The 57,257-nt window shown below is 64.8% G+C and carries 52 protein-coding genes and 5 tRNA genes (1 of these 57 running past the window's edge); 27 read left to right on the top strand and 30 right to left on the bottom strand.

The features are described from left to right. The 3 genes from atpH to DV027_RS08405 all read right to left on the bottom strand — a co-directional run. Positions 1-127, bottom strand: the start of a protein-coding gene (gene atpH / locus DV027_RS08415) for an ATP synthase F1 subunit delta (RefSeq protein ID WP_130731415.1). It extends 470 nt beyond the left edge of the window; only the first 127 of its 597 coding nucleotides appear in the window; the start codon lies at positions 125-127; its stop codon lies beyond the left edge, outside the window. 300 nt (positions 128-427) lie between these two features. Then, positions 428-1,858, bottom strand: a complete 1,431-nt coding sequence (locus tag DV027_RS08410) for an MFS transporter (RefSeq protein ID WP_130731414.1) — start codon at positions 1,856-1,858, stop codon at positions 428-430. Between the two features lie 88 nt (positions 1,859-1,946). Continuing rightward, a tRNA-Gly gene (locus tag DV027_RS08405) sits at positions 1,947-2,020 on the bottom strand. Between the two features lie 225 nt (positions 2,021-2,245). Between DV027_RS08405 and DV027_RS08400 the strand changes: the two genes are divergently transcribed. The 3 genes from DV027_RS08400 to nusG all read left to right on the top strand — a co-directional run bounded on the left by DV027_RS08400 (position 2,246) and on the right by nusG (position 3,191). Further along, positions 2,246-2,322, top strand: a tRNA-Trp gene (locus tag DV027_RS08400). Positions 2,323-2,457: 135 nt separating this feature from the next. Further along, complete coding sequence (secE, locus tag DV027_RS08395; protein WP_007397644.1) at positions 2,458-2,652, top strand: preprotein translocase subunit SecE; 195 nt, start codon at positions 2,458-2,460, stop codon at positions 2,650-2,652. 8 nt (positions 2,653-2,660) lie between these two features. After that, positions 2,661-3,191 (top strand): transcription termination/antitermination protein NusG, encoded by a 531-nt coding sequence (gene nusG / locus DV027_RS08390; protein ID WP_061275675.1) that lies wholly within the window; start codon positions 2,661-2,663, stop codon positions 3,189-3,191. 151 nt (positions 3,192-3,342) lie between these two features. Here nusG and DV027_RS08385 read toward each other — a convergent pair whose 3' ends face one another. The 3 genes from DV027_RS08385 to DV027_RS08375 are packed head-to-tail and all read right to left on the bottom strand — an operon-like array spanning position 3,343 to position 7,137. Then, complete coding sequence (locus DV027_RS08385; protein ID WP_130731413.1) at positions 3,343-3,993, bottom strand: PqiC family protein; 651 nt, start codon at positions 3,991-3,993, stop codon at positions 3,343-3,345. 4 nt (positions 3,994-3,997) lie between these two features. Next, on the bottom strand, positions 3,998-5,662 hold the full coding sequence (locus tag DV027_RS08380; RefSeq protein ID WP_130731412.1) for a PqiB family protein: 1,665 nt from the start codon (positions 5,660-5,662) through the stop codon (positions 3,998-4,000). Further along, on the bottom strand, positions 5,659-7,137 hold the full coding sequence (locus DV027_RS08375) for a paraquat-inducible protein A (RefSeq protein ID WP_130731411.1): 1,479 nt from the start codon (positions 7,135-7,137) through the stop codon (positions 5,659-5,661). The genes DV027_RS08380 and DV027_RS08375 overlap by 4 nt, the downstream gene beginning before the upstream one ends. Positions 7,138-7,231: 94 nt before the next feature. Here DV027_RS08375 and DV027_RS08370 point away from each other — a divergent pair. Next, positions 7,232-7,306: transfer RNA gene (locus DV027_RS08370), tRNA-Thr, on the top strand. Positions 7,307-7,494: 188 nt separating this feature from the next. Here DV027_RS08370 and DV027_RS08365 read toward each other — a convergent pair. The 6 genes from DV027_RS08365 to DV027_RS08340 all read right to left on the bottom strand — a co-directional run bounded on the left by DV027_RS08365 (position 7,495) and on the right by DV027_RS08340 (position 15,968). Then, entirely contained in the window at positions 7,495-8,844 is a 1,350-nt protein-coding gene (locus DV027_RS08365; RefSeq protein ID WP_130731410.1) for a GntT/GntP/DsdX family permease, read from the bottom strand. Positions 8,845-8,981: 137 nt separating this feature from the next. Beyond that, positions 8,982-10,418: a TolC family protein gene (locus DV027_RS08360; RefSeq protein WP_130731409.1), complete on the bottom strand. Its 1,437-nt coding sequence runs from the start codon at positions 10,416-10,418 to the stop codon at positions 8,982-8,984. Beyond that, entirely contained in the window at positions 10,418-11,545 is a 1,128-nt protein-coding gene (locus DV027_RS08355) for an ABC transporter permease (protein WP_130731408.1), read from the bottom strand. Before DV027_RS08355 ends, DV027_RS08360 begins: the two co-directional genes overlap by 1 nt. A 4-nt stretch (positions 11,546-11,549) precedes the next feature. Continuing rightward, positions 11,550-14,324, bottom strand: coding sequence for a ribosome-associated ATPase/putative transporter RbbA (rbbA, locus tag DV027_RS08350; protein WP_130731407.1), 2,775 nt, complete (start codon positions 14,322-14,324; stop codon positions 11,550-11,552). After that, positions 14,321-15,307 carry an HlyD family secretion protein gene (locus tag DV027_RS08345; protein WP_130731406.1) on the bottom strand — a complete coding sequence of 329 codons (987 nt, stop codon included), beginning with the start codon at positions 15,305-15,307 and terminating at the stop codon, positions 14,321-14,323. The genes rbbA and DV027_RS08345 overlap by 4 nt, the downstream gene beginning before the upstream one ends. Positions 15,308-15,458: 151 nt before the next feature. Beyond that, a complete protein-coding gene (locus DV027_RS08340; protein WP_242621806.1) occupies positions 15,459-15,968 on the bottom strand; it encodes a MarR family winged helix-turn-helix transcriptional regulator in 510 nt (169 codons plus the stop codon). Between the two features lie 238 nt (positions 15,969-16,206). Between DV027_RS08340 and DV027_RS08335 the strand changes: the two genes are divergently transcribed. Beyond that, positions 16,207-18,363 carry an FUSC family protein gene (locus DV027_RS08335; RefSeq protein WP_130731405.1) on the top strand — a complete coding sequence of 719 codons (2,157 nt, stop codon included), beginning with the start codon at positions 16,207-16,209 and terminating at the stop codon, positions 18,361-18,363. Here the strand turns inward: DV027_RS08335 and DV027_RS08330 are convergent. Continuing rightward, positions 18,344-18,934, bottom strand: a complete 591-nt coding sequence (locus DV027_RS08330) for a preprotein translocase subunit YajC (protein WP_130731404.1) — start codon at positions 18,932-18,934, stop codon at positions 18,344-18,346. The genes DV027_RS08335 and DV027_RS08330 overlap by 20 nt on opposite strands. Before the next feature lie 263 nt (positions 18,935-19,197). Between DV027_RS08330 and DV027_RS17490 the strand changes: the two genes are divergently transcribed. After that, positions 19,198-19,374: a hypothetical protein gene (locus DV027_RS17490; protein WP_165165649.1), complete on the top strand. Its 177-nt coding sequence runs from the start codon at positions 19,198-19,200 to the stop codon at positions 19,372-19,374. Between the two features lie 209 nt (positions 19,375-19,583). Here the strand turns inward: DV027_RS17490 and DV027_RS08325 are convergent, their stop codons facing one another. Then, positions 19,584-20,858 carry a chloride channel protein gene (locus DV027_RS08325; protein WP_130731437.1) on the bottom strand — a complete coding sequence of 425 codons (1,275 nt, stop codon included), beginning with the start codon at positions 20,856-20,858 and terminating at the stop codon, positions 19,584-19,586. 374 nt (positions 20,859-21,232) lie between these two features. On the opposite strand from DV027_RS08325, the gene DV027_RS08320 reads away from it, so the two are divergent. Together DV027_RS08320 and DV027_RS08315 are read left to right on the top strand one after the other, a co-directional pair. Then, on the top strand, positions 21,233-21,571 hold the full coding sequence (locus tag DV027_RS08320) for a P-II family nitrogen regulator (protein ID WP_061273594.1): 339 nt from the start codon (positions 21,233-21,235) through the stop codon (positions 21,569-21,571). Continuing rightward, entirely contained in the window at positions 21,568-22,944 is a 1,377-nt protein-coding gene (locus DV027_RS08315) for an ammonium transporter (RefSeq protein ID WP_130731403.1), read from the top strand. The genes DV027_RS08320 and DV027_RS08315 overlap by 4 nt, the downstream gene beginning before the upstream one ends. A 522-nt stretch (positions 22,945-23,466) precedes the next feature. On the opposite strand, the gene DV027_RS17485 is transcribed toward DV027_RS08315, so the two are convergent. Together DV027_RS17485 and DV027_RS08310 are read right to left on the bottom strand one after the other, a co-directional pair. Continuing rightward, positions 23,467-23,721, bottom strand: coding sequence for a hypothetical protein (locus DV027_RS17485; RefSeq protein WP_165399147.1), 255 nt, complete (start codon positions 23,719-23,721; stop codon positions 23,467-23,469). A gap of 37 nt (positions 23,722-23,758) precedes the next feature. Next, complete coding sequence (locus DV027_RS08310; protein WP_130731402.1) at positions 23,759-25,978, bottom strand: TonB-dependent receptor; 2,220 nt, start codon at positions 25,976-25,978, stop codon at positions 23,759-23,761. Positions 25,979-26,398: 420 nt separating this feature from the next. Between DV027_RS08310 and DV027_RS08305 the strand changes: the two genes are divergently transcribed. Further along, entirely contained in the window at positions 26,399-27,451 is a 1,053-nt protein-coding gene (locus tag DV027_RS08305; RefSeq protein ID WP_130731401.1) for a DUF1963 domain-containing protein, read from the top strand. A gap of 173 nt (positions 27,452-27,624) precedes the next feature. Here the strand turns inward: DV027_RS08305 and DV027_RS08300 are convergent, their stop codons facing one another. Next, positions 27,625-28,314: a TetR/AcrR family transcriptional regulator gene (locus DV027_RS08300; RefSeq protein WP_130731400.1), complete on the bottom strand. Its 690-nt coding sequence runs from the start codon at positions 28,312-28,314 to the stop codon at positions 27,625-27,627. A gap of 221 nt (positions 28,315-28,535) precedes the next feature. On the opposite strand from DV027_RS08300, the gene DV027_RS08295 reads away from it, so the two are divergent. From DV027_RS08295 to DV027_RS08285, 3 genes are all read left to right on the top strand, one after another. Continuing rightward, on the top strand, positions 28,536-30,116 hold the full coding sequence (locus tag DV027_RS08295) for an efflux transporter outer membrane subunit (RefSeq protein WP_242621804.1): 1,581 nt from the start codon (positions 28,536-28,538) through the stop codon (positions 30,114-30,116). Positions 30,117-30,228: 112 nt separating this feature from the next. Then, positions 30,229-30,642 carry an RNA polymerase-binding protein DksA gene (dksA, locus tag DV027_RS08290; RefSeq protein ID WP_025439494.1) on the top strand — a complete coding sequence of 138 codons (414 nt, stop codon included), beginning with the start codon at positions 30,229-30,231 and terminating at the stop codon, positions 30,640-30,642. 96 nt (positions 30,643-30,738) lie between these two features. After that, positions 30,739-30,813: transfer RNA gene (locus DV027_RS08285), tRNA-Thr, on the top strand. Between the two features lie 127 nt (positions 30,814-30,940). Here DV027_RS08285 and DV027_RS08280 read toward each other — a convergent pair. Continuing rightward, positions 30,941-31,225, bottom strand: coding sequence for a hypothetical protein (locus tag DV027_RS08280; protein ID WP_165399145.1), 285 nt, complete (start codon positions 31,223-31,225; stop codon positions 30,941-30,943). Positions 31,226-31,365: 140 nt separating this feature from the next. Between DV027_RS08280 and DV027_RS08275 the strand changes: the two genes are divergently transcribed. Then, positions 31,366-31,968, top strand: a complete 603-nt coding sequence (locus tag DV027_RS08275) for a hypothetical protein (protein WP_242621803.1) — start codon at positions 31,366-31,368, stop codon at positions 31,966-31,968. 59 nt (positions 31,969-32,027) lie between these two features. Here DV027_RS08275 and DV027_RS08270 read toward each other — a convergent pair whose 3' ends face one another. From DV027_RS08270 to DV027_RS08255, 4 genes are all read right to left on the bottom strand, one after another. Beyond that, positions 32,028-32,477, bottom strand: a complete 450-nt coding sequence (locus DV027_RS08270) for a hypothetical protein (RefSeq protein WP_130731398.1) — start codon at positions 32,475-32,477, stop codon at positions 32,028-32,030. Beyond that, positions 32,474-34,198, bottom strand: a complete 1,725-nt coding sequence (locus DV027_RS08265) for a putative bifunctional diguanylate cyclase/phosphodiesterase (RefSeq protein WP_130731397.1) — start codon at positions 34,196-34,198, stop codon at positions 32,474-32,476. The genes DV027_RS08270 and DV027_RS08265 overlap by 4 nt, the downstream gene beginning before the upstream one ends. Positions 34,199-34,308: 110 nt before the next feature. Then, positions 34,309-36,546, bottom strand: coding sequence for an EAL domain-containing protein (locus tag DV027_RS08260; protein WP_130731396.1), 2,238 nt, complete (start codon positions 36,544-36,546; stop codon positions 34,309-34,311). 171 nt (positions 36,547-36,717) lie between these two features. Then, a complete protein-coding gene (locus DV027_RS08255) occupies positions 36,718-37,749 on the bottom strand; it encodes a lysophospholipid acyltransferase family protein (protein WP_408884460.1) in 1,032 nt (343 codons plus the stop codon). A 296-nt stretch (positions 37,750-38,045) separates the two neighbouring features. Here DV027_RS08255 and DV027_RS08250 point away from each other — a divergent pair, with 296 nt between their 5' ends. Next, the gene (locus DV027_RS08250) at positions 38,046-39,248 is read left to right on the top strand and encodes an ABC transporter substrate-binding protein (protein WP_130731394.1); all 1,203 of its coding nucleotides are present in this window, start codon (positions 38,046-38,048) and stop codon (positions 39,246-39,248) included. Here DV027_RS08250 and DV027_RS08245 read toward each other — a convergent pair. The 4 genes from DV027_RS08245 to DV027_RS08230 all read right to left on the bottom strand — a co-directional run bounded on the left by DV027_RS08245 (position 39,239) and on the right by DV027_RS08230 (position 43,117). Beyond that, positions 39,239-39,970, bottom strand: coding sequence for a CbtA family protein (locus tag DV027_RS08245; RefSeq protein WP_130731393.1), 732 nt, complete (start codon positions 39,968-39,970; stop codon positions 39,239-39,241). The genes DV027_RS08250 and DV027_RS08245 overlap by 10 nt on opposite strands. A 367-nt stretch (positions 39,971-40,337) precedes the next feature. Continuing rightward, positions 40,338-40,952, bottom strand: a complete 615-nt coding sequence (locus DV027_RS08240; protein WP_130731392.1) for a peroxiredoxin — start codon at positions 40,950-40,952, stop codon at positions 40,338-40,340. 34 nt (positions 40,953-40,986) lie between these two features. After that, entirely contained in the window at positions 40,987-42,120 is a 1,134-nt protein-coding gene (locus DV027_RS08235) for a lytic transglycosylase domain-containing protein (RefSeq protein ID WP_130731391.1), read from the bottom strand. A 163-nt stretch (positions 42,121-42,283) separates the two neighbouring features. Next, positions 42,284-43,117 carry an aldo/keto reductase gene (locus DV027_RS08230; RefSeq protein WP_130731390.1) on the bottom strand — a complete coding sequence of 278 codons (834 nt, stop codon included), beginning with the start codon at positions 43,115-43,117 and terminating at the stop codon, positions 42,284-42,286. Positions 43,118-43,304: 187 nt separating this feature from the next. On the opposite strand from DV027_RS08230, the gene DV027_RS08225 reads away from it, so the two are divergent. From DV027_RS08225 to DV027_RS08210, 4 genes are all read left to right on the top strand, one after another. After that, complete coding sequence (locus DV027_RS08225; protein WP_130731389.1) at positions 43,305-44,330, top strand: dipeptidase; 1,026 nt, start codon at positions 43,305-43,307, stop codon at positions 44,328-44,330. Positions 44,331-44,409: 79 nt separating this feature from the next. After that, on the top strand, positions 44,410-45,708 hold the full coding sequence (gene ahcY, locus DV027_RS08220; RefSeq protein WP_130731388.1) for an adenosylhomocysteinase: 1,299 nt from the start codon (positions 44,410-44,412) through the stop codon (positions 45,706-45,708). 65 nt (positions 45,709-45,773) lie between these two features. Further along, positions 45,774-46,166 (top strand): DUF3597 domain-containing protein, encoded by a 393-nt coding sequence (locus DV027_RS08215; RefSeq protein WP_130731387.1) that lies wholly within the window; start codon positions 45,774-45,776, stop codon positions 46,164-46,166. A 115-nt stretch (positions 46,167-46,281) separates the two neighbouring features. Next, positions 46,282-47,343 carry a transporter gene (locus DV027_RS08210; protein ID WP_408884459.1) on the top strand — a complete coding sequence of 354 codons (1,062 nt, stop codon included), beginning with the start codon at positions 46,282-46,284 and terminating at the stop codon, positions 47,341-47,343. Between the two features lie 14 nt (positions 47,344-47,357). On the opposite strand, the gene DV027_RS08205 is transcribed toward DV027_RS08210, so the two are convergent. Together DV027_RS08205 and DV027_RS08200 are read right to left on the bottom strand one after the other, a co-directional pair. Continuing rightward, positions 47,358-47,582, bottom strand: coding sequence for a hypothetical protein (locus DV027_RS08205; protein WP_242621801.1), 225 nt, complete (start codon positions 47,580-47,582; stop codon positions 47,358-47,360). A 127-nt stretch (positions 47,583-47,709) separates the two neighbouring features. Then, a tRNA-Gly gene (locus DV027_RS08200) sits at positions 47,710-47,784 on the bottom strand. Positions 47,785-47,998: 214 nt separating this feature from the next. Here DV027_RS08200 and DV027_RS08195 point away from each other — a divergent pair. The 3 genes from DV027_RS08195 to DV027_RS08185 are packed head-to-tail and all read left to right on the top strand — an operon-like array spanning position 47,999 to position 49,965. After that, positions 47,999-48,967 (top strand): tetratricopeptide repeat protein, encoded by a 969-nt coding sequence (locus DV027_RS08195; protein WP_130731434.1) that lies wholly within the window; start codon positions 47,999-48,001, stop codon positions 48,965-48,967. Next, a complete protein-coding gene (locus tag DV027_RS08190) occupies positions 48,964-49,734 on the top strand; it encodes an LON peptidase substrate-binding domain-containing protein (protein WP_130731385.1) in 771 nt (256 codons plus the stop codon). Before DV027_RS08195 ends, DV027_RS08190 begins: the two co-directional genes overlap by 4 nt. 36 nt (positions 49,735-49,770) lie before the next feature. Beyond that, on the top strand, positions 49,771-49,965 hold the full coding sequence (locus DV027_RS08185) for a Trm112 family protein (RefSeq protein ID WP_061273711.1): 195 nt from the start codon (positions 49,771-49,773) through the stop codon (positions 49,963-49,965). A gap of 66 nt (positions 49,966-50,031) precedes the next feature. Here DV027_RS08185 and panC read toward each other — a convergent pair whose 3' ends face one another. Next, entirely contained in the window at positions 50,032-50,889 is an 858-nt protein-coding gene (gene panC / locus DV027_RS08180) for a pantoate--beta-alanine ligase (RefSeq protein WP_130731384.1), read from the bottom strand. Between the two features lie 175 nt (positions 50,890-51,064). On the opposite strand from panC, the gene DV027_RS17480 reads away from it, so the two are divergent. From DV027_RS17480 to DV027_RS08160, 5 genes are all read left to right on the top strand, one after another. After that, positions 51,065-51,214 carry a hypothetical protein gene (locus DV027_RS17480; protein WP_019087433.1) on the top strand — a complete coding sequence of 50 codons (150 nt, stop codon included), beginning with the start codon at positions 51,065-51,067 and terminating at the stop codon, positions 51,212-51,214. Positions 51,215-51,295: 81 nt separating this feature from the next. Further along, positions 51,296-52,693: a siroheme synthase CysG gene (cysG, locus tag DV027_RS08175; protein ID WP_130731383.1), complete on the top strand. Its 1,398-nt coding sequence runs from the start codon at positions 51,296-51,298 to the stop codon at positions 52,691-52,693. Between the two features lie 98 nt (positions 52,694-52,791). Next, positions 52,792-54,861, top strand: coding sequence for an FUSC family protein (locus tag DV027_RS08170; protein WP_130731382.1), 2,070 nt, complete (start codon positions 52,792-52,794; stop codon positions 54,859-54,861). Continuing rightward, a complete protein-coding gene (locus tag DV027_RS08165) occupies positions 54,861-55,055 on the top strand; it encodes a DUF1656 domain-containing protein (RefSeq protein ID WP_061273645.1) in 195 nt (64 codons plus the stop codon). Before DV027_RS08170 ends, DV027_RS08165 begins: the two co-directional genes overlap by 1 nt. A gap of 12 nt (positions 55,056-55,067) precedes the next feature. After that, positions 55,068-56,018, top strand: coding sequence for an efflux RND transporter periplasmic adaptor subunit (locus DV027_RS08160; protein ID WP_130731381.1), 951 nt, complete (start codon positions 55,068-55,070; stop codon positions 56,016-56,018). Between the two features lie 227 nt (positions 56,019-56,245). Here the strand turns inward: DV027_RS08160 and DV027_RS08155 are convergent, their stop codons facing one another. Continuing rightward, positions 56,246-56,473 carry a hypothetical protein gene (locus DV027_RS08155; RefSeq protein ID WP_130731380.1) on the bottom strand — a complete coding sequence of 76 codons (228 nt, stop codon included), beginning with the start codon at positions 56,471-56,473 and terminating at the stop codon, positions 56,246-56,248. Positions 56,474-56,644: 171 nt separating this feature from the next. Here DV027_RS08155 and DV027_RS08150 point away from each other — a divergent pair, with 171 nt between their 5' ends. Further along, positions 56,645-57,184, top strand: a complete 540-nt coding sequence (locus DV027_RS08150) for a hypothetical protein (protein ID WP_242621800.1) — start codon at positions 56,645-56,647, stop codon at positions 57,182-57,184. Positions 57,185-57,257: the final 73 nt, after the last annotated feature.

Raw genomic sequence — 57,257 nt, 5'->3', positions numbered from 1 at the left:
GATCAAGCTGCTGGCGTTCAGCCGCAAGCTCATAGAGCGCCGTCGCGTAACGACCGGGAAGGCCATTGGCAATGGAGGCGATCGGTATTGAGGTCGTTCCACCCGAATCCACTGTCCGCTTTTCCAATCCAGAATCTTGATTCAAACACAAGCCGCCTGCCCGGAAACCGAGGCCCCGTGCGCTGCTGGCGCGGCTCTAGCACGCAGCGTAGACACACGCAACAGACAGGCGGCCCGCTGGCGCCGCGCCGCGCCACACTACCGCCTGTTTTCGCGCATATGGGCACGCTCGTGCCAGAGGATGGCGGGATCATACATGCCGCGCGTCGTTTCGGAAACAGGAAAGCGCCGGTTTTGTCGCTTCCCGGCACGACGGGCTGTCGGGAATGGCCGTCAAGGTATGCATATTATGCATATCAATAATGCATCATGCCGAATCAAGCAGCGCCGCGACCGCCTGGGCGCTCCGCCGCGCGCGGAGTCCGGTCGAAACCAGCCCCAGCGCCGCGATGCAGCCCGCCCCCACCACCATGCTCCACCACACCGCATGGGTGGCCTGGGGGAAGGCGCTCCATTCCACCACCCCGCCCCGCACGCTTGACGCACTCATGGCGCCCCCAAGCGCTATGCCAAGCAGCGCACCCACCTGCCGGCTAGTCGAGGCAATGGCCGCCGCCACACCCGCCTGCGCCCGCGGCATGCCGGAAATGGCCGCATTGGTAATGGGCGCGTTGCACAGGCCAAACCCGCACCCGCACAGACCGTAGGAGGCGAGCAGCAGGCCGAGCGGGCTCGATGCGTCCAGCCCTGTCAGCAACAGCGCGCCCGCACCGAACCCGATGGCGGAAAGCAGCAGCGGCAGCCGCGCGCCATACCGCCCCGTCAGCCGCCCCGAAAGCGGGGCGCACAGCATGGAGCCCGCCGCAAACGGCAGCGTGCACAGTCCGGCATGCAGCGCGTCAAGCCCGCGCACATCCTGCAGGTAAAGCGTGTTGAGGAACAGGAAGGCGCTGAACATGGCAAAGGCCAGCACGGCGATGATGATCGCCCCCGAGAACGGCCATGCGCCAAAAAAGCGCAGGTCGATCAGGGGTGTTGCGGCCCGGCGCTCGACAATGACAAACCCCGCGACCGACAGCGCCCCGAAGCCGAGGAAGCCGGAAATGGCGGGCGACGACCAGCCGTAATTATGCGCCTCGATCAGCCCAGAGGTGATCATGGCCAGCGCCACGATGGCCAGCAGCTGCCCCGGCGCGTCAATGCCGCGCCCGCGCCCGCCGCGGGATTCGGGCACGAAGCGCAGCGTCAGCGCGATGGCGATCAGCCCGATCGGCACATTGACCCAGAACACCGCCTGCCAGCCCACCCAGTGCACCAGCACGCCGCCCACAACCGGCCCCAGCGCCAGCGCGACACCCGATGTAGCGCCCCATGTACCAATGGCCTGCGCGCGCGCCCGTGGCTCGACATACACGCTTGTCAGGATCGACAGCGCCACCGGGTTGAGCATCGAGCCGCCGATCCCCTGCACCGCGCGGGCGAACACCAGCATCTCCACGCTGCGCGCCAGCCCGCACAGGGCCGAGCCCGCGCAGAACAGCGCAATGCCGACAAGGAACATCCGCCGCCGCCCGAACCGGTCGGCCAGCGTGCCCACCAGCAGCATGAGGCTGGCCACCATGAGGGTGTAGGCATCCACCACCCATTGCAGGGTGGAAAAGCCGCCATGCATCTGCGCGCGGATGGAGGGCAGCACGACATTGACCACCGTGACATCCATCATGACCAGCAGCAGGCTCAGGCAGCATGTGGCCAGCACCACGCGCGGATGGAGGGTAGGAGAGCCGGTCGATGCCATTGAGATCACCCCTGCCCCACCATGCCGTCCGGGCGGCGCGCGCCCGAATCCGGTCAGGGCCGAAACGGATTTTATTGTATGGGGACCATGGAGCGGGCGAAGGGAATCGAACCCTCCTCAGAAGCTTGGAAGGCTACTGCATTACCACTATGCTACGCCCGCCCATAAGGTTGGCCCATCCATACCGTTTCCGCCCTTTGTCGCGCAAGCCCATAAACCGGGGCGAAGGGCCAAACGCACCAAACTTGTATTTTTATGGGCGCACCCTCTTGACTTTCGGCTCGGTTCATACTTTTTTCCGCTTCCTGTGCCGGGTTCGCATGGACGACCCGAAACGGCGCGGCAGATGCCACGCCATGCGTTTCGGGCCTTCGCAGGCGGCTTTGCAGGGGTGTAGCTCAATTGGCTAGAGCGCCGGTCTCCAAAACCGGAGGTTGCGGGTTCGAGACCCTCCACCCCTGCCATTCTTTCCGGTCGGGCATTCCCCTTCCGGCCTGGCACCCGATGGGTCGGGCCACAATGGTCCGCACCGGTTCTTTGGCCCCGCACCGGCTGGTTCATCCGGTTGGTGCGCCGTGGCGTTGCAGGAAGGGTATTTCGTGTCGGTCAGTCCCGCGAAATTTGTTGAAGACGTTCGGGCCGAGGCCAGGAAAGTCACGTGGCCCACACGACGCGCCACCCTGATGACAACGGGTGCGGTGCTGGCCATGGCCGGTCTTGCATCGGTTTTCTTTTTCCTCGTCGACGAGGTGATCGGCCTTGCCGTACGGAAACTCTTCGGACTGGGAGGCTGAGTTCAGCCATGGCCAAGCGGTGGTATGTGATCCACGTCTATTCGGGCTTCGAGAAGAAGATTGCCCAGCACATCACGGAACAGGCCGCCCAGAAGGGGCTGGCCGACCATTTCGGTGAGATCCTCGTCCCTTCGGAAGAAGTGACGGAAGTGCGTCGTGGCCAGAAGGTCAATGCCGAGCGCAAGTTCTTCCCCGGTTACGTGCTGGTCAACATGGAACTGACCGATGAGGCATGGCACCTGGTCAAGGACACGCCCAAGGTCACCGGTTTCCTTGGCAGCAAGACCCGCCCCACGCCCATCCCCAAGGCTGAAGCCGAACGGGCCATGAAGCAGGCGCAGGAAGGTGTCGAGCGGGTCCGCCCCTCCGTTACCTTCGAGATTGGCGAGCAGATCCGCGTGGCCGATGGCCCCTTCACCTCGTTCAACGGCACGATCGAGGAAGTGGACGAAGAACGCGGCCGCCTGAAGGTCAGCGTTTCCATCTTCGGCCGCTCCACCCCGGTCGATCTGGAATACAGCCAGGTGGAGAAGGTCTGAGCCTTCTCTCCCCGCTGAACTGAAAAGCGCCTTCGGGCGCTTTTTTTATGCCCGGAATATTTTGCAGGCCTTCAGAAGTTCTTGGTGAAGCTTTTTTCAAAAAGCTTAGAAAGAACGCCGCCTTTTGAAAAAAGGCGGCGCCTAAAAACTTTTATTGTTTATGCAGGGCAGGCTGCGGCGCGGGCGGCAGGGCCTGCAGCCGCGCGCTCGCCATATCCGCCACCTGTCCGGTCAACTGGCTGAGCGAGGCCACCATGGCCCGCATGCCGCTGCCTGCGGGCGTGGCCGTCAGCGCCAGTGGCACCGACAGGGCATGCTCGGGGTCACCCGCCCGGTGCACCGACAGGCTGCCCGCCAGATGCACGATGCCCGTGGCATCACGCGCGAAACGGGTAATCTCGACCTCGACAAACCCCTGCGCGGGCGCGCTCGTGGCATCGTTCTGGGCAAAGACGCTCACGCCGGGCAGGCGCTGCTGCAGATCAGTAGCCAGCACATGGCCGAGCATGGGGGCAAGCGGCTCGCTCCAGGCCGCGCCACTGCTTGGCGTCACACTGTAGTCATCCTGCACGCCCACAATGTTCTGCCGGTCAAGCGAGGGCGTAACACCGGGCGTGCGCACCTCGATCACCGCAGGCACGCCTGCGCTGGCACTGCCCGCCTGCGCCGCAGGCACGGGGGCCAGCGAGTACAGCGTGGGGTCGGCTGACCCGCAGCCGCCAAGTGCCAGCAGCGATACAACCGCCATGCCTGCGGCCACGGGCCGCGTGGACTGTATGAAATGCCAGAAGGGGCGTTGCATGCTCTTATCGTCCCGTAATCAGTGCCGAGGGGTGGTGGGTCAGGAAGTCGGACAGGAAGCGCAGCGAGCGCGCGGCATCGTTAAGCTGCAGCATCATCTGCTGCAGGTTGCGCTGGAAGTCGGTATCGCCGCCATAGCTCGACAGCACCGAGTTGGCGCTCTTGAGCGTCTTGTCCATGCCGGTCAGCAGTTGCGGCATTTCGGTGCGGGCATCATGCGATATGACCTGCAGGTTCTGCAACGAACTGCGCAGCGCGGTCAGCGCCTGCTTGGTGTCGGGGCTGTTGATGCGGGCATCGGCATGGGCCAGCAGGCTGTTCAGGTTCTCGCCCATCTGGGTCAGCGGCATCGCGGCAATCTTGTCGCTCACCACCGAGAGCGAATCCATGATGCCCGACATGCCGCCCGCCTGGCCGGGCAGCACCATGGCATCACCTTCCATCTCGACCTGCGCGGGTGTTGCATTCTTCACGAAGGTCAGCCCGATTTCGGATTCGCCGGTCAGCATGCTGGTGCTCTGCACCGACGCCCGCAGGCCGGATGCCACCTGCGCGCGCAACAGCCCGGCCAGCGCATCGGGTGGTACCTGCCGGTTATCGAGCACGCGCTCGGGCTGGAGTTCCATGGCCACGCGCACATGCGCCCTGCCTGTCGCAGGGTCGACCTGGAGTTTCACGTCGTCAATCATGCCGACCTGGATGCCGAACATGGTCAGGCGCCCGCCCTTGGTCAGCCCCGTGACCGAACTGGTCAGGTACGTGACCAGCGGAATGCGCTCGCGGTAGCCGGCACTATTGGCGTCTTCCGCACTGTCATAAAGCTGGAAGGCGGTTTCCGGCCCGGCCGTGGGGGGCAGGGTGTTCTTCTCGTTGCGTTCATCGGGCGGATCAAACGCCACCCCACCCGAGAGCAGCGCCTGGAGCGACTGGAGCTTGACCTTGAGCCCGCCCGCCCCAAGGCCAACCTGCACGCCCGATACATTCCAGAAGCGCGTGGTGGTGCGCAGGTAGCTGTCATAGGGGGCCTGCACGAAAATCTGCACCTTGATCGGCCCGCGCCCTTCGGGCGGCATGGTGTAGCCGAGCACCTCGCCCACCACCACGTCACGGAAGAAGATGGGCGCGCCCTGCCCGAGCGAGCCGAGCGACTGCGTGATGAGCGTATAGGTATGGCCCGGCTGGTCGGAGCGCACGCCCGGCGGTGATTCGAGGCCGGTAAAATGCGTGGCGTAATGCCCCCCGGCCTCGCCTGCATCCATGGCGATGTAGGCGCCGGACATGACCGTTTCCAGCCCCGTAATGCTCGCGCCGTTGATGCGCGGCCGCACGACCCAGAAGCGGGCGTGGTCGGTCAGCATGCGGCCTGCCGCCGCCGTCATGCGCACCCGCACCTCGACATGGTGCAGGTCATCGCTCAGCCGGATGGAATCGACCGTGCCGAGCGAGACCGCCTTGTTCTTGACCTCGGTCTGGCCGCTGGTCAGGCCATCGGCGGTGTCGAAGCTGATGACAATCAGCGGCCCGCGCCCGGTCAGCCCGCGCCAGCCCAGATAGCCCGCGATGATGATGGCCACGATCGGCACCAGCCACACGACCGAGAAACGGTACCGCCGCGTCTGGGCCTGCGGCACGCCGGTGTTGAAACTGCCGGGAGGAAAATCGTCATTCACGCCAGATCTGGCTCCATGCTGGCCGGGCGTGTTTCCGCCGGCGAAAGGGAAGAGGCCTGACCATCGTGGTCAACCGCCGCCACCACGCCGGGTGGCAGGCCATCGGTGACCGGGCCGTTACGCCCCGCCGCATCCCACATGATGCGCGGGTCGAAGCTCCAGGCGGCCAGCAGTGTCAGGATCACGACGGCGGCAAACGCCACCATGCCGGCATTGGCCGTGACGCTGGCCATGAAATTGAACCGCACCACCGCCACCAGGATCGAGATCATGAACACGTCGATCATCGACCACCGGCCCACCATGTCAACCAGCCGGAACAGCCGCGTACGCGCCACGAGGTGCCCCCGCGCGCCGCGCCATGTCTGGATGATCATCCAGCACAGGCTCGCGATCTTGAGCATGGGCACGGTGATGGAGGCAAAGAACACCAGCAGCGCCAGCGGGATCATGCCATCGGCCCACAGTTCGAGCGCGCCCTCGATGATGGTGTGCCCGCCGCCACCGCCCATGCGCGTAAACGTCATGACCGGGTAGAGATTGGCCGGGATATAGAACACGACCGCCGCAATGAGGAAGGCGGTGGTGCGGGTGAGGGTCTGTGGCAGGCGGCGCCAGACCTTGTGCTCGCAGCGCGGGCACACCCCCACGCAGCGCAGGTTCGAGACGGGGTGCGCCAGTTCCCCCACCAGCCCGCATGAGCTGCACGCCACCAGATGATCGACCGGCGGCATGCCGATGTCATCCACATGCACGTAATCAACTGCCACCCTGCCGCCGCCTTCGGCGCGGGTCAGCGAGTCAATGCGGCGGTGCTGCCAGATCATTTCGGTATCGAGCGTCGAATCGGTGGCCGCCATGGTCAGCATCAGCGCGCCGATCAGGTACACCGCAGGCCCCACATCCACATGCGCCATGTCGGTCAGCTTGGTATAGGCCACGAAGATGCCGAGGATATAGACCTCGACCATCGACCACGGCCGCAGCTTGTCATACCACACCAGAATGCGCGGCCCCCAGTCGGGCAGGAGCGGGCGGGAGGCGGCATACAGGATGGCGAACATGAACCCGATCGCCACCGCCGGGGCCAGCACGGTTACCGCGCCCACCAGAATCCCGGCTTCCCCCCAGCCTTCATGCATGAGTTCCATCGGCCCGGTCAGCAGGTCCACGGTGCGCTGCCTGCCATACACGTCCAGCGTCATGAGCGATGAGGCGAGGGCCGCGAGGTAGAACGCCGCCGAGCTGATGCAAAAGGCCAGCGGCGTTGCCAGGGGCGCCGTGCGCCGCCTGCGCGCGAGCTTCTGCCCGCAGCGCGTGCACAGGGCCTGCTGGCCGGGCGCGAGTTCGGGCAGGCGCTGGTACAGCCCGCAGCCGGGACATTCCGACAGGCCGCCAACAATGCGGATATGGGGCACGGGCCCGAGACCCGCATCATCACAGCGCATCTGCCGGGAGGAAAATGACATGCTCATCTGCCCCCACCATATAGACCAAATTAAAATGGGGAATGCCGCATTTGATATATTGCATCATGCCAGCCCATCGTTTATCAGACGCCACAGGTCTGCCGACATAGCTCAGGGGTAGAGCAACTGATTCGTAATCAGTAGGCCCTCGGTTCAATTCCGAGTGTCGGCACCACCTTCCCCCTTGAAATCATTGATTTTCTTGATGTTACCCCAATCAGCAAAAGGCATATATGCCCTTTGCGGGATAACAACAGGGTAACACTTCGGGCACTTCCTGCCCCTCCCTTCACTGTCTGCGACCCGATGCAGGCGGCCTGACAGGGCGGCTGGCAACAGGCGGCCACCGGACACGCCCGTTTTCTAAAGCCCGCACGCCTGCAGCAGCACGCACATCACAAGCCCCACCACGCCAATCAGCGTTTCCAGCACGGACCATGTGCGCAGGGTCTGCGGCACGGTCAGCCCCAGCGCATCGCGCACCTGCCAGAAGCCGGAATCGTTCATGGGGCCAAACATCACCGCCCCTGCCCCGGTGGCCAGCACCACAAGCTCGGGCGATACCGTGCTGCCATGGGCCATGATGGGCGCCACGATGCCTGCCGTGGTGCTCATGGCCACCGTGGCCGAGCCCACGGCCACCCGCATGCCCGCAGCCAGCCCCCAGGCCAGCACCAGCAGCGGCACGTGCATGTCGACCGCAGCACGGGCAATGGCATCGGATATGCCGCTATCCATCAGTTCCGCGCCAAAGCCGCCACCGGCCCCGATCATGAGCAGCAGCCCCGCCAGCGGGCCAAGGCATTCATTGGAGCACGCCAGCACCTTCTCGCGCGTCATGCCGCGCCGCAGCCCCAGCGTCCAGAACGACAGGAGTGCGGCCAGCGCCAGCCCCACATTCGGGTCGCCCGCAAAACGCAGCACCTGCACCCATGCACCCGCCTGCGGCCCCATGAAGCGCGTGGCAGACCCCGCCAGCATCAGCACCATGGGGGCGAGAATGGTGAACAGGGTAATGCCAAAACCCGGCAGGCTGGCAGGATCGCGCGGCGTATTGCCACCATGCGCGCTTGCGGCGGCGGCACCGGCATCAGCCGGCAGGCGTGGCACGATGAAGCGGGTATAGAGCGGGCCTGCAATGATGGCGGCAGGCAGGCTGACCACGGCACCCATCCAGATCAGGCGGCCGATATCGGCATGGTAGGCGGCCAGCGCGAACATGGTGCCGGGGTGGGGCGGCATGTAGCCCTGCACCACCGAAAGGGCGGCCGTAACCGGCAGGGCCACGTGCAGGATGGGCATTTTTGTCTGCCGGGCGATGGAAAAGGCCAGCGGCACCAGCACCACGAAGCCCACCGTAAAGAACACCGACAGCCCGACCAGCAGCCCGATCACCATCATGGCCCAGTCCAGCCGCCTTGGCCCGGCCAGCGCCACCACGGTCATGGCAATGCGATCCGCCCCGCCCGAGACCTCCAGCATCTTGCCCAGCATGGTGCCCAGCGCAATGACCGAGGCGATCTGGCCCAGCACCTGCCCCGCCCCCTTCTCGAACGTGCTCACCACATGGCCTGCGGGCATGCCGGCGGCAAAGCCGAGCAGCATGGAGGCAAGGAACAGTGCGAGGAACGGATTGAGCTTGCACCGCTCAATGAGGAAAACGACAACACATATGGCCACAACAGCCAGCAGCAGGGCCATTCCGACCGACATCCGATGCCTCTCCTTCCCCGCCCGCTACCTAAAACCAGAGCAATTCCACTGAACCCTGACTCAGTGAATTGCTCTAACTCATTGTTTATCGAGCCTCTTCACCAGTTCGAATGTGTCCATTCAAACTGGATCTGCCCTTAGTGTGAAACCGGCGTCGCCTCCTGCCAGCCCCCGCCCAGCACGCGGGCCAGCTGAATGGTGGCTTGCGTGCGGGCGTCCTGATTGGACAGCACCGCCGCCTGCGCATCAAGTGCCTGCATGCGGGCCTGGAGCACGTCGCCAAGCGTGCGCTGCCCCCCGGCATACAGACCGGCCAGGTCATGCGCAACCTGGCCTGCCTGCGCCTGCGCGCGGGTCAGTTCCACATCGCGGGCATCGAGGCCAAGGCGGTTTTCATACCCGTCCTCCACCTCCGCCAGCGCATGCAGCAGGCTTTTGTCATAACCCGCCACCGCCGCATCGAGCCAGGCGCTGGCGGCATGAATGCGCGCCTGCACGCGGTTGGCGGTGAATATGGGCAGGTAGGTGGTCAGCGCAATCAGGCCGCCAGTGCCCGACAGGCCGGGAATGCCATCAAAATGCAGCCGCCCGTCGCCGCCAAAGAATTCTAGCCCGAAGCGGGGCAGCAGGTCGGTCTTGGCGCTCTTGAGCCGGTTGAGCGCCGCATCCACCTGATCGCGCCGGGCACGCACGTCGGGCCTGCGCTCGAGCACGGTATCAGGCATCTGGCCCACGGGGGCGGGCGGCACGAAATAGGCCGGGGGGGCGGCAGGCGTGGGCAGCCCCTCCGGCACCTGGCCGGACAGCACGGCAAGCCTGCGGTGCAGGAGGTCGAGCCGGGCCAGAAGAACGGGCCTGCGCGCCTTCATTTCAGACAGTTTCTGGTCAATCAGCCGCACATCCGCCGCCGTGGCCTGCCCCGATGCAAAACGCGCCTGCCCATACGCCCGCAACTGCCCCAGGGTAGCAATGCCCCGGTCGGTCAGGGCGATCTGGCGCTGCACGCCCTGTGCACGCAGGTAACTGTCGGCGGCATCAGCGGCGATGACCATCTGCACGCCGTGGAAGTATTCTTCCTCCGCCTTCACGCCATCCTTCGCCGCCTTCGCATCGGCATGGCGGCCGCCAAACAGGTCCGGCTCCCATGAGGCGGTAATGCCTGCAAGGTGACCATCCGTGCTGCGGTTGGAGTCAGGCAGGCCATCGGCATCGCGCCAGTCAACGTCGCCACCCATCATGCTGCCGGTAGCCCCCACGGTGGGGTAAAGTGCCGAGCGCACCACCGTATGCATCGCCCGCGCCTCAAGCACGCGGTCGCGCGCGATGCGCATGTTCGGGCTTGCGGCCAGCGCGGTCTCGACCGCCTGCGTCAGCCCCGGGTCATGCCACGCCTCCCACCAGCGCGTAAGATCGGTGGGGGCCTGCGTGGCCGCCATGCCCTCCTGCGTGAACCGCCCCGGCACCGTTACGTGGGAGGCAGGCGCATGCGTGCGGAAGGGCGAGCACCCCGCCACAAGCCCCACGGCCACCGCAATGCTTCCCATGCGGGCGGCCCGCGCCAATCTGTTCCTCATCATTCCTGCCTTGCCAACATGGATCTGAAGCGCATGAGCGCGAATACAAGAAATACAATGCCCGTCACCGTCACGGTCAGCAGCGGCAGCGCGATCGCCTCCAGCCCCGCATCACGGTACAGAATGGCCTGCGACAGGTTGACGAACTGCGTGGTGGGCAGGAAGCGCACCACCACCTGCATCACCTGCGGCATGCTTTCCACCGGCGTTGCCGCACCCGACAGCAGGTAGGCCACCGCATAGACCGGCACCACCAGCAGCCCGAACTGCGGCATGGTGGGCGCCACCGTGGCCAGCATGATGCCCAGCGCCGTGGCCGAGAACAGGTACAGCAGCGAGCATGCCGCAAACAGCGCCACCGACCCCGCAATCGGCACGCCCAGCCACACATGCACCACCAGCCACAGCGAGAGGATGGCGCCGACAAAGATGACCAGCCCGTTGGTCACGATCTTGGCCACCGCGATCTCGCTCGCACTCACGGGCATGACCAGCAGGTGCTCGAGCGTGCCGTGCTCGCGCTCGCGGATAACCGCCGCCCCCACCAGCACGATGGACAGGATGGTGATGTTGGTCACGATCTGCATGACCGAGGTGAACCACTTCGATTCACTGTTGGGGTTGAAGCGGATACGGCTCTGCACGGCAAAGGGCACCTGATCAATGGGCGATGGCACATGCAGCATGTCATCCACCTCCCCCATCAGGATCTCGTTGAGGTATTCCGTGCCCAGCCCGGCCTGCGTCATGGCGGTGGCATCCACGCGCAGCTGCACGGCAGGCACGCGCCCCGCCAGCACGTCAGCCTGGAAACCGGGGGGAATGTCGACCACGAAGATGTAGTCTCCCCTGTCCATGCCCGCGAGTGCCTCGGCACGGTCCACCATCACGGGTGGCTTGAAGTAGGGTGGCTGGACCGCATCGCGCATGCGGCGCGAGAGGGGGGAATTGTCCTCGTCGATGAAGGCGATGGTGGCGTTCGACACCTCCACCTTCACCCCGTTGGCCACCAGCAGCACACCCGCGGTAAAGGCGAACACGATCAGCCCGAGCAGCACCCGGTCATGCACCAGGCTGCGCAGCTCCTTGCCGCACAGCAGGCCAACATTGAGCAGCCAGCGCATCATCCGCTCAGGCTTCCTGTTTTTTCAGCAGGAGGCGGGCGGCCAGCATGTAGCTTGCGCCAAACCCGCCCAGCGCCAGATACATCGGCCCGAAGCTTGCCAGCCCCAGCCCCTTGGTGAAGCACCCCAGGCTGATGAGCTGGTACCACGTGGCCGGAAAGCCCAAGCCCACGAGGCGGCTTATGCCCGTGAGCGTGGAGGCCGGATACAGCAGCCCGGAGAAATTGACCGCCGGGATGAGGCAGATGATGGACGTGCCAAAAATGGCCGCCACCTGCGAGCTGACAAAGGTGGAAATGAGCAGCCCCAGCCCGGTGGCCGAGAGCACGAACAGCACGCCACCCACGCTCAGCGCCAGCAGCGAGCCCTTGAGCGGCACCCCCATCACCACCACGGCCACGAGCACCAGCATGAAGTAGCTGATGGTGGCCAGCGCCACGTAGGGCGCCTGCTTGCCCATGAGGTACTGCCCCACCGAGGCGGGCGAGGCGTAGAGATTGACGATGGAGCCCACCTCCTTCTCGCGCACCACGCCAAGGGCGGTGAGCATGGTGGGGATGAGGATGAGGGCGAGCATGATCACGCCCGGCGTCATGGCGTAGATGCTGCGGAATTCCTGGTTGTAGGAAAAGCGCGGCTCCACGGTGATGGGAATCATGGCGCCGCCCGGCATGGCGCGGCCCAGCGTTGCGGCATAACCCGCCAGCACGCCGGTCACGTAGGCACGCACGTTGGCGGCGAGGAAGGGCACCGCGCCATCGATGATGACCCCGACCTCCGGCCTGCGCCCGGCCTCGAGGTCACGCGCGAAGCCTGCGGGAATGTCGAGCGCAAGCTGCACCTTGCCATTGCGGATGTCGCGGTCAAGCGCATCGGCATCCGCCACGGGGGCCAGTTCATGGAAATAGGTGGAGCCGCGAAAACTGTCGATCAGGTCGCGGCTGATGGTGGTGCGGTCATGGTCATCAACCGTAAAGCGCACGCCTTCCACATCGAACGAGATGCTCGAGGCCGCCACCACCAGCAGGATCAGCGGGCCGATCAGGGCAAAGGTCAGCCGCAGGCGGTCGCGCAGCAGTTCCACCCCCTCGCGCCGGGCAAAGGCCCAGGCACGCGGCAGCCATGCGCCGCCCAGCGCGCCAAACCGCGCCGCCAGCCTGCCGCCCAGCGCATGCCACCATGTGCGCGCCGCACTCTGGCGCGCAGGTGCTGTGGCATGTTCCTGCGCATCGGTCGCGGCCTCGGCATCCTGCAGGTAGGCGATGAAGGCGGCTTCAAGATTGGGGGCGCTGCGCTTTTTCACCAGCTCGGCGGGCGTGCCCACGGCCAGCACGTGGCCGCGATGCATGAGCGAGATGCGGTCGCACCGCGCCGCCTCGTTCATGAAATGGGTCGAGACGAAAATCGTGACATGATCCTGCCGCGACAGGCGGATGAGATGCCGCCAGAACATGTCACGCGCGGCGGGGTCCACGCCGGAGGTGGGTTCATCAAGGATCAGGATTTCGGGGTTGTTGATGCACGCCGCAGCCAACTGCAGGCGCTGGCGGATGCCCAGCGGCAGGGAGGCGGGGCTGACATCGGCGCAGGCGCCGAGCTCGAACGATTCAATGGCCTGCGCCACGCGCTGCGCCGCCTGCGCGGCCGGAATACGGTAAAGCCGCGCCTGCAGCATGAGGTTCTGCCGCACGGTCAGTTCCTCATACAGCGAGAACGCCTGCGACATGTAGCCGATGCGCATGCGGGTCTGCATGTCGCCCGCCGTGATCTGCTCGCCAAACAGCTTTGCCGTGCCGCTGGTGGCGTCGAGCAGGCCGGTCAGCATCTTCATGGTGGTGGACTTGCCGCAGCCATTGGAGCCAAGGAAGCCGAAGATCTCGCCCCGGCTGATGGTGAAGCTCACATCGCTCACCGCCGTAAAGCTGCCAAAGCGGCGGGTCAGGTGCGCGGCCTCGATGGCGGGCGGCCCGCCGGGATTGGCATAGGGCGGAATGACAAAGCCACTGGCCGCCTGCCGCTTGCCCTCGGGCAGGAGCGAGATATACGCCGCCTCCAGCGATGTGGCGTGCGTGCGCTCGAGCACCTTTTGCGTCTGGTCGCTGATCAGCACCTTGCCGTCATCCATCGCCACCAGCCACGCAAAGCGCTCGGCTTCCTCCATGTAGGCGGTGGAGACGATCACGGTCATGGTGGGGCGCTCGCGGCGCAGCTGGTCCACCAGTGTCCAGAACTGCTGGCGCGAGAGCGGGTCAACGCCGGTGGTGGGTTCATCAAGGATCAGCAGGTCAGGGTCATGCACCAGCGCGCAGCACAGGCTGACCTTCTGCTTCATGCCGCCCGAAAGATGGCCCGCCGCCCGGTCGGGGAAGGGCGCAAGGCCCGTGGCGTCAAGCAGGCGCTGGATGCGGGCATCACGCTCGCGGGCATCCATGCCGAACAGGCGGGCAAAGAAGTCGATGTTCTCCCACACCGACAAGGTGGGATACAGGTTGCGCCCCAGCCCCTGCGGCATGAAGGCGACACGCGGCAGGAACGCCTCGCGCGCGCGGCGCTCGCCTATATCGGCGCCCAGCACATCAAGCCGGCCCGACTGCAGCTTGCGCACGCCTGCAATCAGCCCGAGCAGGGTGGACTTGCCCACGCCATCAGGCCCCACAAGGCCGATGGTGGTACCTGCGGGCAGGTCCAGCGTCACATCCGCCAGCGCCGTGACCGCGCCGTAGCGATGCGTGACCCCGGCTACATGGATGCCCGGCGGGCTATGGGGCGTGGCCTCGCTCATTGCGGGGCATCGGCTACATCGAGGCTTGCGGGCCAGTGGGCGGCAGCATCAGTCCGCACGTAGCCATCGCCCGTCATGCCCGCCTTGAGCACGCTGCCATAACGCGCTGCCGTTTCAGGGCTGACCCGCAGCTTGACGCGATAGACCAGCTTGTCGCGCTCGGTCGTGGTCTCGACATATTTGGGGGTAAACTGCGCCTCGGGCGAGACGAAGGAAATGGTGGCGGGAATGACCTGCTGGTGCAGCGCGTCAAGCGCAATGCGCGCCTGGTCGCCCACATGCAGCCGGCCCGCCTGCTGGGCGGGGTAGAACACGGTCAGGTACATGTCCGCCGGGTTGAGCAGGGAGGCCACGCGGCCGCCGCCGGGCAGCACGGCGCCTTTCTCCACGATGCGGTATTCGATCCGGCCTGCAACGGGGGCGCGGATGGTCATGTCATCCTCGGCAGACCGGGCCTGCGCCACCTGCGCCTGCGCCGCATCAGCCACCGCCTGCGCGCCATCAACCGCACGCGCCGCCGCCTCGGCTGCTGCTGTCGCGGTATCGAGACTGGTCTGGTGCTGGGTCAGTTCCATGTCAGAGACAAGGTGCTGGCGGAACATGGTCTGCGCGTGGTCCATGTCGTGCTGCGCCAGGCGCTGGCTTGCCTGCCGCGCATCGCGCTCGGCCTGCGCGCGGGCCACGTCGGCCTGGGCCGCGCGCAGGTGGGCGCGGGCGGCGTCAAGGCTGGCGCGGGCGCTGATGTCATCCTCGCGCGCCAGCACCTGATCGGCGGCAACGACATCACCCTCATTGAAATCCAGTTCGGTGACGCGACCGGGATATTTGACCGCCACATCGATGCGGGCGAGTTCCAGCCGCCCGTTGGCGCGCGCCAGCCCCGGCGGCAGTTCACCCCGGTGCTGCACCACGTACCACCCCACGCCACACCCCGCCGCCACCACAACAAGGGCCGCGCCAATCGCGGCGTCACGCCACTTCATGCCACAGGCCCCACGTTGCCGGGAAAGCACGGGCCGGTCGCAACGGGGCGGAGCAATACGATCATGGAGGGAACCCTTAAAGCCAATGCGGAAACACCAGAACCCGATCTTCTATACAACCGGGACGCACAATGAACTGATGTACATCATTTCAGGGCGCGTTATCACCACAGGCTGCACCCTCGTCCTCGCGCAATACACCCTCCGCCTGCCGCAGCACCACGGCCAGCACATCCATCATGGCCTGCACCCGCCCTGCCCCCACGCCACCGAGCACGCGGGCCTCCATGCCCGCGCAGATCTGGTGCAGGACTGCGCATTTGCGCGTGCCGCGTGCGGTCAGGTGCAGGGTCTTGGCGCGGCGGTCATCGGGGTCGGGGCGGCGTTCGACCAGCCCTTCCTCTTCCAGCAGGTCGAGCACGCGCACCAGGGCCGAACTGTCGGTGTTCATGGCATGGGCAAGCGCGCGCTGGCTCACGCCATCGGGCAGCATCATCAGGTAGGCGAGCGGGCGCATCATCGCCATGCTCATCCCCTCGACCCGCAGGGCGCGGTCAAGCACCAGCCGCCAGGTATTGGCCAGCCGCATGGTGAGGAAGGTCATTCGCATGTCCTGAAAACCCGTGCCCTCGATATCGGGCAGTGGCGAACGGTCGGTCATGGGCATTCCCTGTGCTGGTTGGTCAGGCGGCCACGGCGCCTGCCGCGCGATAGCACGCGGTGGGCGCGGAATCATGACCGTTTCTGGAGATGGCTGCCCGGCGGCGGAACCGATAGCATCAATATAATTGACATGACATTAATTGTCATACAATAAATTCCGGCTGCGTGCGCCTTTCTCTTCCCACCGCCGGGTTTATCAGGTAGCCCCTACGCCGCCGCCGGGAGTTTTTCGCCCAATGTTGTCCAGCCTCAAGCGCATTTTCTCCGATGATGCCCAATGGGCCGCCACGCGCACCACGGCGGCGTTCAGCGCGCGCGCGCTGCTTTCGGTGGGCATTGCGCTGTTCCTGGCCTTCTCGTTCCAGCTCCAGTCGCCCATGAGTTCGGTCACCACGGTCATGATCGTGGCCAACCCCACGGTGGGGGCGCTGGTTTCAAAAAGCGTGTGGCGCATCATCGGCACCATCATCGGGGCCACGATCAGCGTGGGGCTGATGGCGGTGTTCGTGCAGTCGCCGGTGCTGTATTTCATGGGGCTGTCGGTGGTGGTGGGGCTGGCGTGCATGGCGGCCACCTTCCTGCGGCTGTTCCGCGCCTATGCCGCGGTGCTTACCGGCTACACCATCGTCATCATCTCCGCCCCCGCGTTTGACAACCCCGATGGCATCTTCCTCTCGGCCATGTCGCGCCTTGCCGCGGTGGTGGTGGGCATTGTCACCACGGCGGCGGTGTTCATGGTCACATCGCCGCGCCGGTCGGACACGCTGTTCACCCAGATCCACGGCCTGTTCCGCGATACGGTCAGCTATATCCTGACCTTTCACCAGGGCTACAGCAACGTGCCCGCGCAAAACCCCGATGCCCTGCCCGGCAGCACGTTCCGCACGCTCCCCACCACGTTTCATGACAGCCGGGCTGCCATGCTCACCCGCATCGCCCGCCTGTCGGACGCGGTGGAATACGCGGCGGCCGACAATTACGACATCAGCGTGCGCCAGCGCGAGATCAGGGCGGGGCTTGCGCGGCTTTCGGGCATCGTGGCCTCGTACCACCCCCACACCATCACCCCCGCCGACACGGAGCAGGACCGCGCCGTACATGGCGAGATCGTGGCCATGCTGCACATCCTGCTGGACCTGACGAAAGACCAGGCGCTCGAAGCAATGTGGACGCAGGGCTGCGCGCGCATCCAGCACACGCGGACCATCATGATCGATGAGGCGCGCGCCACCCATTCGCCCCGCTCGCTGCTGTTCCTTGATGACATCCAGGACCTGCTCGGCCAGATCGACACGGCGCTGCAGGATCTCTCGCGCCGGGGCAGTGCGGGGCGCAGGCTGCGGCTGCAACCCTACCTTGAATGGCCCACCGCGCTGCGCAACGCGGCCCGCGGGTCGCTGACCACGCTGCTGACCACGCTGATCTGGTACGTGCTGCACTGGACGGCGGGGCCGACCATGATGCTGTACGTGGTGGCGGCGGCGAGCCTGCTCTCCACCCTGCCCTCTGCCTCACGCGCGGCGGGGATGATGGCGGCGGGCACGGCGCTGGGCATACCGGCGGGGCTGTTGTGCCATATCTTCCTGCTACCACAGATCGATGGCTACCCGCTGCTGTGGCTCTCGCTGTGCATCATGCTGCTGCCCGGCGTGTGGCTGCAGTTCCACCCCAAATTCGGCGTGGGGGGATTTGGTTACGGCGTGTTCGCCACCGTGATGCTGCAGGTCAACAACCCCATCCATTATTATAACGACATCAGCCTGTTCAACGGGTGGATGGCGCTGTTCATGGGCTGCATCATGCTGGTGCTGTCCTTCCGCGTGATCCTGCCGCCCAACCACCGGCTTGATGCCGCGCGCCTGGTCATGTCGCTCACGCGCAGCCTGCGCAGGCTGGCGCTGTCAGGCCGCAGGCAGGGCAAGGAATGGCTGGTATGGGAGAACCTGCAACTGCAGAAGGTGATCCGCCTGGCCATGCGCCTATCGTTCTTCGCGCGGCCCGCCAGCATGCATGAATATATCGATGCGGCACTGGCAACGCTTTCGCTGGGGCGGCTGATCGAGCGCATCCGCACCATCGCGGGCAGCCCCGACATCATGGGCGCGCAGCAGGCGGCGATTTATGATGCTCTGGGCACCTTTAGCGAACTGTCGCACAACCCGCTGCTCACGGCGGCCAGCCTGCGGCGGGCGGCGACCATACTCTGCCCGCCAGATGCCCTGACCCTGCGCCCGGCAGCCCAGGTCGAGGCCATGGCCTGCCTTGAGCAGGCCGCGCGGATCATCGAGGACATACCGGGCTTTCTGGACCAGCGCGGCCCGCTGCAATGGGCGGAGGACTATCCCGCCGCCCACCGGCCGCCACTGGCCGCCGTCAGGACGGAAGCCGGCTGAGCACCGAGAACGACACCGCATCCATCACCGTGGTGTCGACCTCATCGCCGGGCTTGAGGGTCTTGAGGAAATCCTGCATCGCCTTCTGGCGCACCAGCACCACGCGGGTGATGTCATCGGGGTCGACAAACACGACCTGGTTGCGCGTGGTGTCCACGCCGGTCACCTTCACGCGCTCGCGCTTGAAGGACACCATCATGCCATGCGGGTGCGGGCCGGTGCGGGTGCCGGCGGCGTTCTCGGTCGATTCCGGCAGCGGCGCGCCGGGGGGCGCGATGGCGGCATCGATGGTGCGGACAATGCGCAGGCCAATCTTGTCACCGGGGTTGAGCACCGGCAGCTTGGCGCGCAGGTCGGGGTCGACGCGCACGGTGTCGAGGTTGCCCGCCTTGTCGCGCAGCAGGATCATGCCCGCCTCGTGGTCCACGCTCTCGACCGTGGCGGTCGCCGTCTGGTTGCCCACGATGACCGGGGCCTGCGCCATGGCGGGCAGTGCGGCAGCAGACGCGCCCGCAACCACGCTGGCCAGCGCCAGCGCCACGCGGCGGGATGCAAACAGCTTCACGTTCATATGTGTCGTTCTTCCCTAAATCTCTTGACGGATGTCAGTCCGGGCGGGCGTAAACGCGCCCGTGCCAGCGCCCTTATCCCATAACGCGCCGGGGCGGTCACGTATCCTAGGATATATGGCGGGCGATGTATGGCACGCAGGGCACAATCGCGTGCCCACACCTGCGCCCAGCGCATTACCCCCTTCCGCCATGCGGGGCTGCGGGTAGCGTGCGCATGGTGTAAGCCTGCCACATTGCCAGGCACACAAGTCAGGAACCCGACATGACCGACCAGACCCCGCCCGATGCCTTTGCACAGGGCAAGGCAGCCGCCACCAGGGGCGAGCCGCTGATCGAAAACCCGTTTGATGAAACCCTGCCCGCCTATGAGGACTGGAACAAAGGCTGGTGGAGCGTGCGCGAGAACGACGGCGATTTCGACCCGTTTGCCGAGAAATAGGCCCGAAGGCCACGATGGCGTGAGATCAGCCAGACGTGAGGGCGCGCCTGTTGTGGCAGGCCCCCGCGCATGGGATGAAGGATGCTGACGGTTCGTTGAAACAGCGACTGTTCTCAGAAAAAAGAGGCGGCATCGGCAACGGTGCCGCCTTTTTTGTGGCCCGTGCGGCAGTTAAAGGCTTTTGGTGAAACTTATGGTCCTTTGGTGTTTCAGGACCGGGCCGACATGCTGCCCGGCGCAGCAGGCTGGGTCTGGGCGGCGGGCGGCTGGCCAATCCTGGCGCACACCCGAAAGGCCAGCAGCGCCCCTGCCAGCGTGAGGAAAGCCGGGATCCACATGTCATGCCCCACATGGGTGAACTCGAGGCCCAGCGCCAGCGCGGTAAGCGGCATGGACATGAACGTGCCCAGAAAGGCAATGCCGCCCAGCAGCGCCACCGTGCCCACATCCACCACGGGCAGGCAGGCATTCCACCCCCCTGCCAGCACGGTGGCCAGCAGCGCGCCCATGGTCAGGCTGGGCGTGAGCAGCCCGCCCGCGGCCCCGGCCCGCAGCGCGCCCATGATGACGACAATCTTGAGCACCAGCACGGTGGCGGCAAGCTGCGTGCCCAGTTGTGCCGACAGCGCAAGCTGCATCGGCCCGCGCCCGTTGCCCGGCAGTTGCGGGTAGAAGCATGACAGCACGCCCAGCAGCGGAAACACCACGAGGCACCACGCAATACGCGCCCCACCCCGCGCCGCGCGGTTCTGCACCACGGCCATCAGCCGCTTGGCCATCTGCGCGCCCACGCCAATGACCGGCCCCGCGCATAGCGCCCACAGCACCACGGGGGCCGTGACCGCCATCGGCCCGATGTCATACTGGTGCAGGTTGCCCAGCACCGCCCACGGCACGAATGCCCCGATGGCCGAGGTACCCACCGCGCACAGCACCGCGCGCTGCCCCACCGTGCCCAGCAGCACCTCGAGTATGAACAGCGCGCCGCCCAGCGGCACGTTATAGACGGCGGAAAGCCCGGCCCCCGCCCCGCAGGCGATGATGATGCGCCGGTCATCAGGCGCAAGCCCCAGCACGCGACCGGTGCCCGTGGCCAGCACCGCGCCGAGCTCGCGCGGCGCCACCTCGCGGCCAAGCGGCGAGCCAAGGGCCACCGTCACGATCTGGAGCAGCACATGCACCGTGGTGGACAGCGCGGGCATGGGCTTGCCCAGCCCCGTCTTGCCAACAGCCGCCGCAATGCTGACCAGCGGCCTGCCAAAACGCCCCAGCGCCCACCAGCCCACGCCCGCCACCACGCCTGCTGCGCAAAGGGCGGCAACCCTGCGCCATGGCGCGGCGGCACTCACGCCCTGCACGAAGGTATGCGGCCCGCCGGGCTGGCCGTAGCCATAGGCGGCATGCTGGACCGTGTGCAGCAGCACGGACAGCACCGTGCCCCCCACGCCCGACAGGAAACCGGTGGCAATGACCGCCATGGCCATGACCGGCCATGCGGTGGGCGCGCCACGGGGCGCTTGGGCGGAAGCGGGTTGGGTCATGATGGCATGGGATATGCCGGATAAGGCGGAGCACGCCAAGCCGGTTTAGCGCGCGCAGGGCGGGACCATGCGTGCCGCCAGGCCCCTGCGCCACGTCGATTCGGGGGTGGTGGCCCGCATGATGACAGCGCCACGCCACCCGCCGCGCGCCACGGATCATAAATAACGAACACGCCATGCCGGTAATGGCAACACCAGAACCCTGCACAACGGCGCTGAAAGGCGCTAGCAACATCATATTGCTTCGCGATATGGTTGCCTGTACGGAACAGAGGCCAACAGGTAACGTTTCAGGGGCAAGGCAGGAAGGGGACGAGATGAAATTCGTTATTGCCATCATCAAGCCGTTCAAGCTCGATGAGGTACGCGAAGGGTTGCATTCCATCGGGGTGGATGCCCTGACCGCAACCGAGGTGAAGGGATATGGCCGCCAGAAAGGCCAGACCGAAATCTATCGCGGCGCAGAATACAACATCCAGTTCCTGCCCAAGATCAAGCTCGAGATCGCGGTGCCCGACGCGCAGTGCGACAAGGTGGTGGAAGTGATCCAGTCCGCCTCGTGCACGGGCAAGATCGGCGATGGCAAGATTTTCGTTCTCGACCTGCAGCAGGCCATACGGATCAGGACACAGGAAACCGGAGAAAACGCGCTGTGATCACAAAGATTGGCAAGAGCGCCCGCCATGCCGGGCTGGCGGCCGCGGCTTTTGGCGCGTCAATGGCCAGCCTGCCCGCCATGGCGGCCGATGCCCCTCCCGCCATCGACACGGGCGATACCGCCTGGATGCTGGTCAGCACCGCACTCGTGCTGATGATGACCATCCCCGGCCTTGCGCTGTTCTATGCGGGCATGGTGCGCAAGAAAAACGTGCTGGCCACCCTCATGCAGTCCTTCTCCATCTGCTGCATCATGACCGTGGTGTGGATGGTGCTGGGCTACAGCCTGACCTTCACCTCGGGCAACGCCTTCATTGGCGGGCTGTCGCGCGTGATGCTCAACGGGCTGGGCGCAGGCATCAGCAAGGGCAGTGACGTGGCCTTCACCATGGCCGCGGGCACGCCTGCCGCCACCACCATGACCATTCCCGAAAGTGTCTGGATGACCTTCCAGATGACCTTCGCCATCATCACGCCCGCGCTGATTACCGGCGCATTTGCCGAACGCATGAAGTTCAGCGCCCTGTGCGTGTTCACCATCATCTGGTCGCTGATCGTGTACGTGCCCGTGGCCCACTGGGTGTGGGGGCCCGATGGCTGGGTGGCGGCCAGGATCGGCGCCATCGACTTTGCGGGTGGTACGGTGGTGCATATCAACGCGGGCATCGCGGGCCTTGTGGCAGCCCTGGTGATGGGCCGGCGCAAGGGCTATGGGGAGGACGACTTCTCACCCTACAACCTGACCTATGCCATTATTGGCGCATCCCTGCTGTGGGTGGGCTGGTTCGGCTTCAACGCAGGCTCCGCAGGGGGCGCCAACGGGCGCGCGGGCATGGCCATGGCCACTACCCAGATTGCCGCCGCCGCGGCTGGCGTGTCGTGGATGTGCGCCGAATGGATCAAGACCGGCAAGCCCACCGTGCTGGGCATCATCTCGGGTGCGGTGGGTGGCCTTGTGGCCATTACGCCTGCCGCGGGCTTCGTGCTGCCGGGCGGCGCGCTGATGATCGGGCTGATCGCGGGCGTGATCTGCTTCTGGGGGGCGACGGGCCTCAAGCACATGATGGGCTATGACGACAGCCTTGACGCCTTTGGCGTGCATGGCATTGGCGGCATAGTGGGCGCGTTGCTGACCGGCGTGTTCGCCTATGGCCCGCTTTCAGCCACCGATGCCAGCCCCGAGGGCGTGAGCGGGTCGTTCCACCAGTTCGTGGCGCAGGCGGAATCGGTGGGCATTACCGTGGTGTGGTGCGCGGTGCTGACCTTCATCCTGCTCAAGGCCATTGACCTGACCATCGGCCTGCGCGTGACGCGCGATGAGGAAATGGAAGGCCTGGACATGAGCCTGCATGGCGAGCGGATCAATTCCTGACCTTCCTGCCTGCGTGCAACAATGTGGAAAGGGCGGCCTTGCGGGGCCGCCCTTTTTTTCTGCCCCCTGCGCACGCCCGCTGCCGCGAAGCGGGGCCTGTGGCACGTCGTGTATTGCCCGACTGTCAACACGCCCGGATAGGGAGCGGGATGACCAATGAAGGATGACTTGTCGTGTCCCGCCCATGAACCGCATGAAACAGAGCGTGGTTGCAGGAAAACGCATGCCCGACATGGTGTTTGCGGATGAATGGGCTGATTATCTGACAGAGGATGAGACCGCCGGCATCATATGATCCCTTATGGACTTCAACGGCGAGAGTCTGTTTTGTGCCGTCGATATGATGACACTACCTGAAGATGAAACAGATAGCGTTTCATATATAAATATACAGATTACAGATCAGCCTGGTATCAGAAAAAACGGATGGGGCACCGTGGCTGTATAATGTCGATACATATGCCCTATCATCAACATCTGGAAAATGGTTCATATATAGTGAAAGAGATAATGACATATCGATTATTTCCCTGAAAGGCGCAGGAACCATAAAATTTTTTGCAAAGCATAAATATTCAATTCACGCCATCCTTCCAGATGACCTGAATAGAAAAGAAATTCTGACCGATCCATTCGATAGGCTGGATCCAGCATGGTCTGCAAATTTTCGCAGGTTTTACGGGCATGCGGACTGACCAAGCGATTATTCAAAAAACAGATCACTGACAAAAAAGAAAAGCTTCGAAAAGATGCCGCCTTTTTCCAAAAAGGCGGCATCCGGAAACTTTTACTCTTTCAGCAGGGATTTATTTTATCAGAAGTTCTGCGAAATACCGGTCAGGATCGTGCGCCGCAGCCCGTATTGCGGGGCGCCCACGCCAATGCCCGAGCCACTACGCAGCATGTAGGGGTGGTCGAACAGGTTGGTCACGTCCAGCCGCAACTGCGTGGTGCGCAGGAAGCGGGAATGGAACAGATCGCGGAAGGACTGCACCAGCGCCAGGTTGAACGTGGCGTATTGCGGGATCACGCCGCCATTGGGCACGGTGTCCGTATCCTGCCGCAGGCCGCTGCCATAGACCATGGTGGCCGAGAGCAGCGTCGGGTGCCCGGTGCGGTGGAAGAAGGTGTAGGACCCACCGGCTGAAGCGGTCCAGCGCTGGTCGTGGTCGAGATGCACCCAGTGCTGGCTGATATAGGCCAGGTCACCTGGGTCAAAATTGAACTGTGCGCTGGTAATGTCCTTGCCGATGGCGCGCGACCACGCAAAATTGCCATACAGCGAAAGCGGCCCGCGATCATAGGAAGTCGAGACCTCATAGCCGTTCACCTGCCCGCGCCGGTAGTTGAAGCCCGACAGGATGATGGGCGCGCCGAACTGCCCCTCGTCAATCAGGTTATGGGCCAGCTTGTAATAGGCATCGAACGACACGCGCCAGCCGGGCAGGATGACCTGCTCGATTCCGGCATCGAAGTAATGGTCGCGCTCGGCCTTGACCGTATCGCTACCGGTGCCGGCTGCCGCACCCGATGTACCCGCAAACTGCTGCAGGTCGGTGCCGCCCACCACCTCGAAGGGCGGGGGCGTGAAGTAGCGCGAATAGCCCGCATGCAGGGTGGCTCCCTTCCACGCGCGCCACACCACGTTGATGCGCGGACTGAGCTGGTGCTCGTTGGTATATTCGCCCACGCCATCAAAGCGCAGGCCGTAATTGACCGTGACATTGCGCAGCGGCCGCCATTCATCCTGCACGTACAGGCCGTAGACATCCCCCGTGCGGCCATTGCCGGTGTGGATGGACTGGAGCGCCCCCGTGTCGGTGTTCTGCACCAGTGAATCGGCCTTGGTGATGTTGCGCTCGGCAAAGACCTGAAAGCCGAAACGCACGGTATGATCGGGCCGCACGCGCCAGGTCACGTCACTCTGGGTGCCGGTGGACATGACCGAACGCTCGGCATGCTGGCTTATGCCCATATAGGCCAGGTCGCCCAGATTGGGGTCGGGGCTGTAGCCGAGGCTGCTGTAGCGTGAGAACACCGATGTCTGGAGCGAGAAGGCCCCGATCTCCTTTTGCAGCGACAGGATGCCGAAATCGGTGATCTGCTTCTGGCGTTCATTAAGGTTGGAAGCGCTTGGAGAACCCGGCACTGACACACACGGCGAATCATCACCCGCGCAGGGGAAGGTCTGGCCACCAATATTGGGCAACTGGTACTCGGCGTTCGACACGCCCGCAATCAGGCTCAGTCGCGTGTTTTCATCCACCGTGTACCGCACATGGCCAAGGAAATGGTACTGGTTGCTCAGGTCATGCGGCGCATTGAACGAAGGCGTGGTGTTCTCGATGCCCACCCGGTCATGCACGTAATCGGCGGTGAAGAAGTAATCCCACCTGCCATGCTGCCCTCCATACTGCGCGGAGGGGAAGAAGTAGTCACGCGCACCACCATAGATGGACACGTTGCCACCCTTGTTGGTAGCACCATTCTTGGTGGTAATGTCGACCACGGCCGCCTGAAGGAAGCCGTACTGCACCGGCAATGCGCCGGTGGAGAGCGACATGTTATCGGCAAAGCGGGTCATAAGCGTCTGGCCGAACACGTTCATGCCTTCTGGCAGTTGCACGCCATCGAGGCGGAACTGCACCTCGTTATGGTCACCACGCACATGGATCTGGCCGTAGCTGTCCTGCGCAACACCGGGGGCCTGCAGCAGCACGCTGTTCAGCCCGGTATTGTCGCCACCGGGAATGGTCTCGATCGCCTTGCGGCTGAACGCATGCACCGTTGCCCCCGTGGAAGGCTGCAACTGCACGCGCGCGCGGTCGAGGCGCGCGGTGACGGTCATGGCCTCGGGCGCGGATGAGGCGCGGTCGAGCGCCTGCGCCTGCCCGGTGGTGGCGTGCGGGTCATCGGGGGTCGTGGTGGTGGCGGGCACGCCCTGCGCGCAGGCAGTGGCGACAGGGGTCAGCGCGGTTATGGCTGCCAGCATGGCACGGGAAAGGGGACGGGGAAAAAACCATAGGCGCGTCATGGCGGAAAGGCTCGCATCCGGTGAGGTGGTTTCGGGAGGCGCAGCTTTATTTGGTACAATATAACATAACAACATGAAAAAGCGGTGGCCCTCGCCGGGCGTGCCTGATGTTGTATTTATGCAACAGAACGTTTCGGCCAGGATGGACGCACCGTGCAACTGCCGCTGCACACACAGGAAACTGCTCCTGTTGCGCTACCTGCCGGTGGTCTATTACGGTTTGCAGTCCTGCTTTAATACGGTATTATTAAATATAAATATTTCATTTATCCTGAACAATTATAGGAAATACCTGGTAAAATCAGTATTCATAATGCTTCAGAAAACACCGCCTTTTTGAAAAAGGGCGGCATCCAAAAACTTTTATGAATTTTCATCAATACGTTATTTTAAAATACTCTCCTGAGGAAGGAACCTGGCATGGCCGATACCCCGCTCCCCCCTGACCGCGAGACTCTGGCACGTTCGCTGCAGGCAACCGGCCTGCCTGCCGCCGTCGTGGCCCATCTTGCCGCACAGGCGCGGCCTGCCGTGCTCATGCCCACCACGGCGGGGGATGAGGACACCATTCCCGCAGGGGCCTCGAAACTTGGTGGCCGCCCCGACCTGCCGCAGGGCATGGCCTGGCCCCTGCGCCCGCCCTACCCCGATGCCGACAGGCGGGCACAATACTACAACCGCAAGGCGGATGACCTGCTGGCCAATCCGCCCTCATGGGCACGCACCAAGGGTGTCGAATGGTTCAGCAACGAACACCGGGCCAAGGCGCGGGCAGTGGCAACGGATTTCCCGCTGGCCTTCTTCGGCCAGTTCAATCTGGCCGAACTGGCGCAGGCACCAGGTTTTGACCCGATTTTTCCCACGGAGGGCCGCCTGCTGGTATTCTATGATTACTGGATAGAGCCGGAAGAATTCACCCCTGAAGCCGCCGTGGGGTGGCGCGTAATATGGGATCCCTCGCCTGTGGCTGAACTGGTGCGCGCGCCGGTGCCCCAAGCCCTGCTGGCGATCTCGAACGATAAATGGAGCTGCATCTTTCCCCCCGCCCCCGTGATCACGCAGCACTCCGTCATCACGCCCATGCCACTTAATGACAAGGGATGGGATGCCTTCTCCCTTGATGATCGTGCGAAAGCCCTAGCCTATAATGACTGGTTCTACGCTTTTGGCACACCTGATGAGGGGAAGCGTGACAACCATCAGTTTGGCGGCTTTCCGCAGCCCTTACAGAACGGCCTTCAGGCCCGCAGCCAGCTTGCCGCCAATGGCCTGAACTGCAGGGGCGACGTATGGAACACGGCCCAGGCGAAGGCGCTGCTTGAATCCGCGGCACAGTGGCGGCTTGTCGTGCAGATCGGGGCAGACCCGCATGCGCGGTTTGCCGATGTCGGGGCCTATTACGTGATGATGCGCAAGACCGATATCGCAACCCGCCGGTTTGACCGGGCGCGTGTTGTCTATCAGTGCGGTTAGGTGCCGGACTGCAGCACCAGGTCGCGTCTTACGAGAACAACAAAGTCGTTTTTATCCCCGCGTGTGCGGGGAACACTCTTAGTGGAACCTGTTGATTCCAAATTCTTATTTCACTGTCGAAGAAACTACCGACCCAAGCAGCTTTTTTTAAACAGATTTGCCAGAGCGTGTCCTCACTCCTCCATCACCACCGGCGGCAGGCGCGGGCCTTCGCGCAGATAGGCGTTGAGAAAGGTGTGCACTGCCGAACGGGCGATGAAGTCGATATGCGCCTGGTCGGTATTGACCGGCAGTTGCATGCGCGCGCGCCCCGCAATGCGGGTCTGGCACAGGGCATAGAACTGCTCGGCGGCAAAAACCGGGTCGGGGATGTTCAGCACGCCGGAATCATTATGCTGCATCAGCCACGCCGAGAGAATGTTGATGGCCTTCTGGGGCCCGTGCTTCCAGAACGTCTCGGCCAGTTCGGGAAAATTGCCTGCCTCGGAAATGATGATACGATTGAGCATGAGCGATAGCGGCGAGGTCAGCAGCCGGATCATGGCCACGGCCAGGTGCTCGAGCGATTCCGTCAGGTTCGCCCCTTCATCAATGCGGCTGAACAGGAGCGGCATCTTCTCGCACGCGCACTGCTCCACAAACGCGGAGAACAGCGTGGCCTTGCTGTCGAAGTAGTTGTACAGCGTACCTTTCGAGACACCCGCATCGCGCGCGATGCCCGACATGCTGGCTCCCTCGTAGCCGTTCTGGGCAAAGATACGCGCGGCGCCCGCCAGGATCTGCTGGCGCTTGGCGGCGGAGGCACCCGGGGGCAGGCTCTCGGCAGCCTGCATTTTGCCTGTATGGCCTGGCGTGGTGCCCATTGAAATCATCCTGCTCCCGCGGTTGGCGCGTACTTTCGATTGACCCCGTGAGGAAAGCCGATAGGCTAGGGGACTGACCGAACTGATCGGTCATTCATGCCATGGTTTGAAAACCATGCCAAGAATGCAGAATTTACATCAGCTGTTTCAGGTACAACAGGGGGGCCATGTTGGTGGGTAGGGGAATTTCATGGCGCACGGCCGTGGTCGGATTGTCGGTCATGACCGCCGGGTGTGCGGTTGGCCCTAATTTCCATAAGCCCAAGCCGTGGGTTCCCAACCAGTATGGCGGCCCGGACCGCATCGCGGCCGCAACCGACAAAAACGGCAAACCCGCCGAAGTGGCCAGCCAGACCACGCCCGATGATCCCGATACCGCCTGGTGGACCATCTTCAACGATGCCGAGCTGACCAGGCTCGAGCAGCGCGTGGCCACCGACAACCTTGATGTGCGCGCCTACGCCTACCGCATGGCCCAGAGCCGGGCCGAACTGCGCATTGCCGGTGCCGAGCGCTACCCTGCCATGTCGGCCACCGGCTCCTACGCCCGCCAGCAGTACAGCACCAAGATGCTGCAGCGCATCGTGACCGATGTCGAGAGCGAACACCCGGAGCTCGGCCAGGTGGCGGGCACGCCGGGCAAGGCCAAGATCCCGCTGTTCAACCAGTGGCGCGACAGCGTGGATGCCACGTGGGAGCTCGACCTGTGGGGCCGCGTGCGGCGTGAATATGAGGCCGCGGCCGCAAGCTCGCAGGCGGTCAACGAATCCCGCCGCGGCATGCTCATCTCGCGCCAGTCGGAAGTGGCGCGCGACTACATGGAGCTGCGCAACACGCAGCAGCAGCTACGCATCGTGCTGGAAAACCGTGATGTGGCGCAATCCATGCTGGACCTGAACCAGCAGCGCTACACCAAGGGCCTGGCCAGCAACCTTGAGGTGGAGCAGGCCCGCGCGCAGTATGAGAACACGCTGGCCCAGATCCCGCAGCTTGAGCAGCAGCTGGCCATGCAGGTCAATGCGCTGAGCCTGCTCATGGGCGCGCCGCCACGCGCGCTGTCCGATGAGCTGCTCACCGCCTCCGCCATTCCGCCCGTGCCACCGCGCGTGCCAGTCGGCGTGCCCTCTGAGCTGGCCCGCCGCCGCCCCGATATCCGCCGCGCGGAGGCCAACCTGCACGCCGCCACCGCCCAGGTGGGCGAGGCCGTGGCCGAGTTCTACCCGCGCGTGACCATCAATGCCGGTTTTGGTTTCGAATCCCTCTCCTTCCGTGACCTTGGCTTCTGGAACGCCAAGGCGTGGAATGTCGGCCCCTCCATCACGCTGCCCCTGTTCCAGGGCGGGCGCCTGCGCGGCCAGCTTGAACTGCGCAAGGCCGCCCAGAAGGAAGCGGCCATCAACTACCAGAAAACCGTGCTCGGCGCCTGGCATGACGTGGATAACGCGCTCACCGCCTACACCGACGAACAGCGCCGCCATGACAGCCTGGAGCAGCGCATGCAGGCCAGCCACCACGCGCTGGAGCTGGCGCAGAACCAGTACCGTAACGGCATGGTGACCTACCTCAACGTGCTCGATGCCCAGCGCCAGTACCTGGGTGCCGAGTCCGACCTGACCACCAGCACCGCCGCCATATCGGGCAACCTGGTGCGGCTGTACAACGCGCTTGGCGGCGGGTGGGAGACCACCTACCCCGACACGCCGCGCCACAAGCAGGCCACTGCCGCCACGGCCCGCCCGGCTGCAACCGGCGGCACGCCTGCCACCCCCGCTCCTTCCACCCCGCCGGGCCAGCCTGCCTGATGGCCTGCGTTAAAAGCTTGGCGCGCGCGCCCCTTGCTAGTATAAGCCGCCCCGTTCCCGACTGGCAGGCCAGTAACTGCCACACGGAAGCATGGCGCAGGGACCTGTTCGTATGATTACATTGCCCCCCGACTATCGCCCCTCGGATGATGAGGAATTCATGAATCCGCAGCAGGTGGAATATTTCCGCCTCAAGCTGCTGAAATGGCGGGCGGACCTCCTCAAGGAAGCGGATGAAACGCTGGCCAGCCTGTCGGAAGGCGGCATCCATGAAGCCGACATTACCGACCGCGCCAGTGTCGAGACCGACCGCGCGCTCGAGCTGCGCACCCGTGACCGCGCCCGCAAGCTGATCTCCAAGATCAACCAGGCCCTGCTGCGCGTTGAGGCGGGCACCTATGGCTATTGCGAGGAAACCGGCGAGCCGATCGGGCTCAAGCGCCTTGAGGCCCGCCCCATCGCCACCCTGTCGATCGAGGCGCAGGAGCGCCACGAGCGCATGGAACGCATCCACCGCGACGACTGACCCCTCCCCAACCGGCTGGAACGCCCTAATTTGCCAAAAGGCGATAAAAGGGGGTTGCCAGCCGGTGCAGGAAAAGTTAGGAAGCCCGCATACCGTGCTGCTGTAGCTCAGTGGTAGAGCACTCCCTTGGTAAGGGAGAGGTCGACAGTTCAATCCTGTCCAGCAGCACCATGATTTCCCTAGATATTTTTTTGTTACGGTTCTGCGTTGTCTGGTCTCCATGGACCAGGGAAGACCGCCAGGGCATGTGCGGCCACTTTCGGTCCGTCAGGGCCATGGTGCCCGTCAACGCGCCCGATCAATCTCGGCGCTGTTCCCCAAAAACCTGGCGTCCTCCCTCAATGGCATCCTGACCATCGGCAGGCATGACGAAACGCATGAGCGAGCCTGCACATGCAACGATATGCAGGCCCGCGCAGATCGCCTGTGCGCACGGCGAGAACTCCCCCCGCCCTGTCGCGTTATTGTTTCGATGCACGAGATGGTTTTGAAACAACGCACTGATAAAAATAGTAAAAGTTTTTAGATGCTGCCTTTTTTCAAAAAAGGGCCGCTCGTTAAAGCTTTTTGAAAAAATATTCACCACAAGCGTCCCGCAGTTTGCAGGGGGAGTGGGGCGCACATTTTCAGGCGGCTTTCATCACCAACCGGTTTGTTCCGGCATCACGCACCCGCTCACGCCACACAGGGCCTGCACGGGTCCAGATATTTGACAGAGGCCATATGACTGCACCCATAACCGCCCGTTTCACCGCCCTGTGGCCCCGCCTGCGCCTGTGGCAGGCCAGTGGACTTATGGTGGGGCTGCTGGGCCTTGCTGGCCTTTCAGGGTGTGGTTACACGGATTCACGCGCCGCCCATCGCGCGCAGATGACCATGATCGGCATGAACAGCACGGACGTGCAGTCCTGCGTGGGCATTCCGGACAAGACCAAGAAAATCAGCGATGCAGTGCAGATTTTTGAATATTCCCGCACCCTGAACATTCCTTCGACCAATGATTCGACGCTGATCCCGCTCCAGTCGGTCGTGAACCTGACCGAAACGACACTCGGCGGCGCGGGCAAGACCTGCGTTGCCGATATCCGCTTTGAAAACGACCGGGTAACCCAGGTGCATTACAGCGGCGATGATGATGAAATGATGGGCACGGACGGTGTGTGTTCCATCGTCACCCGTGGCTGCGTGCGCCAGCCGGTTGCGTCCATGCGGCATGTGAAGAAAGGGGTTTTCAGCCCTGTCTCCGCCTTTCACTCGCCCAGGCTCGAGGCACAGCCCGCTACACCGCCGACACCAGACACGCCAGCACCCGCAAGCGCAAAATAAAAGTTTTTGGGTGCCGCCTTTTTTTCCAAAAAGGCGGCATTACCTGAAGCTTTTTATAATCAGGAAGTCATCTCGAGCGGCAGCGCCGCCATATCCGCAGGCGGCCCGGCCAGCATGCAGGCAACACCGGTCGTGCGGTCCACGAGCATGCGGATCTCGACCGGCCCTTCCGCCCCGAACAGGTCGGATGTGACTTCATAGGCCGGGCGCAGCGGCGCGTCCTGCGCCGCATCGTGGCGCACCACCTCGGTCATGATACGGCCAAGGGCACGCTCCAGCCCGTCCATGACGCGCGAGGGCGCGAGGCGGGGCCGGTCGCCCTCCCCCGTGCAATGCAGCTCCAGCAACCGCGCCCATGAGGCCGTGGGAATGAACAGCGGCATGCGCGCGCCATCATTATGGCGCTCCGCATGCATGATGCGCCGCGTATTGGCCAGGCCAATCACGTCCACGCGCGGCAGGTCATCGCCAATGCGCGCGGCCACCGTGCGGGGGGTGTCGTCGCTCACAGCGTCACCCCTTCAAAACGGGCAGGCAGCTTGAGAATGTCCTGCGAGGACAGCGCCGAGGAAACAAAGAAGCCCTGGATGCGCTCGGGCCTGAGCGCCTTGACGAGATCAAACTGCTCGCGGTTTTCAACCCCCTCGACCGTGACTTCCATGTTGAAGCCCTGCCCCATGTCGATCAGGCTGGACAGGACCATGCAGGCATCGGGGTTGCCCACGATGTTCGCCACCATGCTCTGGTCGATCTTGACCTGCGAGAACGGCAGCTCGCGCAGGTGGTTCAGCACCGTGATGCCCTTGCCGAAATTGTCGAGCGCGATACGGAAACCCGCCCGCGCCAGTTCACGCAGGTTGCGGATGCCCTGCTCGGCCCGGCGGCCATGCAGCATGGCTTCGGTCACTTCCAGCACGAAGCTGTCAGGTGACATGTTGAAGCGCCGCAGCGATTCCTCAAGCTCGCGCTGGTAGTCATCACGGATCAGGTCCATGCGCGAGAGGTTGATGGCAAGCTGGCGGGGCGGCTGGCCCTTCTCGTTCCACATGCACACATCGCGCCGGAACGCCTCGATCATACGCGGCCCCATCGCCTGGGCCAGCCCGGCATCGGTAAACACGTCGGAGAAGTCTTCCGCCGCGAGCAGCCCGCGCTCGGGGTGCTGCCAGCGCAGCAGCGCCTCGATCTGGTCCACCTCCATCGTGTTGCAGTTCACGATCGGCTGGTAATAGACCTCGAACTGGTTGCGCACGACCCCGCACCGCGCCTCGCTCAGGATCGAGACACGCGCCTGCGCACGCTCGCGCAGGTTCTTGGTGAACATCTGCGACTGCTTGCCGCCCGCGCGCTTGGCGGCATACATGGCCATGTCGGCGTTTTTCTGCACGTCTTCCATCGTGTCGGTGCCATCAAGCAGCACCGCGCCAATGCTGCCCGCAACGCTGACCGTTACCGTCTCGATATCGATGGGGCGCTCAAGGATGGCCTGCAGGCGGTCCATGTACCGCTCGAGCGATACATCCTCGAGCGTGCGGTGCAGGATGACGGCAAACTCGTCGCCGCCAAGCCGGCTGACCGGATCATCGGGGTGGGTGAGTTCGATCAGCCGCGAGGCGATGGCGCGCAGCACGATGTCACCCGCATGGTGGCCGTGCACGTCATTGATCTGCTTGAAACCATCAAGGTCGAACATGGCAAGTGCCGGGTGGGCGGTCATACCCGGCTCGCGGCAGCGCGCGATCTCATCGGCCAGCGCGGTGTTGAAGCCACCACGGTTGAGCAGCCCGGTCAGGGTATCGGTCTCGGCCAGTTCACACAGCCGGTCGCGCGTGTTCATGAGTTCGGTAATCTCGAACCGGCTGGCCACGTACCCCGTGATCGTGCCCTGCCGGTCGATCTTGGGGATGATGGTGGTGGCCACCCAGTACAGCGACCCATCCTTGGCACGGTTGCAGATATTGCCGCGCCACAGCTGCCCCGCCTTGATGGTGCGGTACAGATCGCGGAAGAAATCAGCATCATGATAACCGGAATTGACGATCCGGTGCGTCGAGCCCACCAGCTCCTCGCGCGAGTACTGGCTTATCTCGCAGAAGCGGTCATTGACATAGGTGATGACCCCCTCGCTATCCGTAATCGCGACAATGAGGACATTATCAACCAGATCAGCCCAGAAATCCGCATCCTGATGCGTCAGGGCCCGCAGCCGATCATCGTGTTGCAATGCCATGTTCCCGCCTGGAATCCGTAATAAAAGACAAACTGTTATGCTTCATGAACTCAAACCGCCCCAACGCATGGCACCAGAACGCCAACACCATGCGCGGGGCACCACATGCTCTATGCCGTCGTTGGAATGAGGAAAGAGCCACGCTCCTGCCGCTCGCGGAACCATTTTTCCAGTTCCGCTGGGGGTAATGGCCTGGAGAAAAGATAGCCCTGCATCACATCGCAATGCAATTCCTCCAGAAGGCGCCACTGCTGCTCGGTTTCCACGCCTTCGGTCACCACCGTCATGCCCAGCCGCGAGCCGATGCCGATTACCGCCATGGTCACGGCCTGAGCGTTGGTATCATGCTCGAAATCGTTGATGAAGCTGCGGTCGATCTTGATCTCGGTCAGCGGCAGGCGGGTCAGGCGCGAGAGCGAGGAGTAGCCGGTGCCGAAATCATCCATCGACAGCCCGACATCGAGCCTGCGGATGGCATGCAGCACCTCCTCGGTCTCGCTGCTGCTGTCCATCATCACGCTCTCGGTTATTTCCACCGTCAGGCGGTCCGGCGTCAGGCCATGGTGCTTGAGCAGGTTGGCGATGTGCTCGGGCAGGCCGCGATTGCGGAAATGCACGGCAGAGAGGTTGACCGCCACGGTCGGCACCCGCACGCCGTCGCGGTCCCACTTCACCATCTGGCTGCACGCTTCCTCAAGCGACCAGCGGCCAATGGCCTCGATCTGCCCGGTTTCCTCCGCCACGGCAATAAAGCGGGAGGGATAGATGTTGCCCAGCGTGGGGTGGTGCCAGCGCGAGAGTGCCTCCACCCCGTAAAGCCCGCCGGTCATGGTCTCGACCTGCGGCTGGTAATGCAGGTTGAGCATGCCCTTGGAGAGCGAATCGCGCAGCGCCGAGCCCAGCACCAGCCGGTCCTGCGCCACCTGGTTCTTTTCCTGGCCGGCGAAGCGGAACAGGCCGCGCCCGTCCTCCTTGGCCTGGCGGGTGGCGGCATCGGCATGGCTGAGCAGGGATTCGCTGTCCGGCCCGTTGGCGGGGAAGGTGCTGATGCCAACGCAGCACGAGATGCTGAGCGTGTTCTCGCCCACCTGCAGCGGCTTGGCGATGGCGTTGATCAGGTTCTCGGCAAACTTCTCGGCGCGCTCATGCGAGCATTCGGGCACGACGATGATGAACTCATCGCCACCGGAGCGGCTGACAATGTATTCATCCTTGACCAGATGGCGGATGCGGCGGCCGATCTCGATGAGGAAGCGGTCGGCGTTCACATGGCCAAGCGCGTCGTTGATATCGCGGAAGCGGTCGATATCGACCATGAACAGCGAGAACTGGCTGTCGCCGCCGCGCATGATCAGGCGCTCGATGATATTGTGCAGCGAGGTGCGGTTGAGCAGCCCGGTCAGGCTGTCGAAATTGGAAAGCTGGGCAATATGCTGGCGCGTCTCGCTCTGCTCGATGGCCAGCGCACAGAACGGCATGCTGGTCGAGACCACGCGCTGCGCCCAGGCCAGATCGGCCTCATCGCCGCGCATGTACAGCGCGAACACGCCCATGACCTGCCCCGTGCGCGAGACGATGGTGGACGAACAGCACCGCTCCAGCCCCAGCGAACGGGCAAGCGAGGCGTAGCCATCCCACACCACGGTGTTGCTGGCGGCGGGGTTGGCGCGCAGCGTTTCGAGCTGCCCGGGGGTGAGTTCCATGCTGTCGAGTGCGGCGCGGTAGCGCTTGGGCATGGAGGGCGAGGCACTGACCGAAAGCTTGCCCGAGCGGTCGATCAGCATCAGCGCGCCAACCGCGCCGGGCACGAAACTGTCCGCCCGGCGGCACAGCAGGTCGCCCACTTCCTCCATGCTCATGTCGGATGCGAGGGCCTGGAGCACGTCATTCTGCAGCACCAGGATCTTGCGCTGGCGGCTGGGCTCGGTCACGTCCTTCATGACCGCGATGTAGTAGATCCTGCCGCAATCATTCACCTGCACGCGCGAGATGGACAGCTCGCCACAGACATACTCGCCATTGGCGCGACGGAATTCGACCTCGCGCGAGGTGCCGACAATCCGGCCGATCCCGGTCTCGCGGTTGCGGTTGATGTAGTCGTCATGGCGGTCGCGCTCGGGTTCGGGCACGAGGCAGCTGACATTGCGGCCCATGACCTCTTCGCGCGAGCGGCCCCATATCTTCTCGGCTGCCGTGTTGAAGAAGATGATGAGGTTATGCTCATCAATCACGACCATGGGATCAATGGCCTGCTCCATCGCAGAAAGCAGGACATCGGCGCTAATCTTCGGCTGATCCACCGTAAACTCCAGAACATCGGCACGACCAACCGCGCCATGTGAGATCATTTTCCTGACCTGGGCAGGCATCCGCCCGGCGCGTCATCATGCTGCCAGATTCGATCATGGCCATGCGACAACGGGCACCGGGCCACTCGGCACAGCCATCATACTATGATTTATGCCCATGCGGAAACATGACATGCCTCAATCTTGACACAAAGCCGCCACCGCGGCGCCTCAGCCGTCGTGGCGCTCAAGGTCCTGGGGCAGCATGCCTGCAAGCGGGCGGCAGGCATAGGCGCTGTCCTGCTCGGGCTGGGGCTGGTTCTGGCGCAGCTCTGCCGCACCCGCCGCCACCGCCCGCCAGGCCGCCTGCGCCAGCGCCTTGCGGCTGGGAAAGTCATCGGGGTCGAGCGCGGGGTGCAGCAGCACGGTTGCGCGCATGGAGCGCCATTTGAGGAGCTGCCACACATGCGGGCCAAGCTCCATGTCGCCATACCACGCAAAGACCGGGCGGCGGGCGTGGTTGACCGGCAGGCCCTCAAGCTCGTCATACACGACCGAGACCGGCTGGATCAGCGGCGTCATGCCCGGGCGCGCGGCAATGGCGGCGGCCTCGCTGTCGGGCGCGACCGGCCCCTTGCCTTTGGGCAGGCGCGGCGGCTTGGCAATGGCGAAAAAGGCCGAAAGGAAGGGCAGCACCCTTGAGCCATCCGATGACGTGCCCTCGGGGAACAGGATCAGGTTGTCCCCTTCCACCATCAGGCGGTGCAGCATCTCGTCGCGCTCGCGCCCCGTAGTGCTGCGCTGGCGGCTGACGAATATGGTGCGGCCAATGCGCGAGACCAGCCCCATGATGGGCCACCCCTCGATATCGCCCTTGGCCACGAAGTTGGATGGCAGCACCGTGCCAAGCACCGGCACGTCAAGCCATGTGGAATGGTTGGAGACGTAGATGACAGGCCGCTCGCCATTCTGGCGCGCCTTGCGCCCACCCACGCCACCGGCCCTGCGCCCCACCACGCGGATGCGCAGCGACAGAAGCAGGCACAGCCCGCCCCAGACCATGCGCGTCCAGCGGATCTTGGCGGTCCCGGGCACGAGCAGCAGCACCGCCTCGAACCCGACCGAAAGCGGCACCCACACCGTAATGGCCGCAAGCCGCCCCACGCCACGCGCTGTCCGGGCATATTCACGCAGGTGGCCGGTGGGCATGACCGTGGTGGTGGCGATGGCGCGCGCCGCCTCCGAGCCCGGGCGGGGCGCGATCACCTGCCGCGAGGCGCGCAGGGCGGATCGGGACATGGCGGGTGACGGGGAACGACGCCGGGCAAGGCGGCGGATGAAATCGGCGATCATGCGGCTATCCATAGCCCGCCATCATGGCGCGCGACAATATGGGGCAAACGGGCAGGCAGCCCGGCGTGTCCTGCACGCCACGCCTGTCATGACACGGGCACCCGCCCGTTGTGGGTGCGGAACGACCGCACGAAACCCCACCTGTACACTGGACCTGCCCCGCCGACCCGTTCATGCTGGGGGTTGATCCTGGAGGAGAATTTCCTATGTCCGCACGCAGCCGTCGCAGCGCCCTTGCTGCCGCGACCGCCTTCTCGCTCCTTGCCGCCATGGCCCCCGCGCCGCTACGGGCGGCTGACGAGGTCCTGAACGTGCTGACATGGTGCGACCATGAGGACCCCGAACTGCTCGGCCCGTTCGAACAGGCCAACAGGGTGCGCATCCACTTCAAGGATATCGACAGCACCGGGGCGGTGCGCGGCATCCTGCGCCAGGCACAGGCCGGTGACTGGGATGTGGTCATCATGGAGGAAACCGCCGCCCCGCAACTTGCGGCGGCAGGGTTGCTGGCCCCGCTCGACCCCGCGGATTTCCCGAACACCGACATTCCCCCCGCCATCGCCAGCCCCGCAGGCGGGTCGTATCAGGGGCAGCTTTATTCCGTGCCGGAAAAATACGGCTTCCATGCCGTGGCCTTCAACCAGGCCCGCGTGCCCGCCGCCGAGATGGACGACATCAACGCGCCGTGGCAGCCGCGCCATAACGGGCGCATCGCCATCTATGACAGCTACCTGCCCATCCTGTCCTACGTGGCGCTGGCACTCGGCCTTGACCCCGCCCATCTGACCGAGGCCGACCTGCCCGCCCTGCATGACAAGCTTGCGGCACTGCGCGCCAACGCCACGCTGGTGGGCGATACCGCCACCGTGCAGCAGGCCCTGGCCGACGGGCAGGTGGATATCGTGGTGGGTGGCGGCGGCTGGACCACGGCAGGCGTGGATGAAGGCGGCACCGTGACAACAGCCGATGCCCATGCCCCGCAGCCCAGGCCGGACCTGACCTTTACCGTGCCCCGGCAGGGCGGCATCCGCTGGCAGCATGGCATCTCGATCGTCGAGGCCTCGCAGCGCAAGGCGCTGGCGCTGGCATTTGCCAGATACCTGCGCACGCCCGAAGCCCAGGCAAGGCTGGCCACGTCATCATGCTACTGGGGCATGCCCGCCAACACGCGCGCGCCGCTTGATGACACGACGCGCGCTGCCCTGCACTGGGCGCAGCAGCCTGCCTATATCGCGGCAAGCCACCCCTTCCCCATCGTGGATGATGCGATGGATGCGAAACTGCGCGCGCTGTGGGCGGACGTGATGAAGGATACCCCGGCGGCCAGCCCGCCCACACCCGCCAGCATGGCCACACCGCAACCCGCGGGCGATGCGGCCGGGGCGGATCGCCCGCAGGCTCAGCCGTAATGGCGTAGGCCGTGCGGGCGGCCCAGCACGCGCTCGGCCAGCAGGCCGAAGCCAAAGCCCATGCCACCCCACAGCACCAGCTGCGTGCCCAGCGCCGCCTCACGGAAGTGCCACAGCACCTGGGCGGGGAAGTTGTCCGGTACTTCATTGACGGTGGGCAGCGCCCATTGCAGCAGGCCTGCCAGCACCACAAACGCCACCGTGCCGCACAGGCTGGCGTTCCAGTTGCCCAGCCTTGCGGCAAGCGAGCGCCCGGCCAGCACCGCCATGATCAGGGCGCAGATGGAAAAGACCACCATCTCGAAATAGGCCGCCGTGCGCAGGCCGATCGTCTCGTGATTGCCCACGCCGGGCGGGTTGGCGGGGTATTTGAGGTCAGGCACCAGCACCACGGCCAGAAAACCTCCCGCCGCCAGCAGCATGGCCAGCATGCGCGGTGAAAAACGACCAATGCGGCCATAAGCGGTGGCAAAGACCAGCGCGAACACCCCGCCATAGGCCGCGCCGTACATGACTGCCGCCGTCAGCAGCCCCGCCGTGGCCTGCACCGCGCGGCTGACAAGTTCTACCTCCGGCGGCTCGCCCGCCGCGGCATCCATCGCGGCTTCATAGCCAATGGCAAGGTTGACCTGGGGCTCGCCAAACACGCGGGCGAAGAGAAAGGCAAGGCAGGCGGCCAGGATACCGGCCAGCATGCCACGCAGCAGCAGGCGACCGGCCATCAGGCCACGCCCCGGCGCGAAGGGGAGGATGAGGGAAAAATCATGATGACTGTGCTCCTGTCGGGAAAGCGCGTCCCGTAACGGAAATGAGGCATGTGAACTGGCGGGGAGGTCTGACTTCCGCATGGTCCATGCGGTGCACAGTGGCGCGACCGTGCCGGAATCCCACCGGCTTCCCCCCGCTGCGGGGTGAGCGGGCAGTCAATACCGCGCGGGCGTGCCAAGTCAATGTCGGGGCGCGCACGCACGCCAGCCGCCGCCAGCACCCCGAAGGGCCGGCAGGAGGCGATTTCAGGAACCGTTTTTTGCCAGAAACCCGAAACAACGCCGCCTTTTTGCAAAAAGGCGGCACCCGGAAACTTGTGGCCTACCGGGCCGCGGGCAGCGACACCCTGGTGGCCTGGCCCTGCGCGGACTTCCACTGCCTGAGCGCCTCAAGCGTCCTGCCCACGTGGCCCGAAGGCGAAAGCGCGCTGTAGGCATAGATCACCTTGCCATCGGGCGCGATGACATAGGAGGTGCGACTCGCGCGGTTGAGCAGCGGCAGGCGGCTGTCATACTTGCGCGCGATCTCGCCATGCGGATCGGCCGCCACGGCAAAGCGGCCATGGCCCTCACTGACCGAAAAACGGTCCAGTGTGGGCATGTCATCGGTGGAAACGCCAATGACCGTGGCGCCGAGGGCCTTGTACTGGTCCATGGCATCGGCGAAGTCATGCGCTTCTATGGTGCAGCCACGGGTGAAGGCGGCGGGGTAGAAATACAGCACCACCGGCCCCTGCCTGAGCGCATCAGCCAGGCGGAAGCTGAACTCGCTGCCATTGCGCGTGGCCTGGGCATCGAACAGCGGCGCCTCGCTGCCCACCGGCAGGGCGGCCCACGCGGGCGAGAAGCAGATGAACCCGGCAAAGGCCAGGAGGCCGACAAGCGGCAGGCACAGCCCCGGCAATGCCCCGCGCGGACGCCTGTAAAAATACCTCATGTTTCCTCACACCGCGTTACACAGGCCGATGCCATCATGTGGCAGGCGGCACGACCTGGCAGCCTGAACCGCCAAGCCTCTGGCACAACTGCTGGGCCGCATCGTGCGAAAGGCCGGTCAGCCTTGCACGATAGACATGACCATGCCCCGATGCAACGCTTGCGACCTGCGTGCGCACGCCGCTGAGCGCAACCTTGGCCCGCGCCTGCCCCGCCGCGTGCTCCGCCTGCCCTGCCGAGCCATAGGCACCCACCTGCACGCTCCAGCCATGCCCGCTGGCCATGCTGATCACGCCGGGGTGCTCGCCTGCGGCCGACATCGGGGCCATGCCATCCTGCGCGCGGGCACGCCAGGCCGCCCGCACGGCGGAGGCCTCGGGCGAGGGCGCTTCGGGTGCTGCACCCTTGGCTACGGAGGCCAGCAGCTGCCGCCCCCGACTGCGGCTGCCCCGGCTGTTCTGGGCGGCCTGCGCGCGGGCCAGGGCGCGCGCCTCGATCAGCAGGTCGGCCTGCGAGCGGTTGACGGGCGAACTCCCCGCGATGCGCGGCCCGATGGCGGCCACGTAGTCGCGCGTTTCCTTGGGGAGGGTGTGATAGTGATCGACAAAATCATCCAGCCGCCCCGGCCCGCTATTATAGGCGGCCAGGAAGCCGGGCGAGCCATAGATGTCATACATCCCGCGGATATAGGCGGTGCCCGCCGTGATGTTGTCATGCGGCTCGAAGGCGTCGGGGCCAAGATTGTAGCGCGCGCGCATCTCATCATAGGTGGGCGGCATGAGCTGCATCAGCCCCATCGCGCCGGGCAGCGAGGTCACGAACTGCCCGTTACGGTAAAGCTGGCCACCCGACTCGCGCTGCATCACCTCGCGTATCCACACCGCGGGCACGTCAAAGCGCTGCGAGGCCTCGGTAATGTAGGGGCCCCATGGGTCATCGGGCGGGCCGGGCGGGGTGTAATTGGTATGGGCACGGGCGCGATAGGACTCGGCCTCGTGAATCATCTGCTCTTCGCTCATGTTGCCCGCGCCATTATGGGCGCAGGCGGCAAGCGCGCCCGCAAGCCCCAGCGCCAGCCAGCGCAAAAGGCGGCGGGGCGAAGGGTTGAATGGCCAGCCAACCCGGTTGCCCGCTTCACCGGATGCTGCGTATGCCTGCGCTACTGCCATGTCGTGCCGTGATCCTGCTCATGCCCGCGCACCCATGAGGGACGTGCCGACATGGCCCGCCCGGCAGGGAACGGGCGCCGCACCATAACAGCGTGGTTCCGGCTTGTGCAATCCTGCCCCGCAGCCCCCGCCTCCGGGCAGCGGCAGGGCAGGAACGGCGCGGTTATTCCTCGATATAGGTGGCCGGGTCGCCGCCGGTGCGGTGGGCCGGGGAATCGAGGGTGGCGAGGTCGCGCATGTCCTCATCGGTCAGCTGGAAATCGAACACGCGCAGGTTGGCGCGCATGCGCTCGGGGTGCGCACTTTTGGGAATGGGCACCGAGCCCGTCTGCACCACCCAGCGCAGCATGACCTGCGCGGGCGTACGGCCATGGCGCTCGGCCACGCGGGCCAGGGTGGGGTCCTTGAGGATCGCGCCGCGCCCCAGCGGGCTCCAGGCCTGCGTGAGGATGCCCAGCTTGCCATCGACTTCACGCTGTGCGGCCTGGGCAAAATCGACATGCATCTCGATCTGGTTGACGGCCGGCGTCACCCCGGTTTCGTCCACAAGGCGCTGCAGGTGCTCGGGCAGGAAGTTGGAGACGCCGATGGAGCGCACCCGCCCTTCTTTTTGCAGGCGGATCATCGCCTTCCAGCTCTCCACGTACAGATCCTTGCTCGGCAGCGGCCAGTGGATGAGGTACATATCGACATAGCTCATCTTGAGCCGCTCGAGGCTGGCCTCGAACGCGCGCAGCGTGCTGTCAAAGCCCTGCTCGGCCCCGCGCAGCTTGGTGGTGACAAAAATATCCTCGCGCCCCACATCAAAGCTGAGCAGGCCGGTGCCGACCCCGCTTTCATTGCCGTAGCGCGCTGCCGTGTCGAACAGGCGGTAGCCTGCGGTAAGCGCCTCGCGCACGGCAGCCTCGGCTTGTGGGTTGTCGAGAGGGTAGGTGCCAAACCCGATCGCGGGGATCTTGCGTCCGTCATTGAGGGTCAGCAGGGGGATGGTGGTCATGGTCGTTCCTTCGCCTGGCGCCCCGGCGTGCATGGTGCCCCGGCGCAAGGGCGGCAGGGTGGCGACCAGGCCGGGGCAGGACGTGTCGCCGTCTGTTACCCTAACGACATCACGCGGCTTTTGTTTTATGCCCAGTTTTCAGGACTGGGCTGCATGTGGTTCATTATCAGCACCAGACGAGGACCGAATGACCGATACATCCGCCGACCTGCACCACACGATCCTGACCCTCGATACCCATGTCGACATTCCGTGGCCCGACCGGGGCGACTTCGCCACAGGCGCACCCTCGCGGCGGGTGGATCTGCCGCGCATGCGCGCGGGCGGACTGCGGGCGGCCTGCCTCGTGGCCTATGTGGGCCAGGGCGCATGCGATGCAGCCGGGCATGCAGCGGCCTCGGCACGCGCGCTGGCCATGCTGCGCGTAATCAACGATGCGGGCCGGATCGAGGGCGTGCGCGTGTGCGATACGGCGGCAGGCGTGCGCGCGGCATATGAAGCCGGTGACATCGCCATCGTGCCCGCCGTGGAGAACGGCTACGCGATGGGCGACAACCTCTCGCTGATCGGGCAGTTCCGCGCCCTGGGCGCGCGCTACATGACACTGACCCATAACGGCCATAACGCCCTGGCCGATTCGGCGCGCCCCATGCACCACCTCAACGACCCCGAGAGCCTGCATGGCGGCCTGTCGGCGCTGGGGCGGGCCGCGATTGCGGAAATGAACCGCACCGGCATGCTCATCGATGTGTCACACACCGCGCGCGACACCATGATGCAGGCGGTCGAACTCTCGCGCGCGCCGGTCTTTGCCAGCCATTCGTGCGTGCGGGCCCTGTGCGATCACCCCCGCAACCTCGATGATGGCCAGCTTGATGCGCTGCGCGCGTGTGGCGGCGTGATCCACATCACCGCCATGGACGCCTTCCTGCGCCCGCGCGACGTGCGCGACATCCGCTCCGTCACGGTAGCGGATTTCGTGGACCATATCGATTACGCCGTGCAGCGAATCGGCATCAAGCATGTCGGCATCTCATCGGATTTCGATGGCGGCGGCGGCATTCGCGGCTGGGCCGATGCCTCCGAATCAGGCAATCTCACGGCCGAACTCCTGCGCCGGGGCTATGACCACGCCCAGATCGCAGCCCTGTGGGGCGAAAACTTCCTGCGCCTGCTCGACCAGGCCGATGCGGTCGCCCGCACGATCGCGTGAACGCAAATCCCGCCCGCTCTGGATCAGTCGCGCCCAAACGGGTATATCCTGTGCCGAATTAACGAATACAGGATAAAACATGACCACCAGCACCGACTACAAGGTCAAGGACATCTCGCTCGCCGAGTGGGGCCGCAAGGAAATCTCGATCGCTGAAGGCGAAATGCCGGGCCTGATGGCGCTGCGCGCGGAACATGGTGAAGAGAAGCCGCTCAAGGGCGCGCGGATCGCAGGCTGCCTGCACATGACGATCCAGACCGCCGTGCTGATCGAGACCCTGACCGCGCTTGGCGCCGAGGTGCGCTGGTCGTCGTGCAACATCTTCTCGACCCAGGACCAGGCCGCCGCCGCCATCGCCGCGACCGGCGTGCCCGTGTTCGCCTGGAAGGGCCTGACGGAAGACGAGTTCAACTGGTGCATCGAGCAGACCATCCATGGGCCCGATGGCTGGACGCCCAACATGATCCTCGATGATGGCGGCGACCTGACCGTCATGATGCACGACAAGTATCCCGAACTGCTCGAGAACGTGCGCGGCCTGTCGGAGGAGACCACCACCGGCGTGCACCGCCTGTGGGAGATGGAAAAGAAGGGCACGCTGAAGGTTCCGGCCATCAACGTCAATGACAGCGTGACCAAGTCGAAGTTCGACAACCTGTACGGCTGCCGCGAAAGCCTGGTTGACGCCATCCGCCGTGGCACGGACGTGATGATGGCGGGCAAGGTGGCCGTGGTGGCCGGTTATGGCGACGTGGGCAAGGGTTCCGCCGCATCGCTGCGCAACGCGGGCTGCCGCGTGCTGGTGACCGAGGTCGACCCCATCTGCGCGCTGCAGGCCGCGATGGAAGGCTACGAGGTCGTGACGATGGAAGAGGCGGCGCCGCGCGGCGACATCTTCGTCACCGCCACGGGCAATATCGACATCATCACCATCGAGCACATGCGCGAGATGAAGCACCGCGCCATCGTGTGCAACATCGGGCATTTCGATTCCGAGATCCAGATCAATGCCCTGCGCAACTACACGTGGGACAACATCAAGCCGCAGGTCGATGAGGTCGTCTTCCCCGACGGCAAGCGCCTGATCGTGCTCTCCGAAGGGCGGCTGGTGAACCTTGGCAACGCCACGGGCCACCCCTCGTTCGTGATGTCCGCGTCGTTCACCAACCAGACGCTGGCGCAGCTCGAACTGTGGCAGGCGCCCAAGGGCCATTACAAGAACAGGGTCTACACCCTGCCCAAGCATCTTGATGAAAAGGTGGCCTTCCTGCACCTGGCCAAGGTCGGGGCCCACCTGTCGCGCATGACGGACGAGCAGGCGAAATACATTGACGTGCCGGTCAACGGTCCGTTCAAGAACAAGGACTACCGCTACTGAGGCCAGCCACGCGGCCTGAAAGGCCCGGCGCCCGCCGGGCCCATTTGATGGAGTTGAAAGATACCATGAGCATTTTCGGTACGATCCTGTCCAAGATTTTTGGCAGCCACACCGCTGCCGCCGCAACCCCGGCGGCCACCGCCGCTGCGGCCGCTCCTGCTGCAGCAACCCCCGCAGCAGCCCCCGCGGCCCCGGCCCAGCCGGTTGACGTGGATGCCGTGCTGAGCGCGCTGGCCGCCAAGAACCCCGAGAAGCTGAACTGGCAGACCTCGATCGTTGACCTGATGAAGCTGCTCGGGCTGGACAGCTCGCTTGCCGCGCGCAAGGAACTGGCCACCGAGCTGCATTACAGCGGTGACATGAACGATTCCGCTTCCATGAATGTCTGGCTGATCAAGCAGGTCATGCAGAAGCTGGCAGAAAATGGCGGCAAGGTTTCCCCTGACCTGATGAAATAAGGCGCGGTTGCATGAAGCGGGCGGACGCGTGGCCTGTGGCCGCCGCCCGCCCGTTTTCATGTCAGCCCACCCGGACACGACAGCCGCAGCAGGCGGCATGATGGAGGGACAAGCGATGGAAACCGTTCCCGACTTTCCCGTAGCCGACGCCGCCATGCCGATGGAGGGCAGGCCGCCCGCCACATCCATCTCGAACGGGCTGGTCTGGGCCATTGGCTGCCAGTCCGGCCACCGCCCCGTGCGGCTCAATGATGACCAGATCACGCGGGCGCTTGAAGGCGGCTCGCCCACCACCCCCGATTCATGGGTCTGGCTGCATTACGATATCGTCCACACCGCCAGCCGCGCCCATATCCAGGCCATACCCTGCCTGCCGGAGGAAGTGCGCCTTGCCCTTGGCAGCACCGATCGCGGCACCAATGTCGAGGCGGAAGGCGACATCGTGTACGGCGCCCTGCCCGGCTTTGATGATGCCATGTCGGAGGATGACAAGAACCTCTCCGCCTGGCGCTTTGCCGTGCTGCCCGACCTGCTCATCACCACCCGCCGCCAGCCGGTGCCTGCGCTTGGCGTGGTGTACCGCGCGCTGCAACGCCATGAATCCTTTGATTCCCCCGCCGAGGTCGTGGACCACACGCTGCTGGAATTCGCCGATACCGTGCGGCGCAACATCGCCATGCTCGATGACCAGCTCGACCGCGCCGAGGACCTGCTGCTGACACTGGACCAGCACACCGATTTCGGGCGCATCAGCGGGCTGATCGGGCGCGTGCGCCGCCGCTCGACCGAATTGCGGCGTGTGATCTCGCCGGTGGACCGCATCTTTCACAACGAGGACCTGGAACTGCCCGAATGGGCGGAAGATGACATACGCGACCGTTCGCAGCGCCAGATCCACGCGGCCCTCGATGACCTCCTGGCGCTACAGGACCGCGCGCGCTCGCTGCAAGATGAACTGGCATCAGGCCAGGCGGAAGAAACCAACCGCCGCCTTTACACCGTCTCCATCGTGACCACGCTCATGCTGCCCGCCACCTTCGTGACCGGCTTCTTTGGCATGAACACCGGCGGCATGTTCCTGGCCTCGGGCGGCATGGGCACGGTGGAAGCAGGCGGCATCTGCTTCATCTTCATGATGATTACGTGGTTCCTGCTCAAGGTCATGAAGCTGCTCTAGCCCTGCACCCGGCTTCAGCCTGCCGTATCCTCCTCGCCATCATGCTGCGGCAGGGTGAGCGGATCAGGCAGGTCGGTGGGAACGGGTTCGGGGCGGGGCGGTTTCTTTGCATCCGGGTCTGGCCGGGCCTCGGGCGGCGAACTGACGCCGGGCGCGGGATAGCGCGCGCCTTCGCCATCGCCGGGGCCTGATTTTTCGGGGTCATCATGCATCATGGCCTGATCCTTCCCATCATCCATCACCGCGCCAACGCCTGTCGCTCCAGCGGGTTGCCCCGCGAGGCAGGGCGGCAGGCAGGAAAACGCCCTGAAACGACGAAAGCCACCTTGCGGTGGCTTTCTCGTATCCAACTGATTTTTTACAATCTGGAGCGGGCGATGGGATTCGAACCCACGACCCCAACCTTGGCAAGGTTGCGCTCTACCCCTGAGCTACGCCCGCGCTCCGTGTCGGTGAAGCGGGTTTTACGGTAAACCCGTGGGGGCCGCAAGGGGGAAAAATGCATTTTCTGAAGTTTTTTTTCATCCCCCCACAAGGCGGTTGCGACACTCGCGGGGAATGCCAATCTATTGCACAAGAATGAAAACCGGCAGGACGGGCCATGCGCAAGCGACCCGCCCATGCCTGCCGCCAGACCGACAGGATATGCGACCATATGGACTACATCATCGGCCAGACCCCCCGCCCTGCCAGTGCGGGCCCCGCAGGCGCTGCTGCACCTGGCGGCGGCCCCGACCCGGTCATGGACGGCACGCAGAACACCTTCATGCGCGACGTGGTGGAAGCCAGCCGCGACATGCCGGTGCTGGTCGATTTCTGGGCCACGTGGTGCAACCCGTGCAAGCAGCTCACCCCGGTGCTGGAAAAAGTGGTGCGCGCGGCGCGCGGGCGCGTGCGGCTGGTCAAGATTGATGTCGATGCCAACCGCGCGCTGGTGCAGCAGCTTGGCCAGATCGGCCTGCCGGTGCAGTCGATCCCGCTCGTGGCCGTGTTCTGGCAGGGCCAGATCCTGGACATGATGCAGGGCGCCAAGCCCGAGAGCGAAGTGCGGCGCTTTGTCGAGAACGCCCTCAAGGCCGCGGGCGGCGGCGTCCTGCCCGCAGCCGAGCTGATCGAGGCCGCCCGGATGGACATGGCCGAAGGCCGCGCGGAAGCGGCGGCGGGCCTGTTCTCGCAGGTGCTCGAGATCGAGCCCGAAAACCCCGCCGCCTGGGGTGGGCTGGCCCGCGCGCTGATCGAGATGGGCGATGAGGAAGGGGCCGAGACGGCACTTGCCGACGCGCCCGCCGCCATTGCCAGCCATGCCGAGATAACGGGTGCGCGCGCCGCGCTCGAACTCAAGCGCGAAGGCCGCAAGGCTGCGGAGGAAGCCGAGGAAATCCGTGCCCGTATTGCCGCCAACCCGAAGGATTACGCCGCCCGATTCGAGCTGTCCGCTGCGCTGAATGCCGCGGGCAAGCGCGCGGAAGCCGCCGATGAGCTGCTGACCATCATGAAGGAGGACCGGCAGTGGAATGATGATGCCGCCCGCCTGCAGCTCATCCGCCTGTTCGAGGCATGGGGCCAGACCGACCCCGACACCGTGGCCGCGCGGCGGCGCATGTCCTCGCTGCTGTTTTCGTGACGCGGCATGACGAAAGCGGGGTGGTCGTCATTCATGATGACATCCCGCGCCGCATCCCGCTGGTGAGCGAAATGACGCTGGCGGACTTCCCCGCCGAGCTGGGGCTGTTCCCGCTTGATGAGGCCCTGCTGCTGCCCCACGGGCGGCTGCCGCTCAATGTGTTCGAGCCGCGCTACATCGCGCTGGTGGAGGACGCGCTGGCCGGCAACCGGCTGATCGGCATGATCCAGCCCCGCCTGCTCGATGGCATGGATGACACCCCGCTTGATGAGGGGGCTGATGACCCCGGCATGGATGATGGCTACAGCCACACCCCGCCGCTGTACACCATTGGCTGCGTGGGCCGCATCACCGCCATGACCGAACGCGCGGACGGTACCTACGCCATCACGCTGACCGGCATCGCGCGCTTCCGCCTGCTGCGCGAGACGGGGCTGCGGCGTGGCTACCGGGTGGCGCGGGTCGATACCTCGTCCTTCGTGTCCGACCTGACCGATGTGGAGGACAACATCCCCTTCGACCGCGAGGGGCTGCTCAACGCGCTGCATGACTTCTGCGAGGCACAGGGCGTCAGCACCCAGTGGGACGCGCTGCACCAGATGGATGACGCAGCGCTACTGGTCACCCTGCCCATGATCTGCCCCTTTGGCACGGCGCCGCGCCAGAAAATGCTCGAGGCCCCTACGCCTGCCGACCGCGCGCGCATCCTGCGCGATCTGCTGGAAGGGTCTGGACAGGAACCCGATGAGGGTGCATCCCCCGCATAACCATTACCCACCGCAAACTGCATGGAACCCGCCACCATGACCGAAAAGCCCCTCGCGCCGCCCCTCGACCCCCGGCTGCTGTCCATCCTCGTCTGCCCCGTGACCAAGGGGCCGCTGGTCTATGACCGCGAGGCGGGCGAACTGATCAGCAAGCGCGCCGGGCTGGCTTTTCCCGTGCGCGACGGCATTCCCATCATGCTGCCCGATGAAGCCCGCAGGCTGGATGCCTGAATAGAATGAAAGTTCCTGGTGAAGCTTTTTTGAAAAAAGGCGGCACCCAGAAACTTTTATCCTTATTCAGCCCGCTACCGTGGGCACAGCCATGCCGTCTATCAGCCGCACATCGCCCAGCCATGCCGCCGCCAGCACGCGCGCGGGCGTGCCCGGCGGGCAGGTGACCAGCGGTTGCAGGCTCTCTGCATGGCGCAGTTCCACATAATCCACCGGGCCGAAACCTGCAGCACGCACCTGCTTCGCTACGCGCTCCAGCGCCGTGGCCACGTCCGCGCCGGTGGCAATCGCCTCGGCACAGGCCGCAAGGGCGCGGGGCAGCGCCACCGCCGCCTGCCGCTGCGCTGCGGTCAGCCGCCGGTTGCGTGAGGAGAGCGCCAGCCCGTCCGCCTCGCGCAGGGTGGGGCAGGAGATGATCTCGATGGGCAGGTCGAGATCGGTCACCATGCGGCGCACGACCTGCACCTGCTGGAAATCCTTCTCGCCAAAAAAGGCGCACTCGGCCAGCGTCTGCATGAACAGCTTGCACACGACGGTGGCCACGCCATCAAAATGACCGGGGCGGGCGCCACCGCACAGCCCCTCCGACACGCCCGATACACTGATGCGCGTAGCGAAGCCGGGCGGGTACATCTGCGCCACGGTGGGCGCATACAACAGGTCCACCCCGGCCTCGGCCAGCAGCCGCCCGTCTTCCGCCAGCGTGCGGGGGTAGGTTGCCAGATCATCAGCGTTGTCGAACTGGATGGGATTGACGAAAACCGTGGCAATCACCCGGTCCGCCCGCGCGCGCGCGGCCTGCACCAGCGAAAGGTGGCCCTCATGCAGCGCCCCCATGGTCGGCACCACACCCACGCGCGCGCCTGCCTTTTTCCATGCACGGACATGCTGGCGCAGTTCGGCAACGGTGCTTACGGTTTCCATCAGCGGCAATCCCCCTGTTCGTGCCCCGGCACGCCACGTGGCAGGGCCTGTGCGGCTTACCATCTTTTGGCCGTGGCCGGCGAGAGGCGGGGTGCATGCACATCCCTTCACACGGGGCGTGGTGATGGCGGGGCTTTTCTGCTAGGCTGGGGGCTGCGTCGTGCAGGAGGTTTTTTTGGCCCGTTTTCTTCCCGTTCTTGGCATCTGTGCCATCGTGCTGTCACTGGCCGCCTGTGCCACCAACACGCCGGGATCGGTCAAGGACCGCTCGACATGGGCACGCTGGGGCTATGCCGAAGGGGTGAAGAACGTCGCCTCCCACTAAACCCATCTCACGCCGCCCGGCACGGACCAGACACGCCTCCCCAGTTGACAGGATGCCGGCACGCCCGGTGATTTCAAGCGCATGACCAATATTTCCGAACCCGCATGGTTTCCCATCGCGCTGCGGCTGGACGGTGTCCGGGTGCTGGTGGTGGGGGGCGGCATGATCGCCGCCAACAAGGTGCGCCTCCTGCTTGCCCACCGCGCCCGGGTTGAGGTGATCGCAGGCCGCCTCGATGCCGAGATGCAGCGTTGGGAGGACGAAGGCAGCATCACCCGCATCGCTTCCACGGCGGATGAGGCAACGCTGCGCGCCGCCATGCCCGGCTGCCGGCTGGTCTATGCCGCGACCGATGACCGTGATGTCAACCGTGCGGCCGCCGCGATTGCGCGCGGCATGAACATTCCCGTCTGCGCAGTTGATGACCCGCAGCCTTCCACCTTCATCACGCCTGCCCAGATCCATCGCGGGCTGGTGCGCATTGCCATTTCCACCGGGGGTGCCGCCCCCGTTCTGGCGCGCCGCCTGCGCGAGCAGGTGGAAAGCACCATACCCGAGGGCACGGGCGCGCTGGCCGTGTTCATGCAGCAGCAGCGCGAGCATGTGGGTACCGCCTGCCCCGATATTTCGCGGCGCAGGCAGGTATGGGAAACCTTTCTTGATGGTGCGGGCGCGCAGGCCGCCCGCAATGGCGATGCCACCCGCGCGCGCGCGGTGCTTGATGACATCATCGCCACCACCGCCACGCGCGGCGAGGTCTGGCTGGTGGGGGCAGGCCCCGGTGACCCGGACCTGCTCACGCTGCGCGCCCTGCACCTGATGCAGAATGCCGATTGCGTGCTGTATGACCAGCTTCTCTCCCCCGCCCTGCTCGACCGCGTGCGCCGCGATGCGGAGCTGGTGTTCGTGGGCAAGCGGCGCAACAACCACACCATGCCGCAGGAAGAGATCAACGCCGAACTGATCCGCCGCGCGCAGGCGGGCCAGCGCGTGCTGCGGCTCAAGGGCGGCGACCCGTTCGTGTTTGGCCGTGGCGGGGAGGAAATCGAGGCGCTGCTTGAATCCGCCATTCCCTTCCAGGTGGTGCCGGGCATTACGGCGGCCAATGGCTGTGCTGCCTATGCGGGCATTCCCCTCACCCACCGCGACTGCGCACAGGCCTGCCTGTTCGTGACCGGCCATGCCCGCGCCGACGGCACGCTGCACCTGCCATGGGACAGCATGGCCCGCCCCGGCCAGACGGTGGTGATCTACATGGGTGTCTCCGCCCTGCCTGCCCTGTGCGCGAAACTGGTCGAGCACGGCCTGCCGCCCCAGTGGCCCGCCGCCATTGTCGAGCGCGGCACGCGGGCCGACCAGCGCGTACTGACCGGCACGCTGGGCGACCTGCCCGCGCAAGCCGCCGAAGCAGGCGTGGCCAGCCCCGCGCTGATCATCGTGGGCGAAGTGGTGCGCCACCGGGTGCTCTCGCCTGCATGAAACCTGCCGCAGGGCAGGACGCCGTACATCATTTGTTATGAATTTGCTGCAACTTCCATTGTATGGAATGCCAAGACCACCGAACGGTCAGGGAGGCCATGTCCGACACAGCGGCAGCAAACGCAGGGCAGCGCCTGCGCGACATGGCACGTCTCTATTTTCCCTGGGCTGACAGGCTGCCTGCGGGGTGGCTGGGCTTCAGCCTGCGCACGTGGTGCTCGCTCGTCATCGGGCTGGCCACGGCGTTCTGGGTCCAGATTGACAACCCACTCCTGGTGGGCGTGACCGTGATGATCCTGGCGCAGCCGCTGCGCGGGCAGGCGCTCTCCAAGGCATTTTACCGCATTATCGGCACGGTGGTGGGCATGGGTGTGTCCATCGTGCTGGTGGCGGTGTGGAACCAGCAGCGCGGGCCGTTTCTGGGCGGGGTTGCGCTGTGGCTGGCGGCGTGTGCGTTCGTGGGGTCGCTCGAGCGTGACTTCCGCTCCTATGGCGCGCTGCTGTCGGGCTATACGGTGGCACTCGTGGCGGTCAACTGCATCGACACGCCGCAGAATGTGTTCAATATTGCAGTCTCGCGGGCTTCGGCCATCACCATTGGGGTGTTCGCGGTGGCGGTGGTCAATATCCTCTCCGGCTCGCCCGAGGCCACGCGCGGCCTGGCCAACGGGCTGAAGCAGCTCACCCGCCCCATCAGCGAGACTGCGCGCGCGGCCCTGCAACACCTGTATGACCGCGGCGCACAGGCCGACATCAAGCTGGCCGGGGGCATTCTGGCGCTGACCACGCGCCTGTCCTACGCCCGCACGGAATTCGAGCGTGGCGGCATGCGGGCCAACGGGGCGCGGCTGGCCATGGTGTCCATGCTGACGGTGCTCGACTGCGCGCGCGGCCTTGGCCGCCACACAGGCCACGGCAACATCGACCCCGCTGTTGAGGAGACCATTGCCCGCATCGCGCGCCAGACCGACCTGCGGCTGGACCAGGCGGGGTTTACGCTGCGCATCCTTCAGGCCATCCGCGAAGCGCTTCCCGGCCATGTGCCCAATGCCGATGAAGCCTTCGCCATCGAGCGCGCGGCCCGCATGCTCACCGCGCGCGTGCGGCTGCATGCAGGCCAGCAGATGCTGGTGGACGGCACCGGCAGCGCTGCCGACAGCAAGACCATTGCCATCGCAACGCAGCCCAACATCCTGCTCGCCTTCATCGGGGCGCTGCGGGTGCTGGTAGGCTTCTCGTTCGCGGCGGCAGTATGCGTGATCACCGGCCTGCCGGGGGCGACCGTGGCCCTGGCCCAGACCGCGCTGACCCTGACGCTGGCGGCCACCAATGTCGATACGGCCCGCTTTGGCATGGGGGCGGTGATCGGCATTCCGTGCAGCGTGCTGGCGGCGGCGGCGCTGAACTTCTTCGTGCTGCTGCACGGGGCGGACATGCCCTTCCTCGCACTGGCGCTCCTGCCGCAGACCTTTTTGGCCTGCTTGCTGCTCATGCGGCCGGGCACGGCTGCGATCGGGTTCAATTACGGGGTGTTCTTCTTCGCCATGCTGGGGCTGGACAACCACCAGAGCTACAACCCCACCGAATTCCTCAATCGTAACATCTTCTACCTGCTCGCCGCCCTGCTGGCCTTCATCATCCTCGTGCTGCTGTTTCCGCCCTCGGCCCGCAGGCAGCGCTTCTGGATGGCATCGACCATCGTGCGCGCGCTTGAACGCCAGATGGCGGGCCGGGGCGAGGCCGATGGGCCGACCCGCCTCACCCGCGCCTATGACCGGCTGGCCCAGATGCAGTTCTGGAACGACCGCCTGCCGCCCAGCCCCAGCGGCGCCCGGCAGCTTGAAAGCTTCACCGCCTTTACCGAACTCGATGGCGCGCTGGCGCGGGCGCGGGCCTATGCCCGCCAGGCGCAAGGCCATGCCCTGCTGCGGCCTGCGGCTGAACTGGCCGCACGCGAACTGCGCCTGCACGCGCCCTGGGGCGACCTTGACGCGCGCCTGCAACACGCCTGTGACGCCGTGCCCGCTCCCTCCCCCTACCTGCCACAACCCGAGCAGGTGGCGGCGATCAACCTGCTGGCCGGGCTGGACGGGGTGCTGCACGCATGGCGCGCGGCCCAGCCCCGGCTGCGCCATTACGGCATCATCAAAATGGAAAAGGCAGGCTGATGCGGCAGGTCGTGGATGTGGAAGGCGTGCTGGTCTCGGCCTTTGTCATGAACCTTGGGCTGGCGCTGTGCACGCTGCTCGTGCTGCGGGCCGCACTCTCGTGGTTCAACCTGTGGCGCTTTGTGTGGAACCCGCCGCTGGCCCAGTTCGGCCTGCTGATCTGCCTTGTCGGCCTGTATACCCTGATGTTGTGAAAGACTGCTGACGTGTTCGCATATGCAAACCGCTTCGTACGCCTGGCCATTACCGCGACCATTCTTTGTGTCGCGGCCATCGTGGTCATCGTGCTGTGGGATTATTATACCGCCTCACCCTGGACACGGAACGGGCAGGTCCGCGCGCAGGTGGCCAATATCGCGCCGCGCATTTCGGGCCAGGTCAATGAAGTGCGCGTGCATGACAACCAGTTCGTGCACAAGGGCGACGTGCTGTACGTGATCGACCCGTTCGATTTCCGGGTGAAGGTGGATATTGCCGAGGCGGCGGTCAACGAACGCCGCGCCGACCTTGAGTTCAAGACCTCGCAATACGAACGCCGGCAGAAGATTTCCGGTGTGGCGGTATCTGGCGAGGAAAAGCAGCAGTTCGAGGCCGTGGCCCAGCAGGCGGAAGCACAATACGCCGCGGCCCTGGCCGACCTGCGGCAGGCGCGCATCGACCTTGAGCGCACCGAGGTGCGCAGTTCGCTCAACGGCTATGTGACCAACCTGACCATGCGCGCGGGCGACTATGCCAGTGCCGGGCATGTGAACATCCAGATCATCGATGCGGATTCCTACTGGGTGGACGGGTATTTCGAGGAGACGAAAATCCATTCCATCCGCGAAGGCGAACCCGTGCGGCTGGACCTGATGGGATTTCATGAACCCCTGTTCGGCCATGTGGAAAGCATTACGCGCGGCATTGCCAGCAACAACGCCGCCACCTCCATACAGGGGCTGCCCGCGGTGGACCCGGTCTATACCTGGGTGCGGCTGGCGCAGCGCATTCCCGTGCGGGTGCATATCGATAGCGTGCCGTCCGGCCTCGTGCTGGCAGCCGGCATGACGGCCACCGTCACGGTCGTGTCAGAGGCAGGGAACCGCCGCCACATGTCGGTGCGCGACGCGCTGCGCCATGTGGGCGATGACATGCAGCACCTTGCGGGGCACCGTTAGGAGCCGGTGAAATGATAAAAGTTCTTGGGTGTCGCCTTTTTTCAAAAAAGGCAAAGCTTCACCAAAAACTTTTCTTCTTTTCCATCCGTGCTGCGGGTGCGCATTTATCCCCAGATTCGGGGGAAGGATGTCCGGGCAACCCTGTGGAAAGACCTGTCAGAAACAGGGGAAAACGGGCACGTTTGTCACGAATCCTTCAAATAACAGGCACGATGGCCTGCCCGGCTTCAGCCTTCGGTTGCGCGTGAGGGCGTGGCATAAGGGTCGGCCACCGAGGCAGCAGCAGATGCCGCCCCCAGCCTGTGGGCGCGGTAGAGCAGGCCATGGCCGAGCTTTTCAATCAGCAGGCCACGGCGCTGCAGGCGTTCATGGCTGATGGCATAACCGGTTTCGCGCACGATCTGGCCCCACACCACCTGCAACCAGCCACGCAGGGCAAGCTTCATCCGTGTCATATCGCGCGCACTCCCGTTCACCGCCATGTCAGTCATTATATTCATGGCAGATAGGCTTTATGTGCATGACATTCAAGTCAACATATATGGCCTGAAAGGTTATTTTTATTTAATTCCTGTCATGACATGAGGGCTGGCCGTTACCCGGGGCACCGTCATGGCCGCCCATCCATGACAAGGATGAACCACAGCCAGTCCGCCATGGGGGATATCTTGCGCCATCTGTTCGTGTTTCTTGCCCTGCTGGGATGGGGGTGTGCCACCGCTGCTGCCCAGACACCGGCCTCACAGGTCATCAGCACCCTGTTTTCCGACAAGCTGACCATGATGGACCTTGGCCTGATCCGCGCCGAGCGCGCCATGCAGCACGAAATTGACAGCCTGCCCGACACCTATGACAGCGACATGGTGCCGGTGGCCGATTTCGACCCAAGGCGCAACAGCATCCTGGTGGGCATATGGTACCAGAACCATGACAGCTTCAGCCGCCCGCAATGCGACAAGCTGCTTGATACGATCCGCAAATCGTTTGGCAACCAGCCCACCACTATCATCGCCGCGTGGTTCCGCCACCATGGCTATACCTCGCTGCGCGATGCGGGGCAGTTCTATACCGGGCTGCGCAACATCATCTGGCTGGTGGTAACCGATGGGGACCGGGCCTGCTCGTATTCCATGGCGACAGGGCAGACGACGGTGAACGGGTTCTAGCACTACAGTTGTGTTTTGATGCGAGATATGATTCCGTGTGTTGGTATGGAACGGAACAGGATGACAGGTGGCG

This window comes from Komagataeibacter xylinus (genome assembly GCF_004302915.1).
GTDB lineage: Bacteria > Pseudomonadota > Alphaproteobacteria > Acetobacterales > Acetobacteraceae > Komagataeibacter > Komagataeibacter xylinus_C.
This window is presented reverse-complemented; position numbering and strand designations above follow the sequence as displayed.

Bases quoted from the DNA above. Each gene is read 5' to 3' on its own strand.
- DV027_RS08260 (WP_130731396.1), bottom strand. From the start codon at position 36,546: ATGATCTCACATGGCGCGGTTGGTCGTGCCGATGTTCTGGAGTTTACG.
- DV027_RS08295 (WP_242621804.1), top strand. From the start codon at position 28,536: ATGACCGCCGGGTGTGCGGTTGGCCCTAATTTCCATAAGCCCAAGCCG.
- DV027_RS08225 (WP_130731389.1), top strand. From the start codon at position 43,305: ATGACCGATACATCCGCCGACCTGCACCACACGATCCTGACCCTCGAT.
- DV027_RS08320 (WP_061273594.1), top strand. From the start codon at position 21,233: ATGAAATTCGTTATTGCCATCATCAAGCCGTTCAAGCTCGATGAGGTA.
- DV027_RS08305 (WP_130731401.1), top strand. From the start codon at position 26,399: ATGGCCGATACCCCGCTCCCCCCTGACCGCGAGACTCTGGCACGTTCG.
- DV027_RS08340 (WP_242621806.1), bottom strand. From the start codon at position 15,968: ATGACCGACCGTTCGCCACTGCCCGATATCGAGGGCACGGGTTTTCAG.
- DV027_RS08185 (WP_061273711.1), top strand. From the start codon at position 49,771: ATGACCGAAAAGCCCCTCGCGCCGCCCCTCGACCCCCGGCTGCTGTCC.
- DV027_RS08250 (WP_130731394.1), top strand. From the start codon at position 38,046: ATGTCCGCACGCAGCCGTCGCAGCGCCCTTGCTGCCGCGACCGCCTTC.
- DV027_RS08375 (WP_130731411.1), bottom strand. From the start codon at position 7,137: ATGAGCATGTCATTTTCCTCCCGGCAGATGCGCTGTGATGATGCGGGT.
- DV027_RS08230 (WP_130731390.1), bottom strand. From the start codon at position 43,117: ATGACCACCATCCCCCTGCTGACCCTCAATGACGGACGCAAGATCCCC.
- DV027_RS08215 (WP_130731387.1), top strand. From the start codon at position 45,774: ATGAGCATTTTCGGTACGATCCTGTCCAAGATTTTTGGCAGCCACACC.
- DV027_RS08360 (WP_130731409.1), bottom strand. From the start codon at position 10,418: ATGAGGAACAGATTGGCGCGGGCCGCCCGCATGGGAAGCATTGCGGTG.
- cysG (WP_130731383.1), top strand. From the start codon at position 51,296: ATGACCAATATTTCCGAACCCGCATGGTTTCCCATCGCGCTGCGGCTG.
- DV027_RS17490 (WP_165165649.1), top strand. From the start codon at position 19,198: ATGACCGACCAGACCCCGCCCGATGCCTTTGCACAGGGCAAGGCAGCC.
- DV027_RS08345 (WP_130731406.1), bottom strand. From the start codon at position 15,307: ATGAAGTGGCGTGACGCCGCGATTGGCGCGGCCCTTGTTGTGGTGGCG.
- DV027_RS08335 (WP_130731405.1), top strand. From the start codon at position 16,207: ATGTTGTCCAGCCTCAAGCGCATTTTCTCCGATGATGCCCAATGGGCC.
- panC (WP_130731384.1), bottom strand. From the start codon at position 50,889: ATGGAAACCGTAAGCACCGTTGCCGAACTGCGCCAGCATGTCCGTGCA.
- nusG (WP_061275675.1), top strand. From the start codon at position 2,661: ATGGCCAAGCGGTGGTATGTGATCCACGTCTATTCGGGCTTCGAGAAG.
- DV027_RS08165 (WP_061273645.1), top strand. From the start codon at position 54,861: ATGCGGCAGGTCGTGGATGTGGAAGGCGTGCTGGTCTCGGCCTTTGTC.
- DV027_RS08150 (WP_242621800.1), top strand. From the start codon at position 56,645: ATGACAAGGATGAACCACAGCCAGTCCGCCATGGGGGATATCTTGCGC.
- dksA (WP_025439494.1), top strand. From the start codon at position 30,229: ATGATTACATTGCCCCCCGACTATCGCCCCTCGGATGATGAGGAATTC.
- DV027_RS08410 (WP_130731414.1), bottom strand. From the start codon at position 1,858: ATGGCATCGACCGGCTCTCCTACCCTCCATCCGCGCGTGGTGCTGGCC.
- DV027_RS08275 (WP_242621803.1), top strand. From the start codon at position 31,366: ATGACTGCACCCATAACCGCCCGTTTCACCGCCCTGTGGCCCCGCCTG.
- DV027_RS08235 (WP_130731391.1), bottom strand. From the start codon at position 42,120: ATGGCAGTAGCGCAGGCATACGCAGCATCCGGTGAAGCGGGCAACCGG.
- rbbA (WP_130731407.1), bottom strand. From the start codon at position 14,324: ATGAGCGAGGCCACGCCCCATAGCCCGCCGGGCATCCATGTAGCCGGG.
- DV027_RS08240 (WP_130731392.1), bottom strand. From the start codon at position 40,952: ATGAGGTATTTTTACAGGCGTCCGCGCGGGGCATTGCCGGGGCTGTGC.
- DV027_RS08355 (WP_130731408.1), bottom strand. From the start codon at position 11,545: ATGATGCGCTGGCTGCTCAATGTTGGCCTGCTGTGCGGCAAGGAGCTG.
- ahcY (WP_130731388.1), top strand. From the start codon at position 44,410: ATGACCACCAGCACCGACTACAAGGTCAAGGACATCTCGCTCGCCGAG.
- DV027_RS08325 (WP_130731437.1), bottom strand. From the start codon at position 20,858: ATGGCCATGGCGGTCATTGCCACCGGTTTCCTGTCGGGCGTGGGGGGC.
- DV027_RS08170 (WP_130731382.1), top strand. From the start codon at position 52,792: ATGTCCGACACAGCGGCAGCAAACGCAGGGCAGCGCCTGCGCGACATG.
- DV027_RS08195 (WP_130731434.1), top strand. From the start codon at position 47,999: ATGGACTACATCATCGGCCAGACCCCCCGCCCTGCCAGTGCGGGCCCC.
- DV027_RS08365 (WP_130731410.1), bottom strand. From the start codon at position 8,844: ATGTCGGTCGGAATGGCCCTGCTGCTGGCTGTTGTGGCCATATGTGTT.
- DV027_RS08385 (WP_130731413.1), bottom strand. From the start codon at position 3,993: ATGCAACGCCCCTTCTGGCATTTCATACAGTCCACGCGGCCCGTGGCC.
- DV027_RS08155 (WP_130731380.1), bottom strand. From the start codon at position 56,473: ATGACACGGATGAAGCTTGCCCTGCGTGGCTGGTTGCAGGTGGTGTGG.
- DV027_RS08300 (WP_130731400.1), bottom strand. From the start codon at position 28,314: ATGGGCACCACGCCAGGCCATACAGGCAAAATGCAGGCTGCCGAGAGC.
- DV027_RS08205 (WP_242621801.1), bottom strand. From the start codon at position 47,582: ATGGATGATGGGAAGGATCAGGCCATGATGCATGATGACCCCGAAAAA.
- DV027_RS08310 (WP_130731402.1), bottom strand. From the start codon at position 25,978: ATGACGCGCCTATGGTTTTTTCCCCGTCCCCTTTCCCGTGCCATGCTG.
- DV027_RS08245 (WP_130731393.1), bottom strand. From the start codon at position 39,970: ATGGCCGGTCGCCTGCTGCTGCGTGGCATGCTGGCCGGTATCCTGGCC.
- DV027_RS08330 (WP_130731404.1), bottom strand. From the start codon at position 18,934: ATGAACGTGAAGCTGTTTGCATCCCGCCGCGTGGCGCTGGCGCTGGCC.
- DV027_RS08210 (WP_408884459.1), top strand. From the start codon at position 46,282: ATGGAAACCGTTCCCGACTTTCCCGTAGCCGACGCCGCCATGCCGATG.
- DV027_RS17485 (WP_165399147.1), bottom strand. From the start codon at position 23,721: ATGCCGCCTTTTTGGAAAAAGGCGGCATCTTTTCGAAGCTTTTCTTTT.
- DV027_RS08265 (WP_130731397.1), bottom strand. From the start codon at position 34,198: ATGGCATTGCAACACGATGATCGGCTGCGGGCCCTGACGCATCAGGAT.